Origin of the sequence: Liquorilactobacillus mali, from assembly GCF_001437155.1 — a bacterium.
In the GTDB taxonomy this organism is placed as follows: domain Bacteria; phylum Bacillota; class Bacilli; order Lactobacillales; family Lactobacillaceae; genus Liquorilactobacillus; species Liquorilactobacillus mali_A.
This window is the reverse complement of record NZ_JQAR01000008.1, coordinates 1-57671: the sequence shown is the minus strand read 5'-3', so window position 1 is coordinate 57671 and position 57671 is coordinate 1. Positions and strand designations below refer to the sequence as shown.

General features: G+C 36.5%; 52 protein-coding genes (1 of these 52 running past the window's edge). 10 read left to right on the top strand and 42 right to left on the bottom strand.

Annotation, left to right across the window (positions count from 1 at the left end):
- Positions 1 to 355, bottom strand: partial view of a Gfo/Idh/MocA family protein gene (locus IV36_RS05375; protein WP_056991155.1) — the 5' portion only. Its footprint begins 653 nt before the window's first position; 355 of the gene's 1008 nt are visible here — the first part of the coding sequence; it begins with the start codon at positions 353 to 355; its stop codon lies off the left edge, out of view.
- 285 nt (positions 356 to 640) lie between these two features.
- On the opposite strand from IV36_RS05375, the gene IV36_RS05370 reads away from it, so the two are divergent.
- Complete coding sequence (locus tag IV36_RS05370) at positions 641 to 997, top strand: DUF4828 domain-containing protein (protein ID WP_056991154.1); 357 nt, start codon at positions 641 to 643, stop codon at positions 995 to 997.
- A 140-nt stretch (positions 998 to 1137) separates the two neighbouring features.
- On the top strand, positions 1138 to 1653 hold the full coding sequence (locus IV36_RS05365) for a methylated-DNA--[protein]-cysteine S-methyltransferase (RefSeq protein WP_056991153.1): 516 nt from the start codon (positions 1138 to 1140) through the stop codon (positions 1651 to 1653).
- A gap of 201 nt (positions 1654 to 1854) precedes the next feature.
- Here IV36_RS05365 and IV36_RS05360 read toward each other — a convergent pair whose 3' ends face one another.
- From IV36_RS05360 to IV36_RS05345, 4 genes are read right to left on the bottom strand one after another with little or no spacing between them, the layout of a single operon-like run.
- On the bottom strand, positions 1855 to 2727 hold the full coding sequence (locus IV36_RS05360; protein ID WP_056991152.1) for an ABC transporter substrate-binding protein: 873 nt from the start codon (positions 2725 to 2727) through the stop codon (positions 1855 to 1857).
- A 16-nt stretch (positions 2728 to 2743) separates the two neighbouring features.
- Positions 2744 to 3442: an amino acid ABC transporter permease gene (locus IV36_RS05355; protein WP_056991151.1), complete on the bottom strand. Its 699-nt coding sequence runs from the start codon at positions 3440 to 3442 to the stop codon at positions 2744 to 2746.
- Positions 3443 to 3458: 16 nt separating this feature from the next.
- Positions 3459 to 4181: an amino acid ABC transporter ATP-binding protein gene (locus IV36_RS05350; protein WP_056991175.1), complete on the bottom strand. Its 723-nt coding sequence runs from the start codon at positions 4179 to 4181 to the stop codon at positions 3459 to 3461.
- Between the two features lie 30 nt (positions 4182 to 4211).
- Positions 4212 to 5582, bottom strand: a complete 1371-nt coding sequence (locus IV36_RS05345) for an aspartate aminotransferase family protein (RefSeq protein ID WP_056991150.1) — start codon at positions 5580 to 5582, stop codon at positions 4212 to 4214.
- A gap of 72 nt (positions 5583 to 5654) precedes the next feature.
- Between IV36_RS05345 and IV36_RS05340 the strand changes: the two genes are divergently transcribed.
- Positions 5655 to 6815 carry a PucR family transcriptional regulator gene (locus tag IV36_RS05340; RefSeq protein WP_056991149.1) on the top strand — a complete coding sequence of 387 codons (1161 nt, stop codon included), beginning with the start codon at positions 5655 to 5657 and terminating at the stop codon, positions 6813 to 6815.
- A gap of 346 nt (positions 6816 to 7161) precedes the next feature.
- On the opposite strand, the gene IV36_RS05335 is transcribed toward IV36_RS05340, so the two are convergent.
- From IV36_RS05335 to IV36_RS05290, 10 genes are all read right to left on the bottom strand, one after another.
- Entirely contained in the window at positions 7162 to 8781 is a 1620-nt protein-coding gene (locus tag IV36_RS05335; protein ID WP_056991148.1) for a peptide ABC transporter substrate-binding protein, read from the bottom strand.
- 12 nt (positions 8782 to 8793) lie between these two features.
- Positions 8794 to 10119, bottom strand: coding sequence for a M20/M25/M40 family metallo-hydrolase (locus IV36_RS05330; RefSeq protein WP_056991147.1), 1326 nt, complete (start codon positions 10117 to 10119; stop codon positions 8794 to 8796).
- 571 nt (positions 10120 to 10690) lie between these two features.
- Positions 10691 to 10888 carry a heavy-metal-associated domain-containing protein gene (locus IV36_RS05325; RefSeq protein ID WP_003688446.1) on the bottom strand — a complete coding sequence of 66 codons (198 nt, stop codon included), beginning with the start codon at positions 10886 to 10888 and terminating at the stop codon, positions 10691 to 10693.
- Between the two features lie 38 nt (positions 10889 to 10926).
- Positions 10927 to 13173 carry a heavy metal translocating P-type ATPase gene (locus IV36_RS05320; protein WP_056991146.1) on the bottom strand — a complete coding sequence of 749 codons (2247 nt, stop codon included), beginning with the start codon at positions 13171 to 13173 and terminating at the stop codon, positions 10927 to 10929.
- On the bottom strand, positions 13173 to 15353 hold the full coding sequence (locus IV36_RS05315) for a heavy metal translocating P-type ATPase (RefSeq protein WP_187328430.1): 2181 nt from the start codon (positions 15351 to 15353) through the stop codon (positions 13173 to 13175). The genes IV36_RS05320 and IV36_RS05315 overlap by 1 nt, the downstream gene beginning before the upstream one ends.
- Positions 15354 to 15385: 32 nt before the next feature.
- A complete protein-coding gene (locus IV36_RS05310) occupies positions 15386 to 15826 on the bottom strand; it encodes a CopY/TcrY family copper transport repressor (RefSeq protein ID WP_056991145.1) in 441 nt (146 codons plus the stop codon).
- Positions 15827 to 16017: 191 nt separating this feature from the next.
- Positions 16018 to 16707: a cysteine hydrolase family protein gene (locus IV36_RS05305; protein WP_056991144.1), complete on the bottom strand. Its 690-nt coding sequence runs from the start codon at positions 16705 to 16707 to the stop codon at positions 16018 to 16020.
- A gap of 26 nt (positions 16708 to 16733) precedes the next feature.
- On the bottom strand, positions 16734 to 18065 hold the full coding sequence (locus tag IV36_RS05300; RefSeq protein ID WP_056991143.1) for an APC family permease: 1332 nt from the start codon (positions 18063 to 18065) through the stop codon (positions 16734 to 16736).
- Positions 18066 to 18093: 28 nt separating this feature from the next.
- Complete coding sequence (locus IV36_RS05295; RefSeq protein ID WP_056991142.1) at positions 18094 to 19464, bottom strand: glutamine synthetase family protein; 1371 nt, start codon at positions 19462 to 19464, stop codon at positions 18094 to 18096.
- Positions 19465 to 19856: 392 nt separating this feature from the next.
- Positions 19857 to 20267 (bottom strand): VOC family protein, encoded by a 411-nt coding sequence (locus IV36_RS05290; RefSeq protein WP_056991141.1) that lies wholly within the window; start codon positions 20265 to 20267, stop codon positions 19857 to 19859.
- A gap of 699 nt (positions 20268 to 20966) precedes the next feature.
- On the opposite strand from IV36_RS05290, the gene IV36_RS05285 reads away from it, so the two are divergent.
- The gene (locus IV36_RS05285; protein ID WP_056991140.1) at positions 20967 to 22598 is read left to right on the top strand and encodes a peptide ABC transporter substrate-binding protein; all 1632 of its coding nucleotides are present in this window, start codon (positions 20967 to 20969) and stop codon (positions 22596 to 22598) included.
- A gap of 250 nt (positions 22599 to 22848) precedes the next feature.
- Here the strand turns inward: IV36_RS05285 and IV36_RS05280 are convergent, their stop codons facing one another.
- Positions 22849 to 23538, bottom strand: a complete 690-nt coding sequence (locus tag IV36_RS05280) for an EcsC family protein (protein ID WP_082623716.1) — start codon at positions 23536 to 23538, stop codon at positions 22849 to 22851.
- A gap of 431 nt (positions 23539 to 23969) precedes the next feature.
- Between IV36_RS05280 and rpmG the strand changes: the two genes are divergently transcribed.
- From rpmG to IV36_RS05270, 3 genes are all read left to right on the top strand, one after another.
- Entirely contained in the window at positions 23970 to 24122 is a 153-nt protein-coding gene (gene rpmG / locus IV36_RS05275) for a 50S ribosomal protein L33 (protein WP_003688429.1), read from the top strand.
- An 11-nt stretch (positions 24123 to 24133) separates the two neighbouring features.
- Positions 24134 to 24253: a putative metal homeostasis protein gene (locus IV36_RS12195; RefSeq protein WP_162097659.1), complete on the top strand. Its 120-nt coding sequence runs from the start codon at positions 24134 to 24136 to the stop codon at positions 24251 to 24253.
- Positions 24254 to 24368: 115 nt separating this feature from the next.
- Positions 24369 to 25526, top strand: a complete 1158-nt coding sequence (locus IV36_RS05270; protein WP_056991139.1) for a DUF998 domain-containing protein — start codon at positions 24369 to 24371, stop codon at positions 25524 to 25526.
- A gap of 131 nt (positions 25527 to 25657) precedes the next feature.
- Here the strand turns inward: IV36_RS05270 and IV36_RS05265 are convergent, their stop codons facing one another.
- Together IV36_RS05265 and IV36_RS05260 are read right to left on the bottom strand one after the other, a co-directional pair.
- Positions 25658 to 26623 carry a S66 family peptidase gene (locus tag IV36_RS05265; protein ID WP_056991138.1) on the bottom strand — a complete coding sequence of 322 codons (966 nt, stop codon included), beginning with the start codon at positions 26621 to 26623 and terminating at the stop codon, positions 25658 to 25660.
- A gap of 54 nt (positions 26624 to 26677) precedes the next feature.
- The gene (locus IV36_RS05260; RefSeq protein ID WP_235810247.1) at positions 26678 to 26983 is read right to left on the bottom strand and encodes a hypothetical protein; all 306 of its coding nucleotides are present in this window, start codon (positions 26981 to 26983) and stop codon (positions 26678 to 26680) included.
- A 301-nt stretch (positions 26984 to 27284) separates the two neighbouring features.
- Here IV36_RS05260 and IV36_RS05255 point away from each other — a divergent pair, with 301 nt between their 5' ends.
- Positions 27285 to 28067 carry a hypothetical protein gene (locus tag IV36_RS05255; RefSeq protein WP_056991137.1) on the top strand — a complete coding sequence of 261 codons (783 nt, stop codon included), beginning with the start codon at positions 27285 to 27287 and terminating at the stop codon, positions 28065 to 28067.
- Positions 28068 to 28260: 193 nt separating this feature from the next.
- Here IV36_RS05255 and IV36_RS05250 read toward each other — a convergent pair whose 3' ends face one another.
- Complete coding sequence (locus tag IV36_RS05250; protein ID WP_056991171.1) at positions 28261 to 28785, bottom strand: P-loop NTPase family protein; 525 nt, start codon at positions 28783 to 28785, stop codon at positions 28261 to 28263.
- A gap of 130 nt (positions 28786 to 28915) precedes the next feature.
- Complete coding sequence (locus IV36_RS05245) at positions 28916 to 30079, bottom strand: cobalamin-independent methionine synthase II family protein (protein ID WP_056991136.1); 1164 nt, start codon at positions 30077 to 30079, stop codon at positions 28916 to 28918.
- Positions 30080 to 30200: 121 nt separating this feature from the next.
- Between IV36_RS05245 and IV36_RS05240 the strand changes: the two genes are divergently transcribed.
- Positions 30201 to 31127: a LysR family transcriptional regulator gene (locus tag IV36_RS05240; protein ID WP_056991135.1), complete on the top strand. Its 927-nt coding sequence runs from the start codon at positions 30201 to 30203 to the stop codon at positions 31125 to 31127.
- Positions 31128 to 31206: 79 nt separating this feature from the next.
- Here the strand turns inward: IV36_RS05240 and IV36_RS05235 are convergent, their stop codons facing one another.
- From IV36_RS05235 to IV36_RS05190, 10 genes are all read right to left on the bottom strand, one after another.
- Positions 31207 to 32361: a glycoside hydrolase family protein gene (locus IV36_RS05235; protein ID WP_056991134.1), complete on the bottom strand. Its 1155-nt coding sequence runs from the start codon at positions 32359 to 32361 to the stop codon at positions 31207 to 31209.
- Positions 32362 to 32609: 248 nt separating this feature from the next.
- On the bottom strand, positions 32610 to 33464 hold the full coding sequence (locus IV36_RS05230; protein WP_056991133.1) for a metallophosphoesterase family protein: 855 nt from the start codon (positions 33462 to 33464) through the stop codon (positions 32610 to 32612).
- Positions 33465 to 33475: 11 nt separating this feature from the next.
- A complete protein-coding gene (gene hisJ, locus IV36_RS05225; RefSeq protein ID WP_056991132.1) occupies positions 33476 to 34348 on the bottom strand; it encodes a histidinol-phosphatase HisJ in 873 nt (290 codons plus the stop codon).
- Between the two features lies 1 nt (position 34349).
- Positions 34350 to 35372, bottom strand: coding sequence for an ABC transporter ATP-binding protein (locus tag IV36_RS05220; RefSeq protein WP_056991131.1), 1023 nt, complete (start codon positions 35370 to 35372; stop codon positions 34350 to 34352).
- The gene (locus IV36_RS05215; RefSeq protein WP_056991130.1) at positions 35369 to 36187 is read right to left on the bottom strand and encodes an ABC transporter permease; all 819 of its coding nucleotides are present in this window, start codon (positions 36185 to 36187) and stop codon (positions 35369 to 35371) included. The genes IV36_RS05220 and IV36_RS05215 overlap by 4 nt, the downstream gene beginning before the upstream one ends.
- A 2-nt stretch (positions 36188 to 36189) precedes the next feature.
- A complete protein-coding gene (locus IV36_RS05210) occupies positions 36190 to 37014 on the bottom strand; it encodes an ABC transporter permease (protein ID WP_056991129.1) in 825 nt (274 codons plus the stop codon).
- Positions 37015 to 37017: 3 nt separating this feature from the next.
- The gene (locus IV36_RS05205; protein ID WP_056991128.1) at positions 37018 to 38106 is read right to left on the bottom strand and encodes an ABC transporter substrate-binding protein; all 1089 of its coding nucleotides are present in this window, start codon (positions 38104 to 38106) and stop codon (positions 37018 to 37020) included.
- 241 nt (positions 38107 to 38347) lie between these two features.
- Positions 38348 to 39097: a CPBP family intramembrane glutamic endopeptidase gene (locus tag IV36_RS05200; protein WP_056991127.1), complete on the bottom strand. Its 750-nt coding sequence runs from the start codon at positions 39095 to 39097 to the stop codon at positions 38348 to 38350.
- 37 nt (positions 39098 to 39134) lie between these two features.
- Positions 39135 to 39437: a bacteriocin immunity family protein gene (locus tag IV36_RS05195; RefSeq protein WP_056991126.1), complete on the bottom strand. Its 303-nt coding sequence runs from the start codon at positions 39435 to 39437 to the stop codon at positions 39135 to 39137.
- A 20-nt stretch (positions 39438 to 39457) separates the two neighbouring features.
- Positions 39458 to 40180: an AAA family ATPase gene (locus IV36_RS05190; protein ID WP_056991125.1), complete on the bottom strand. Its 723-nt coding sequence runs from the start codon at positions 40178 to 40180 to the stop codon at positions 39458 to 39460.
- A gap of 400 nt (positions 40181 to 40580) precedes the next feature.
- On the opposite strand from IV36_RS05190, the gene IV36_RS05185 reads away from it, so the two are divergent.
- A complete protein-coding gene (locus tag IV36_RS05185; RefSeq protein ID WP_056991124.1) occupies positions 40581 to 41492 on the top strand; it encodes a DMT family transporter in 912 nt (303 codons plus the stop codon).
- 52 nt (positions 41493 to 41544) lie between these two features.
- Here the strand turns inward: IV36_RS05185 and IV36_RS05180 are convergent, their stop codons facing one another.
- The 12 genes from IV36_RS05180 to IV36_RS05125 all read right to left on the bottom strand — a co-directional run bounded on the left by IV36_RS05180 (position 41545) and on the right by IV36_RS05125 (position 57265).
- Positions 41545 to 42354, bottom strand: coding sequence for a transporter substrate-binding domain-containing protein (locus IV36_RS05180; RefSeq protein ID WP_056991123.1), 810 nt, complete (start codon positions 42352 to 42354; stop codon positions 41545 to 41547).
- Between the two features lie 25 nt (positions 42355 to 42379).
- Positions 42380 to 43117 (bottom strand): amino acid ABC transporter ATP-binding protein, encoded by a 738-nt coding sequence (locus tag IV36_RS05175; RefSeq protein WP_056991122.1) that lies wholly within the window; start codon positions 43115 to 43117, stop codon positions 42380 to 42382.
- Positions 43117 to 43824 carry an amino acid ABC transporter permease gene (locus tag IV36_RS05170; protein ID WP_056991121.1) on the bottom strand — a complete coding sequence of 236 codons (708 nt, stop codon included), beginning with the start codon at positions 43822 to 43824 and terminating at the stop codon, positions 43117 to 43119. Before IV36_RS05170 ends, IV36_RS05175 begins: the two co-directional genes overlap by 1 nt.
- A gap of 515 nt (positions 43825 to 44339) precedes the next feature.
- Positions 44340 to 45716, bottom strand: coding sequence for a 23S rRNA (uracil(1939)-C(5))-methyltransferase RlmD (rlmD, locus tag IV36_RS05165; protein ID WP_056991120.1), 1377 nt, complete (start codon positions 45714 to 45716; stop codon positions 44340 to 44342).
- Positions 45717 to 45851: 135 nt separating this feature from the next.
- Positions 45852 to 46889 carry a diacylglycerol kinase gene (locus IV36_RS05160; protein WP_056991119.1) on the bottom strand — a complete coding sequence of 346 codons (1038 nt, stop codon included), beginning with the start codon at positions 46887 to 46889 and terminating at the stop codon, positions 45852 to 45854.
- 54 nt (positions 46890 to 46943) lie between these two features.
- Positions 46944 to 48374 carry an Asp-tRNA(Asn)/Glu-tRNA(Gln) amidotransferase subunit GatB gene (gatB, locus tag IV36_RS05155; RefSeq protein ID WP_056991118.1) on the bottom strand — a complete coding sequence of 477 codons (1431 nt, stop codon included), beginning with the start codon at positions 48372 to 48374 and terminating at the stop codon, positions 46944 to 46946.
- Positions 48374 to 49837, bottom strand: coding sequence for an Asp-tRNA(Asn)/Glu-tRNA(Gln) amidotransferase subunit GatA (gatA, locus tag IV36_RS05150; RefSeq protein ID WP_056991117.1), 1464 nt, complete (start codon positions 49835 to 49837; stop codon positions 48374 to 48376). Before gatA ends, gatB begins: the two co-directional genes overlap by 1 nt.
- A gap of 3 nt (positions 49838 to 49840) precedes the next feature.
- The gene (gene gatC / locus IV36_RS05145; RefSeq protein ID WP_056991116.1) at positions 49841 to 50143 is read right to left on the bottom strand and encodes an Asp-tRNA(Asn)/Glu-tRNA(Gln) amidotransferase subunit GatC; all 303 of its coding nucleotides are present in this window, start codon (positions 50141 to 50143) and stop codon (positions 49841 to 49843) included.
- Between the two features lie 80 nt (positions 50144 to 50223).
- Positions 50224 to 51381 (bottom strand): CamS family sex pheromone protein, encoded by a 1158-nt coding sequence (locus tag IV36_RS05140; protein ID WP_056991115.1) that lies wholly within the window; start codon positions 51379 to 51381, stop codon positions 50224 to 50226.
- Positions 51378 to 53399 carry an NAD-dependent DNA ligase LigA gene (ligA, locus tag IV36_RS05135; RefSeq protein WP_056991114.1) on the bottom strand — a complete coding sequence of 674 codons (2022 nt, stop codon included), beginning with the start codon at positions 53397 to 53399 and terminating at the stop codon, positions 51378 to 51380. Before ligA ends, IV36_RS05140 begins: the two co-directional genes overlap by 4 nt.
- 23 nt (positions 53400 to 53422) lie before the next feature.
- On the bottom strand, positions 53423 to 55657 hold the full coding sequence (pcrA, locus tag IV36_RS05130; protein WP_056991113.1) for a DNA helicase PcrA: 2235 nt from the start codon (positions 55655 to 55657) through the stop codon (positions 53423 to 53425).
- Between the two features lie 429 nt (positions 55658 to 56086).
- Positions 56087 to 57265, bottom strand: a complete 1179-nt coding sequence (locus IV36_RS05125) for a 5-(carboxyamino)imidazole ribonucleotide synthase (RefSeq protein WP_056991170.1) — start codon at positions 57263 to 57265, stop codon at positions 56087 to 56089.
- Positions 57266 to 57671 lie beyond the last annotated feature (406 nt).

Sequence of the window (57671 nt, the reverse complement as noted above, 5' to 3'; positions counted from 1 at the left end):
AATAAACATTATTATATCTGCGCAGCAATCTTTGTAGAACCTTCATTTCAGCAGGACTTGAACAAGCTGGTTTTTCAACAATCACATGTTTCCCTGCTAGGATAGCCTGCCTACTCTGTTCAAAATGCAAACTATTAGGAGATGCAATATAAACAACCTCAAAATTTCCTTCATAGAAAAATTGATGTAAGTCTCGATAACCCTTAACATTTCCCGAAAATTCACGTCCAAATTGCTCCGCTTTTTCAATTGAACGTGAGAAGACACTGGTTAGCTCCCATGAACCATTTTCCTGTGCAGCTTCAACAAATTGTTTCGTAATCCATCCCGTACCTATTACCCCTAACCTCAACATAGAACCTCCTCCTTTGTGAATCGCTTTCTTAAAAACTATTGTAGCAAAAAAAGGGGATGGAGTATATCTAAGTAGAAATAGTTAACTGCTTAAATTTAAAAAATATTGCTATAACCTAATTGTTGTTAATATCTTTCAGATAATACAATCTTATTTCAAAAATAATATATTGCTGTTAAAATCTGTTTAAATACTACTTTATTCAACACTTAAATGTTATATTATATTTTGAAATCAATTAACATTATACTATTTTGTAGATTAGTGAGAGGAGCGCAATTATCAATGAATCACAAACGACATGCTACTTCAGGATTCAGCCTGCGCAACCATTTCAAACCTCTCGTCCTATTTAAGAAGAAGTCAATCCCAGAAGTTTTGCCTAACTTCTATGTAGGCAAGTGGAATTTTACAGATGAACTTAGTGGAAAAGTTCATTTGCTTGAAGTCAATGCTACACTCAATATACTCATTGATGGTCGCAAGTTACCTGGAAAAATAACAAAATTAGATGATAAAGAGCTGATTTTCATCGACAAATATGGATATCAATTGCGTCTCGATGCCACCGAAAAGCATCCTGTAAGCCTATTTGATGAAGCAGATAATCGTGTTTATCCAATTGTAAAAATAGATAATTAATTAACAACATGAGTTTTAGCTTCTAGCTCTCGAACTCCTAGGTAAAATGACACCATAATCAGATACTCTTTGTTCTGTTAACTAGATAACTAGATTAATCAGTTTACTCTATTGCTTTTTATCATCGGAGGATACATTTGATGAGGTTATTCACTAATTACATAGATACTCCTATTGGAAAAATGGTCAGTATCAGTGACGATAATTACCTGTATCTATTGCAGTTCACTGATTCAAAAAAATTGGACTTACGCGTACAGCAAGTGTGCAAGTTTTACAAGGCCAAATTGGTTGAACAGCCCACAGCTGTTTATTTCACTTTAAAAAAGCAGCTTACCGCATACTTTCTAAAAGAAATAGATACGTTTTCAGTCTCATTAGCCCTCAATGGGACTCCCTTTCAAAAACGGGTCTGGAACATCCTGCAGAGTACACATTCCGGTGAACTGCTCACTTACAAAAAAATTGCAGAACTACTCGGGAGTTCTGGTAAGTCGCAGGCTGTCGGAAATGCCAATGGAGCCAATAAAATCGCAATCATAATCCCTTGTCATCGAGTAATAAATGCCAATGGTTCTCTTGGAGGCTATGCGGGTGGGCTATCACGGAAGATGTTCCTTTTATCTCTTGAAAGCAAAAATGTAACTTTGTTCTAACCCCCTCTGCTAACAGCGTTTAATTATGTACACCTTATCTACCTCATAATAAAAATAAGCAGGTGCAGATTGAGTACTGACATATGATGTTCTGCCTCGTGAAGCACACTTATATGTAATAATAAGAGACTAGATCATAAGCTGAATTTTGATCTAGTCCCTTATTTTTCTTCTTAAAATGTTATCACGGAAGTAAAACTTCTATTTAATGTTTTTTGTTATTCCGTCTGACACACTTACCATGTATTTATCAGATAGACCATATTTTGCAAGAATTTTCTTGAGAGTTCCATCTTTTTTCATTTTATTTAGTGCTTTATTCGTTGCATTCAGTAATGACTTATCTGAGAAGTTTACTGCAGCACCAATTTGCCCAGTGGCCTCAGACTTGTACGAACTCAGCAGTTTAAGTGATAGTGACGAATCCTTGGAGAGTGTGTAATCAGCAACTATTCCATCGGTAACACAAGCTGCAATTTTACCAGTGTCAACAGCCAACATTAACTCAGTTTGTTTCCCATACACTTGAACATCCTTAACCTTTCCTTCTTTTTTCCATTTTTCTGCGATTTCCAGAAATGCAGTCCCCTTTTGTGCACCAATAACTTTACCCTTCAAATCGGACAATGAATTGATACTAGAATTTTTAGGAATTACAACTGCATCCCCTTCCTTATACCATATGTCGGTAAAGGCCGCTTTTTGAAGGCGATCTTTCTTTATATACATAGCGTCTGTCACCATATCAATTGAACCCTTATTCAGTTCAACCAGAAGATTTTCAAATGGAACCTGTTTCATTTCGACTTTCTTTATTCCAAGACGCTTGGCAATTTCCTTAATGATATCAGCATCAATGCCCGTGAATTTCTTTGTTTTTGTATCAATGTAAGCAAATGGTGCATCATTAGATGATCCAACGACAAGTACACCTTTTTTCTTTATCTTCGCAAGCGTATCTGTACTTGATGATGTTGAAGAACTTTTTGAACTGCTTTTACCTGAAGAACAAGCAGTTACAAATAATAATAGTGCCGTGATACTAAGCAACATTAATAATAGTCTTTTCTTCATGTAATTATCTCCCTTTTTAATGCAAAACCTTCATTTTCTTCTCCAATAATTTCATCAGCTGCGACAAAGGCAAACTTAAAAGCAAATATACACCCGCCAAAATAGTATATGATTCAATTGTTTCAAATGTCTGTGAAGCATATGTCTGTGTCCGTAACAGCAATTCACTCACTGAAATGATAGCCAATAGTGATGTATCCTTTATCATCATTACCAAATAATTGCCAAGAACAGGGATACTATTTGCAAAGGCCTGCGGAATAATTATTTTCCATAAGACTTGGTAATAAGTAAATCCGAGTGCCAATCCAGATTCTTTCTGACCATCATCAATAGAAAGAATGGCCGAACGAAATACTTCAGAAATATAGGCTCCATAATTAATTGAAAGTCCAGCAATCCCCGCAGCTACTGCTGAAAATTGAATATTAGCACTACTATTACCCATTGACTTCAATATATTATCAAGTATTAATGGCACGACATAGTAAATATAGAAAAGTTGTACTAACAGTGGAGTTCCCCTAACAATTTCCACAAGTGTTGCAAAAAATCCCTTAACAATCTTTAATTGTGTAAGCCTGCAAATGGCAACTAGCAATCCTACTACCACAGCAATTAAGAAACTTGAAATCGTTGTTTGTAGTACAACCACTACGCCCTGTAATAGTGACGGAACTAAGTTATTAAAAGCATCTGTCCAGTTTAAATTCATGCAAAAACTCCTTTCTTTACAGAATACGTGCGAGAAATTCTTGAGTTCTGAGATTCTGAGGATTTTCAAAAATTTCTTTTGGAGTCCCTTGCTCCACTATGTATCCACCTTCCATAAAAATCACTCTGTCAGCAACATCACGAGCAAATCCCATCTCATGTGTGACCACAATCATAGTCATCCCATCGTTAGCCAATTTTTTTATAACCTTCAAAACTTCACCAACTAACTCCGGATCAAGTGCTGAAGTGGGTTCATCAAATAATAGAAGCTCTGGATCCATTGCAAGTGCTCTGGCAATTGCCACTCGCTGTTTTTGACCTCCAGATAATGAAGATGGATATACATCTTTTTTCTCAAGCAGACCTACCTTGTCCAATAATTCGCAAGCTTCTTTTTCCGCTAATTCTTTCTTTTTCTTGTTTAAACTTCGGGGTGCCATTGTTATGTTGTCTATTACCTTTTTTAAATTGAACAAGTAATATCCTTGGAATACCATTCCAACATTCTGTCGATATTTATTTACTTTTATTTTCCCGTTTAGGATACTTTGATCTTGAAAGATAATATCGCCTGCTGTTGGTATTTCTAGCAAATTTAAGCATCTTAAGAATGTGCTTTTTCCCGAGCCTGATGGTCCAATAATACAGACTACTTCGCCCTTTTTTATATCCATACTGACATCTTTCAAAACCAGATTTGATCCATAACTTTTTGAAATACTCTTAACAGACATCATTATTTCTTCCATTTTTGTACACCTCCTAAATCAGGATATTTTACTTACACTTAATTCCTGAATTGATTCCTCTAAAATCGTTAATCCAACATTTAGCTGATCTTCTGTTATCACTAAAGGTGCTAAAAACCGAATTACATTCCCATGTGCACCTGCATTTTCAATAATTAATCCCTTTGAAACACATAATTGAATTAAATCACTCACAAACTTAGTAGCTGGCTTCTTAGTCTTTTTATCTTCAACAAATTCAATTCCAAGCATTGCACCCCAGCCTCGAACATCTCCGACAACCGGATATTTATTTTTCCACTCCAAGAATTCTTTCTTGCATCGCGTTCCAATTTTTTGTGCTTTGGTTATTAAATCCTCATCTTTAATGATTTCCAATACTTCAAGTGCCGCTGCACACGCTACTGCATTTCCTCCAAAGGTCCCTCCAATCACACCTTTTGGAACACTATCCATTATCTCCTTTCTTGCGATTACTCCACCTAAGGGTAATCCACCAGCAATCGACTTAGCCACTGTTAAGATATCTGGTGCAAAACCTGCTTCTTGCCAATAATTTGAAGCAAACATTCTTCCAGTTCTTGCAAACCCACTCTGAACTTCATCGGCAATTAATAAAATGCCATTTTCATCACAAATTTTGCGAACTGCTTCAACCCACTTTAGCGGTGCGGGAATAAATCCACCTTCGCCTTGGATCGGCTCAAGTACAATTGCAGCAACCTGATCAGCAGCTGATTCCTCTTCAAAAATTTGATTTATCCTACTTAGGTAATACTCAAGTGCATCTTCTTCTTTTATTCCCTTTGGTAAATGATATAAATTAGGAAAATCTGCCCTAAATATTCCATCAGCCAATGGACCGGTACCTTTTGCATATGCTTTCTTTGATGTCATCGTCATTGTAAGTAATGTCCGCCCATGAAATGCGCCTGAAAAAACAATCACATTCGGTCTTTTTGTATATACTTTCGCTATTTTTATGGCATTTTCGTTTACTTCCGCACCACTATTTGCAAAAAAAACCTTTACCTCTTTCTTTTTCTTTACAGGGGCAATTTCAGCGAGTTTTTGTGCTAATTTTGTATATCCCTTATGTGTGACTATATTGAACATTCCATGCAAATATTTCTCACTTTGTTTCTTTACTGCCTCCACAACACGCGGGTTTGTATGACCCACGTTTAAAACGCCTACTCCACCTACCCAATCCAAAAATAAGTTTCCATCTGGATCTTGAATAATTGCACCCTCAGAATTTTCAATGACTACAGGATATATACACCCCACAGAATTGGGAACATATTTCTTTCTCTCACTTAATATGATATTTGCTTTAGGTCCAGGTAATTGTTTAGTTATAATTTTTGGTAACTTCGTACTCAACATTTATGATTCCTTCTTCCATTGACTTGTAAAATATTAGATATATAATGATAAACAAAAAAAGTTGGTGATCAAATGGCTATAAATTTCAGATCAGTTTACTACGCAACTAAGGAAAAGTATGAAATGAATCTCATAACTGGTAGTACCGGATTAGATAAATTATTTAGTTGGGTCCATATTTTGGAAAATATAAATACAATGGACTATCTGCACGGAAATGAGATTGTTATAACAACTGGAATTGGAAAAGATTCTGACACTTGGCTTTTTGAATATGTTCAAAAGGTAATTTCTTCAGGGGCAACGGCTTTAATTATTAATACGGGGCAATTCATCAGAGATATTCCTAAAAATATAATTGATTATTGTAGTAAAAAGAATTTTCCATTAATCACAGTTCCTTGGAAAATACATTTAATTGATATAATTAGGGACTATTGCAACCGTATTTTTGCAAGTGAACAGTTGTCATACAGTCTCATGGGAAGTATAAAAAATGCAATTTTCCATCCTAATTCACCTGAAACATTTGAACGTCAACTTGAAAGAAATAATTTCGACTTGCATTCCGACTACACTATTCTTGCCATCAGCAGTGATGATTTGGATATTTTAAGGATTAATTCTAAGCTTTACGGTAAACTCCGTCTCAAAGTTGAAGTTGAGCTCAATAAGTTCAGATTCATTAACTGTATTTTTGATTACGATAATTCCTTCTTCATCGTAATTAACAGTTCAAATAGCATTCCGGGATTTGCCAATTCAATTGACAAAATGTTGAAAGCAAACTTCGAGGAATATAACTTCAATATCAGTGTGAGTTCAACAGCATCATCAATTTTTGAACTACATCGCTCATACAAACAAATTGAATATGTTAAGGCCCATATGCATAAAAAATCATCAAATTCAGTATGTTTTTTTGAAGATAATGGAATAAACGAACTCATTTTAGCAGTTAATAATTATCAACTCCTCGAAGACAGTGCTTTGAAAACACTGGAACCCATTTTGAAATATGACCAAGAAGCTGGTACTGAATACCTAGATCTCCTTAAACTATACCTCCAAGAAAACTGTAGTGTTAAAGCCGTTTCCGAAAAAACATTTTCACATCGAAATACGATTAACTATCGGATCAAACGTATTAAAAATCTATTGGGAGTAAATCTGGATGAAAATGAAGAGCGGTTTAAACTAATTCTGGCATTTCACATTATGGATATTTTGTAATCTTTCCCATCCCCTTTTCGTTGTAAGAATATTATCATAATTATTCATTATTTAACATGTATTAAAGCATAAACATTCTCTCACATATTTGTGCTGGAGCACGAAATCACTTTTTTTTCTTAGGTTTATACTCTTTAAACTTATTTTTTGTAAAGATAGCGCTATCATTTAAAAATCAAAATATAGAAAAATCTAGGGTTAATTCTGATTGAGCGCAGTTCTTACTGATCTCATTATCAAAATTAATCCTAGATTTTTTTGCCTATCCTAAAACTTTTACAAAAATCGAGCTTAGATATCTTCGTATCCATGGAACTCATTACATTTTTTTACAAAAAAGTCCATATTATTTTATATATGCATTTTTCCAGAGAAATCCACCTACTGAATTGTACTTCAAACCTTTAACATTCGATTTTATTAAGAGTGCAGAAGTAGGTTGATACAACAGAGCAAGCGGTTGTTCCTCATCAAGGACATTTGTAGCATTGCTCATTGCTTTCCACCTGCCATCTGCATCACTAGCACTATCATTTTTAGCACTTGAAACATACTTATCATAGTCACTGTTCTTCCATTTTCCGAAATTATAGACATTATTACTTGTCATTAAGTTTAAGTACGTCAATGGATCAGTAAATTCTGCACCCCAACCAGTTAACACAAGATCAAAATCTTGATTCATCATCTTAGTAATTCTATTCTTCTTTGGCATATTTGAAAGATTGACCGTTAATCCTGATAATGTAGTCTCATATTGGCTTTGTAAGAATTCACTTGTATTCTTACTTGTATCATCGTCATCACTAAGGAATGTTAAAGTCAACTTCTTAACACCTAATTCTTTCAAACCCTTTTTCCAGTACTTCTTAGCAAGTTTCTTGTTATGTTCTGAAGCTTCTTTTACTTGCGCATCTTTCGCAAAATCTTTTCCTTTGTAACTTGTTAATCCTTCTGGTACAAAATTCTTTGATACAACAGAGCCATCACCCAAAACTTTTTTTACAAGTTGTTTGCGGTTTACTGCATAAGATAGGGCCTTACGAATGTTTACATTTTTTAAAGTCTTTCTAGTCGTATTGTAATCGACGTAGGTCGTTCTTGCCTGCTCCAACGATTTAAATTCTTTGTTGGTTTTTAATTGACGAGCTTGCTCACTGCTTAAAAGTGTTTCGTCTAATTTACCGCTTTGATACAAATTGTATGATGTCGTCGTACTCTTTGTTACCTGGAAGTTTATTTTTGTTAACTTAACTTGTTTCTTACCCCAATAGTAATCATTTTTCTGTAAATTCCACTTATCATTTGTCCCCGTCCAGCCTTTAACAACAAAGGGACCATTGTAAAGCGTATATTTTGAAGAAGTTCCATATTTTTTGCCATATTTGTTAACAGCATTTTCATTTAGAGGATAGAAGCTCGAAATTACAAGTAATTTTTTGAAATAAGGAATTGTTTTATCCAAAGTCACCACTAACTTGTACTTACCTACTGCTTTAACCCCTAATGTATCAGGGGATTTCTTGCTATTCATAATATCCTCTGCATTTTTCACTCCATCAAAAAGATAAGAGTTCGGTGCGGCAGTTGCTGGAGTTACCATCCTACGCCAGCCATAAACGTAATCTGCAGCAACTACAGATTTGCCATTACTCCATTTAGCATTCTTCCTTAGATTAAAAGTATATGTTTTCTCGTCTTTAGATACCTCGACGCTCGATGCTCCTGCTAATTTCAGCTTATTATTGCCATCCAAAACATAAAGTCCTTCATTACTGTTACGTAGAACTTCTCCCCCAACAGAATCATCAACCTGATCCGGATCTAATGTTTCAAGAGATGATGGTTCGCTCCAATTTAAAACCTGTTTGGTTGCAGCATCAACCTTCTTACTTGATGTTCCTAAAAATAACAGACTTGCCGCAACTACCAATCCACTTGATACCAAAACTCTACTCAACTTCATACTAAAATCCCCCTAAAAATTTTGTAATAACTCTGTAAGATATTCAACACCCTGAGAAAAGTCGCTAACCAAGATGTGTTCATTTGGTGCATGGGCTCCGCTTGCTGCATTATGTACTCCTACTAACACAATAGGCAGTTTAAGTACGTTCCCAAAACATTCAATTGGTCCACCACCAGCAGCATTAGGAACATATTTTACTTGCCTATCCCCATAAACTTTTTTCGCAGTAGCCATAGCAAGTTTTACAAATGCATGGTCTGAATCAGAACGAAAAGCATTCTCGCCAAGATTGAATGTGACTTTTAAATCCGCAAAACCATTTTTCTTCAGATGCGCCTCAACTAGCTTAACCATTTTCTCTGGATCTTGCCCCGGCACTAGACGACAGTCTAATTTAGCCTTTGCATACTTGGGAAGAACTGTTTTCACTCCTTCACCCTCATAGCCAGAAGTGAGACCATTAATTGTCATCGTTGGTTCATTTACAAAGGCATATGCTGGCTTATCTGTTATAAAATCACGTTTTAGGCCAAATGTTTCTTTGACTTTTTCTTCATCAAAATCCATTTGAGCAACTGCTTTTTTCTCCAAATCAGTTAAATCATCAACATCATCATAGAAACCATCTACAGTAATTCGTCCATTCTTGTCTTTCAGAGTGGCTAATCCCTGAACAAGTCTCCATGCTGCATTTGGTGCAAAACAAGCAAGTGAAGAGTGCATATCAACATCTGCGGTAACTGCTTCAACGTCAAAGCTAACAATCCCCTTCATACCACTAATTACTTCGAAGCGCCCGACAGAATTTTTACCGCCGCCTTCCCAAATACATGCATCAGCTTTTAGTTCTTTTGCATGCTCTCTAACTGCCTCATCAACATGCAGACTCCCAATTTCTTCTTCTCCTTCGACAAAAAACTTCAGATTCACTGGAAGTCCTCCATTTTCTTGGAACCACTTCACCATTACGAGGCGCGCCATAAGTTCACCTTTGTCATCACTGGCCCCCCTAGCAACCAATTTACCTTCGACAAAAGTCGGATTAAATGGCTCCGTCTTCCATTCGTCCAATGGCTGCGCTGGCTGAACATCATAATGATTGTAAAACAGAACTGTTTTTGCACTTTTTCCTTCAAACTCTGCATATACAAACGGATTTTGTCCTTCTTTTGCCCATTTCTCAGACTTCTTTGCACCTAACTGTTCAAAAGTCTTTACTAGCCAATCACTAGCTTCATCAATTCCCTTGTTCTCAGCAGAAACACTTGGAATTGCTAGATAATCAAGAAAATCGTTAAGATGCATTTCTGCATAATTATGTATATTTTTGGACATGATAATTCCCCTTTCTCAAACAAAAAACACCCCAGTTTATCAGCAATGATAAAACTGCGGTGTAATATTGAAAGGTTTCATTTTTTTAAAATGTTTGTATTTACCAATCACTATCCACATCGCAGTTTTACATGCCGCAATGTGAACCGTGACCAAAAAGCCTATGTCATCGGGTTGCACTGCGGCATCCTAATAATGACTAGGCTAATAATATTGATTTGCATGTTTAATACTTTTTCGAATGTCATCAGTGCAATCCTCCTTGTATGAAATGAACTAGTTGTTTAATTGATGTTTCCCATTCTACTACATTGAGCTTAAATTTCAATAGTTAATTTGTATTTAATATTCAAAAATCAATTAATATTATTCATTTTCCTTTCTAAAACTAAGCCATTCCTAAAGTCCATAAAAAAAGGACAGCAATTTTTTATGCTGGCCCTCAATTATCTTTTGCATTATGTTCGAAATTATTTGACTTCTTTTAGTTCGAAATTAATTACAGTGTTAACCTTATCCACTAAAATTATTTGTTATAAACACATTTTTTGTTTCAGTTTTATCATGCGTTTTATAACTTAATATTGTAATGTGTTCCTTTTAATGATGTCTTCAAATTCTGCTCGTCAAAATCACCTGCAACAACCGCATTTCCATCTGCAAGACTGACAGCAACTTTTGTTACCCCTGAAACTCCTGTAAAAGCCTCAGTCACCTTTTTCACACAACCACTGCATTTCATACCAGTAATATCGTATGTTTTCTCCATAGCAATCACTCCTTAATTTTTATAATCTTTGCACTTTTTTAGACGACTGATCTAAAAGATCTAAGACGCAGCGCATTTAATAAAACTGAAACCGAGCTAAAACTCATTGCGGCCCCTGCAATCATCGGGTTAAGTAATGGACCACCAAATAAATATAATCCTCCCATTGCCACTGGAATTCCCATGATATTATACGCAAAGGCCCAAAAAAGATTCTCCTTAATGTTATGGATAGTTGCTTTGCTAAGCAGATATGCAGTTACAACATCAAGTAAGTCACTATGCAGCAAGACAATATCAGCCGCATCAATTGCCACATCAGTTCCTGAACCAATCGCAATTCCAACGTTGGCTTGTGCCAAAGCTGGTGCATCATTTACTCCGTCACCAACCATTCCAACCAACTTGCCTTCGCGCTGCAAAGCCTGAACCTGATTTGCCTTATCTGCTGGCATAACTTCACTTCTAACCGTTTTTATCCCAACCTGTTCAGCAATTGCAGAGGCAGTCTTATCATTATCACCGGTCATCATAATAACTTCAATCCCCGCATCCTGCAATCTGGCAATTGCAGTACGACTAGCACTTTTGATAGGATCAGCAATCGCGATAATTCCTGCTAATTTTGTTCCAAGTGCTATTAATAGTGGTGTCTTTCCTTGTAATGCAAGTTCATCAATCTGATTCTTAATAAAAGATACATCAACCTTGTTCATCATCATAAATGACTCATTGCCCAAAATTACTGCCTGATCAGCAATAACTGCTTGAATACCTTTGCCCGCTACTGATTGGAAATCTGAGACAACTTTGGTCTTCACATCATGTTCCTTGGCATACATCATAATTGCCCTTGCAAGAGGGTGCTCAGAATTATACTCTAGTGCCTTGGCAAATTCCATAACTTCTTTTTTTGTAAAATCATTAAAAGACAAAATATCAGTAACACTTGGAACTCCAGTTGTTATTGTGCCAGTTTTGTCTAGCACAATTGTTTGAATATTCTGCAGCGACTCAAGTGCTGTTCCACTCTTAAAGAACACCCCATTATCTGCTCCTTTACCTGTTCCGACCATTATTGCTGTTGGTGTTGCCAATCCAAGTGCACAAGGGCAGGCAATTACTAAGACAGCAATCATAATTGTCAATGAGAAACTAAACGATTCATTACCAATAAAGTACCAGCCAAATCCAGCTAATAATGCCAAAGTAATAACTGTTGGCACGAAGACTGCAGATACTTTATCAGCAATTTTTGCAATTGGAGCCTTCTGAGCCTGTGCATCTTCTACTAACTTAATAATTTGGGATAAAACCGTTTCTTTCTGTTCCTTCGTAATTCTAAATTTAAAAGAACCAGTTTGATTTAGGCTACCTCCAAATACACTATCTCCAAGCTTTTTTGATATTGGCATGCTTTCGCCCGTCAACAATGACTCATCAATGGTCGAATTTCCCTCAATAATTTGTCCATCTGCTGGAATTTTCTGACCAGGACGGACAATAGCAATATCTCCGATCTTTACATCTGATAGCAGTCGTTCTTCTTCCTGTCCATTAATTATTACATTTGCGGTTTTGGGTGCTAAATCCAACAACTTTTTTATTGCTGTTGATGTTTTCCCTTTTGAAACTGTTTCAAAATATTTTCCAAGTGTGATTAAAGTTAGAATTGTCCCAGCAGCCTCATAATAAAGGTCATCAGAGTAACTATAATTACCTAAAATTACCTGAAATGTTCCAAAAAAACTGTATATTAGCGCAGCACCAGAACCTAATGCAACCAGTGAGTCCATATTAGGATGTCCCTTTGCTAAAGTCTTAAAACCAATTTTGAAGTAATCGATATTCAAGACAACTATAGGTATTGCCAATATCAATTCAACAATCACAAAAATTTGCGGATTAAAACTCGGCCGTATGAATCTTGGAAGCCAAAATCCCAACATTGAACCCATTGCAAGATACAAAAGTGGAACTGTAAAGATAGCCGAATAAAAAAACTGGTTCCACAATTTATTTATCTGTTGTGTTTTACTAAATGTTCGTTGTTCTATCTCATCAGATGTTCCTGCAAGAAGTTTGGCACCATAACCTGCATCAACAACCGTGGAAACGATTTTCTGCTCATCAAGAGACTGGGGATCATATGCCACGTTCATTTTTTCAGTTGTCAAATTTACACTGACATCAGCTACACCTGCCAACTTACCAACTGCTTTTTCAATTGTCATCGAGCATGATGCGCACACCATACCATCAATTGCATAATCTTCCCTTTTCATCAGTCACTCACCTCAAGTTTCAATGTCATTGCATTTAAAGCAACGATAATAGTTGAAAGCGACATCACAATTGCCCCAACTGCTGGGCTTAAAATAAGACCTATTCCTGCAAGAAGTCCTGCTGCAAGTGGCAATGCGACAATATTGTACCCTGCACCCCACCAGAGATTCTCAACCATTTTTCGATTGGTTGCTTTTGCAAGATATAAGAAGTCCAAAACATCCATGGGGTTACTCTTAACCAAAATTACATCGGCTGAATCAATTGCCACATCAGTCCCTGCTCCAATCGCAACACCTATGTCGGCTCTCATTAAACTGGGAGCATCGTTGACTCCATCACCAATCATCATCACATGGTGACCTTCATTTTGATATTGTCTAACAATCTTTTCTTTATCTTCTGGCTTCAAATTTGCCTTGACAATGATTTCACCGAGTTGTTGAGCTACTTTATGAGCAGCCAATTCATTATCACCTGTTAACATAACAGGTTCAATTCCAAGTTTATGCAGTTCAGTAATAAAGGCCTTTGACTCTGGCTTAACTTCATCACCTTGAGCGACAAAACCCAGAATTTTTTTACTGCTGCTTATCAAGTAACTAATCGAATTACCTTTTTGAGCTAAAGTAGTAAACTGTGTTTGATTGAATTCAATGTTATTCCTCCTCAAATAATCTGCCGTTACAATACTATATTCATGACCATCAATTGTACCAGTGATACCCACACCCTTAACCGTCTGAGCATTAGATGCAGAACCCGTTTTTAACTTACGATTCCTCATTTCAGCAAGAATACCTGCAGCTAATGGATGATTCGAATTTGCCTCAAGTTGTGCCATTAAACCCAAAACTTCATTATCTGAATAATTTGAATGCAAACTTTTGACCTCATTTACTTTAAAAACACCTTCGGTTAAAGTTCCTGTTTTATCCATCAAAATAACATCTAAGTGCTTGACCTGTTCCAAAGCGGTTCGGTTCCGAATTAGTAATCCATGTGCTGCTGCCAATGAAGTACTTCTAGAAACAACAAGCGGAATAGCCAATCCCAATGCATGTGGGCACGCAATTACTAAGACTGCAACAGCTCGATTAAGTGCAGTACTCATATCTGCGAGGTTCAACCAAGCTAAAAATGCAATAATCCCGATTAATAATGCCGCATAAAACAACCACTTAGATACTGAATCAGCAATTGATTCAGCTTTTGACTTATCTTTCTGTGCCTGTTCCACAAGCCTGCCAACTTGTGCTAAATAACTATTCTCGCCAATTCCAGTGACAGCAACAAGAAGAGTCCCATCTCCATTCAACGAACCACCAATAACTTTATCTTTTTCTTTCTTTAAAATGGCTTTAGATTCACCGGTCACCAACGATTCATTCACAGAACTTACACCCTCGAGAATCTCCCCATCGGCTGGTATTTTTTCTCCTGCCAAAACCCTAACTTTTTGTCCTTCCTTCAGCTTACTCAATGGCACATCAAACATTTTTCCGCCTTCGGTCACATGCGCTTCACCAGGTAATAAAGCAGCCATCTTCTCAAGTGCATTGCCCGCATTCATCGTAGCATTCATCTCAATCCAATGTCCCAGCAACATGATGACAATTAAACTTGCTAATTCCCAAAAAAAGTCCATTACATGTGGCACACCAGTGATAAAATGATTCATAATAAAAGCATATAAACTATAGATGTAGGCCACACTAATACCCAACGTAATCAGCGTCATCATTGCTGGGCTTTTTTCTTTTATCTCCTGCCATGCCCCAGTATAAAATGGCTGTCCTCCGTAGAAAAAAAGAAATGTTCCTAGCAATAGAACCAACCAATCTGAACCAGGAAATGATAAGTCAAAAGGAAGTTCAATCCCCATAAATGATGAAAGTATAAATATCGGCAAAGCAACTACAAACGAGATCCAAAACTTTTGTTTGAAATTACCCATGTGATGCATGTGTCCAGCACTCATATCATGCCCCATCTGACTGTGATCCATTTTCTGCATATCATGATGTCCCATCTGATCATGATTCATCTCGGACATATCATGATGCTTCATTTCGTCATGGTTCATACCTGACATGTCATGATGCTCCGTCTCACCATGGTCCATTTTCGACATATTATGGTGCTCCATCTTTGAATTTTCTTTCCCATCATTCTTCATGTACTTAACCCCCCACTTATTTTCTGGCAAGTTTAACAACATTCATTTTTCATCCCTTCGGGTAAACAATCGCATTTCACCATTTCTGGTGCAGTTTTACTTTTTTGCTCTAATATTCTTTGCAATTCTTTAATATCCGAACGGCTTAATTCTAATTTTGAAAGTAATTCAATTACAACTTTCCCTTTTTTCATATTGCATAAATGGTCAAATAATTCCGTAACATTTTCATCCATTGCCTCTTTTTCTCCAACAGTTGGATGATAGATAAACTTGCGCCCGTCTTTCACAGTCTTCAAAATCTTTTTATTCACAAGTCTTCTTAACAAGGTTTTGATTGTAGATTCTGTCCAAGCACGCTTTTGCTGCATCAGTTTAATTACTTCAGTACTGCTTGCTCCATTCTTGGTCCAAATAATTCGCATTAATTCCCATTCTGCAGGACTCATTTTTGTCGCATCGATTGCTGTCATTTATGTCACCCTTTTTGTTTTTGTCTACAGTTGTAACTATAAGTGTATGATATTATCAAAGTTTACATTTGTCAACAAAGATGATGGGTTATCAAAAAATTATTTGCATTATTAATTCAAATAAAAAAAGTTTCAGTATTAATTGATTTTCGTCTATTAGTACTGAAACTAGTCTTAAATTTTAACTTATATCATTTTATCAAGTTTCCCATTAACTGTTGGATATCTTCAGTCTTCATTACATCACAATAAATATGATTCATAATTTTCAACTCTGCTTCGTGCACATCCATCGTTGCTCCAGCACAAGCATCTTCAGCAACAATGACATTAAAACCACGGTCAGCCAAGTCTCGTACAGATGTTGCCACACACTGATCTGTAACAACACCGGTTACTACTACTGTTTTAATCTGTAAATTATTCAACAATTGTACATAAGCTGTTCCATTAACGACACTATCAGTTGATTTTTCAACAATAATATCTTCTTTTTCAGGGGCAAGTACATCAATGATTTGTGAACCGTAGGATGTCTTTTGCAACAAAATATTATTCCACCCTGGTCGTCGTTGCACAGGTGAACGGTCTCGGCCATCTGTTCTAAAGCTTGCAATTCGAGCATAGGAAATTAACATATCTTCTTTACGAAAAAAATTCAATAATTTTCTATTATTTGGAATGACAATTTGGTTTATCCTTTCATAAAAAGGACGCCACTGCTCAAAGGTACCTTCTTCTTTGAACTTCACGGCATCCCCAAAATTATCAAGTACAAATTCATTTTGCATATCTACAACTAAAAGAATTGTGCTGTCCTTCTCAATCGGGTAAACAAAATCTCCGCTGTCGTTTGTTGAATAATATAAAGTATCTTCCATTCATAGATTCCTCCATTATCTGCCTTTTAGTTGACTCTTCTCTTATATGAGATTACTACTCCAATTAATATCCAAACAATCACAATGTATGGAAACAAATTCATTGGAAAACTCGGGACTGGCCAAAGATTACTGTAAATAGGATAAATCAGTACACACGTTCCCACAATTGGTGAAAATAGGTGTTTCCAAAAGGAAAAATACTCACGATGTTGCATGAAATACTTAATTGCTCCAATATTAACCATTACATAAACCAGTAACAGTGATAATGTTCCCAATGTCCCACAATAATTATAGAAATTAGTTGGACCAACCTTTAAACCAAAGATTATATAGGCAACCAAAGCAATAACAGAGACTGTATCTAAAGCATGCTTAGGGGTCGCAACTAATGTCTTATTTACAGAAAACCAAGATGTAAGATAGCCGTTATCTGCCAAGGCTTTCATCATAAATGCTGCAGCATTCATTGCACCTAAATAGCAGGCAAAAAAGCTTGTGCAGCTTGCAAAATCAATAAACACCGCCATATAACTTCCTACGTATCGAGTGGCTAAGTAATTTAATGGTGCTGATGAATTAGCAAGTTTCGTAATATTACTAGTTCCAAAACCAATAACTTGCGCATAACTAACAACCACATAAAAAATAACTGCAAAAATTACGGTTCCTAAGATTGCCACAGTAATTGCTTTTTTAGGTTTCTTCGCTTGGGGGGCAACCGTTGCAGCTCCTTCAAAACCAGCAAATGATAACAATGCAAAAACCATCCCAGTTCCTAAACCACTTAGAGGCGTACCAGCCAAAGCAAAAGGTTTAACTGAATTACCATTATCACCACCAGAAAAAATAATTACTAATGCTAAGATTGCCAAAGCTGCAACCGAAATCAATTCAAGAACCAAAGCAAATCTTGTCGAAAACTCAATTCCTTTATGGCTTAACCACCAACCAGCCACTAATGCAATTACGATATAAAATGGAATTGGCAAGTCAATACCAAAATGTTTCAAGAATACATCAGCGAAGTTAGAAAATATACTCACACATCCGACCGTAAAGGAAATATATGTAAGTGTTAAAGCCCAACCAGATAAGAATCCTATTCTTTCACCCAATGCTTTAGAATTATACGCGTATGCTGAACCTTCACCTGGAATATGATGCGCTAACTCAACAAAAGATATCCCAACAAAAAAAATTCCAAGACCACCTAGGATAAATGCCAGTGGAATTGCAGATCCCGCTGCAGCTGCAGTCCCGGCAGTATTAAATGCCATCGCTCCAGTTGGTGCAACCACTGCTATCGATAGACCAAAAACCTCTAATAAAGATAATTTTTTCTCTTCTTTCATTTTTTCCCTCTCATTTCATATCTTCATATTAGTAAATCAAACGATGTAATTCTGCAATTTTTTCTTGCTGCATCCCATCATAAAACTTAACTTCTGATTTCTTAACCTTGCAATATGCTTCTAATAATTTAGCAGGCAATACCTTCTTAAAATATTCATCCGCTGCAAGTTCTTCAATTGCTTCATCCAAGGAATTCGGTAATTTTTTAACTCCGAATTTTTCTCTTTCTTCAGCAGATAATTCTGCGGGGTCAACATCGACAGGTTGGTTAGGTAAGACTTTATTTTTGATTCCATCAAGACCTGCTAACAGGATTCCTGCAATCGCCAAATAGGGATTGGCAGAGGCATCACTGGCCTTCAATTCAATGTTCATCGAACTCTCCTGATTTCCCCAGAAAGTTGATGGAATTCGTACTGCGGCCTCACGGTTATCCTGACCATATGTCGCATAAGCCGAACTCCACTCTCCCGGTTGTAATCGTTGATATGAATTAACCGTTGGACATGTCAATGCAACTACAGCTTTTATATGTTTGAGCAGTCCCCCAACAAAATACTTTCCAAGTATGCTCAACTTCATCTCATCAGATTCGTCGTATAACGCATTTGAATCGTCCTCAATCTTCCACAATGAAAAATGTATGTGACCACCATTTCCCTCGGTCGCAAGAAGCGGTTTTGGTGCAAACGTCGTAAATAAATCATGCTTTTTGGCAACACCTTTGATTACACGCTTAAACCTAATTTCATTATCCGCCGCACTTAATAAATCCGTTGGTTCCATTGATAGCTCGTGCTGTCCAAAACCAGCCTCTGGATAATATTGTTCAGCATCTATCCCACTTTCTTCGAGTGCCTCTAGGACCTCTGGCAGCATATGATAAAAAGTGCCAGTTGCATCAATACTAAAGCAGGGATGCTCATCAACAGGCTCTAATTTCTTTTCTTCATTCTCTTTGAAATAAATAAATTCATTTTCATATGTTCCAATTGTTTTCAAACCCATATCTGCATACTTCTCAAGGACATTTTGCAATAATAACCTAGGATCTGCTTCATACAAATTTTGAGCTGTATCATAATGATCACACATCAATGTGGCAATTTGTTTGACACCCGGAACAAGCGCAAGTGTTTTCAAATCTGGAATTAACCGTACTTCACCCACTGCAGTCATACCCACAATATCTTGGAGTTGGTCATGCGAATTCATGCCAAACATTGCCCGTGTAATCCCAATCCCACTTATCAAATGACTGCCGAGTTTCTTGACTGTAATCGTCTTTCCACGCGCAATTCCATTGTAATCAACATACACAAACTCTAAGAGTTTGATATTATTAGCAGCAATAAAAGCTTGTGCTCCCGCAATATCTTCTGCACTTTGTTCAACCATTTAAACTCCTCCTCATTACATTTTGAATATTTATAACTTATATCACTAAAATAATGTCTTCTGTATATCATTATATCCCAAGAAAAATTGTAGAATTAATGTAGGATACGGATTATAATTTCGCAACACTCATTTTATATAATTATACATAATAAAGCTGTAATAACAATATTTATTCATTATTAATTAGTATAAATAAAAAAAGATGGCTTTTATTTTATTTTCCATCTTTTTTAGTTCATATTTAATTTTAATCTTAGATTAATCTTTGCCTAATGTTATTATTTTGAACTTTTATGATATTTTCTTTATACATTTTACTCTTGCCACCTAAAAAATGTATTAATAGGCCATCACATCATCACAGAAATCATCTAACTTGCAGTTAAGCTCTACCTAATTCGTTTTTCATCACTGACAATTTCGACTTTAATCCTATCTGGATCTTCAAAAAATAACGTATACACATCATTACCACCTGCATGAGGGTAACGTTCCCCATACAGCTCATTATATCCGCGCTCATGGATCTCTTGACGAATCAAGTCAACAATCTGAGAAGATTCAACATAAAAAGCTAAGTGATTTAGTCCTATAGCTGTCCTATTATATTTTGGCTCAAATCTCTCAGTCTGCACAAAAACAATATAGGTCCCATCAAAACGAAAACTTACACCGTTTTCCCATTCTTGAAATAGCTGGTAATTGAGTTTATCAACTAATAACCATTCCCAAAAATTTCGTGTTTCTTTTAAGTTTCCCACATATAATTCAATATGACTGATCGTACCTGTTTTTTTCAAAATTTAAATACCCCTAATATTAATTGATAATACTAGCCTAACATATTTAGTATTTCTAAAAAATATCTATTAATCATTCTTATACTACCAGGGATTCTCTGTGAGTTTTTTTGTATCGTACTTTCAAATTAATATTACAATATAACTTTTTATCTATCATCAACAGCCAGCAATTATTTTCATTCCTTATTTTTTACGACTAATAGTTGACTTAAAATTCAGTAACATTTATACTATCAAAAAGAAAGCATGATAAGTGAACGTTGAAGGAAAGAGTAATTGAGCTGATCAGATGTACAGCGACTGCTAATAGTGAGAGGGCAGGGTCTAAGACTTGACGAAAATGGCTCCGGAGTTTTGTTGAAGGTGCAAGCTATCAGCACGTTTTGACTCGTTATCGTCTATAACATAATATTGTCATTGTGTTTATGAGGCTACGAAATTATTTCTTTCGCAGTAAAGTTTGGGTGGTACCGCGTTTTAACGTCCCTGCATTAAATTGCAGGGGCGTTTTTATTTGCAGTTCTGTCATTATTAATTTAAAGAAGGAGAAGCTTTATGACTAGAATTAGATTCCATAAGATTATCGCGTGGTTAGTTTTTTGGCGCGGTAGTTCTAGAGGCAGCAAGGCTATATAAACTTAAATTGATTTCTGTAGGGAGAAGTATTTAATCAAGAAAATTGGGGATGAACAATAGATGAATTCGAAAAAAATCGCTATCACAACTATCTTTGCTAGTTTATTTTTATTGCTTACGGCGTGTGGTAAGCAGACTAGCAGCACACAGAAACAAGTTCTAAATCTCAGCGCTACTGCTCCACTAAGTACAATTGATATCTCAAAGTCAACAGGATTTGGCCAGACTGGAAATGTCTTTGAAAGTTTTTATCGTTTGGGTAAAAATGGTTCTACAACAGCTGGTTTAGCAAAATCCAGTAGTGTTTCAAAGGACGGAAAAACATGGACATTCAAAATCAGAAAAGCATATTGGAGCAACGGTGATCGCATAACCGCACAAGATTTTGTTTACTCATGGCGTAGAACGATAAATCCTAAGACAAAATCACCCTATTCATACTTATTTAGTGGTATCAAGAATGCTAACGCAATTATTGCGGGCAAAAAATCTGCCAATCAAATCGGTATTAGTGCGCCCGACAAACAAACTGTTGTCATCAAACTCGACAAGGCAATTTCTTATTTTAAAGTCTTGATGGCTTACCCATTATTCGGACCACAAAATCAGAAAGTTGTAGAAAAATATGGGAGCAAGTATGGAACTCGTTCACAGTATATGGTTTACTCAGGTCCATTTACAATCAAGTCATGGACAGGAACAGGTAACAAATGGAAATTCGTAAAAAATACTCATTATTGGGATAAAAAAGTCGTTAAGTTGCAGCAAATTAACTATACTGTTGTAGAAAATCCTACGACTGGGCATGAACTCTATCAGCAAAACAAATTGGATATGACACCTTTGTCTAATCAACAAGTTAAAAACTATCAGAGTTCATCGCAGTTTAAATCTTATCCATACTCTTACATCTCATATATCGCATATAACTTCAAAGACAAAGATACTGATAAGCGTAAGGCCCTGAATAACCGTTATATTCGCTTGGCAATGTCCCTAGCAATCAATCGCCAAGTTCTTACTAAAAGAGTATTGGGGGATGGTTCTTATATTCCAACCGGTTTTGTAGCATCTGGATTAGCTAAAGATCCAAAAACTGGTGAAGACTTTGCAAAACAACAGGCAGTTAAAAATACCGTAGCATATAATGAAAAGCTGGCAAAAAAATATTGGAAAAAAGGCTTGCAAGAAACTGGCCTGAAGAGCTTGAAGCTAACATTGCTTTCTTCTAATGACGACAGCAGCAGTAGTGTCGTTTCACAGTACTTACAGTCTCAATACGCCAAAGTTCTACCTGGCTTATCAATAACAATTCGTAGCGTTCCAAGTAACAATGCTTCGCAGAATGCAAAAGATGGCGACTTTGACCTGTACTTGTCTGGTTGGGGCGGTGATTTCAATGATCCTATCACATTCCTCCAAATTCCATTAACTGGAACTTCTTATAACTATGGTGGGTATTCAAGCTCTGAATATGATGCTTTAATAGAAAAAGCGCAAAATGAGGATGCTAATAATGCTAATAAGCGTTGGAGTGATTTGGTCGCCGCTGCTAAGATATTCAATGCCGATCAAGGTGTAACCCCCGTCTACCAGCAGGTTACATCATATTTACAGAAATCTGATGTTAAGGGAATTATTCATAATACTGCTGGAACACAGTGGAATTATAAGTATACGTATATTAAATAAATTATGTGTACAAAAAGAGTGTGATATAGGTCGATAAACTTCGTGTACTAATACGAAATTACAAACATAGCGAGTAATTTGTAGTGAGTAATTCAGAGCTGACCAAGAATTTTGACTTATGGAACATGTTTATACAAAATAAGAGGAGTTATGTCAAAAGTTAACTTTTGACATAACTCCTTTCTTATTAAAAATTATTCTCATATTTCATTCTGAGATAAAAATGTTCTCAAACTAATAAAAGTCCCTTTTAGTCCCACTCTTTATTGCTTTTCTCTGGAATAACTTTCAATATTTTCTTATCAATTACCGTCCCATCTCCAACTGCTACGCCTTCCTCTAAAAAGGTCTTCTTGGCCAATGAAGCAATTGCCAAGGTAGAAGTTGTATCAAAAGTTCCGCCAACAACAGCACCTAAAACAGGCACCATCTTACCTAAATTAATAAGGCCTTTTGAACCAAATTTAGTGGCTAACCGAAAACCAACCTTTTGATTAATTCGTACTAATGCAGTACCAGGTATCCTCTTAATCATCCCTGTAGCCAACTTATTAGTAAACAAGATTCCCGTCTTCTTAACTATGTCAGAAACCGAAGTACCAGCTAGTGTGGCATACACAAAAGTTTGTACCTGATCACTCTTCAAATCATATCCTCTAATTCGTGCAATTGCCGCAATCATTCTCATTTGGAATAAAATAACTGAAGCAATATTAGCCGGAATTGTCACAGGAAAAGTAATTGCTCCTCCAAAACCTGTTACAAATCCAGAAGTAGCTGCTTTGGCAACTTGAAACTGTATTAATTTATCGATTGCAGTTTCTTTATCATATTTTGATAAATAATCATTTACTAAATCATCAATACTTTCCTGTCCAGGTAATCCGTTGGTTGTTTTATCATAAGCCCAATCAAGTGTTTCCATCATCTTGGATTGCATTGTTTCAGAAATATAAGATCTATTATTAGCAAATCTACTTTTTGTTTCATTTATTATATCCTGATTCCAAAACCCATCCCTTTTATTATTCACACTTTTTTCCCCCAGATTAAATTATTAGGTTACTGACTATTGTGTTAATTATAAACTGTAATAAAATATATTTGAATCATTTTTTATAAATCTCTATAAAAAAAGTAATACATGTCTCAAACCAATTTGATAATATTATCACTCTTCATCAGCGTGGGGCATTCTCAAAAACCCAATAAATAATGAGGAAATAAGCAAATGGTAGATAAGCAAAATACAAAACATGAACTTTTCTCCAACCCATCTTGCTAAACTGACTACACCTTATTGACTTCTCCTATATGTTATGTTATTTTTAAACAGTAATAATTACTATTTAAAAATTAGGAGTGACCATCTTGCGTACAAATATTATTTTAGAATGTAAAGAAACTAAGGAACGACTCTATCTTACAAGTAAGAACAAGCGTAATACTCCCGAAGCACTCAAGCTTATGAAGTACTCGCCTCGTCTCAAGCAACGTGCGCTTTTCGTTGAAGTAAGAAAATAAAGGAGATACTTATGTCAAATAAAACTGATCTATCAACAGCTTACCGCATGCTTAAAAGTCCCAATATCAAAACTAGAAAGCGTGCACTGAAGATTTTGCACGATTCTCGTAAAAATAAAATAAAAAAATAAGTAGTATTTAGTAATGACTGTTGCATTTATCTTATTATCCATATTTTCATACTTTAATGTTCCCTTTTAAAATTTGGTATAATGTATTCCAGTACTTTATGTATTGGAGGACACTATGAAAAATAAGAATCTGCAATTGTTAATTCCGGCTGATATTGGTGAAAAACTGGGTCTCAAAGGCGAGGATAAGGCCATACTCAGTGTCTGCAACAATAAACTAATCGTTCAATTCCAGGATAATCAAGCATATCCTACAAAGAATTCTTTTATTTGGCCAATTACTGTTGCACTGATTACGAGCATTGGTTTCTATATTTACTGTCTTATGCAAAAGATCAGATCTATTAATTTGGTTGGCAATTCTTCATTGGCAACGGCCATTATCACATTGGGAGCAATTGTTGGCACACTTTTATTCACCTTTTTCTTTATTATTGACCGCAAGAATCCACATAATGAATTCGCAAGAAATGTTTATTGGCGTAATTTTCCTGTTATCGTACTTTCTTTTGCTCTAATTCTTGCTCTCTGCCTAGTTAGCGCTATGTGGTTACTTGGGGTTTTGTTTAAGGGTGCGATGTTTGATAATTTTACTGCCAGTATCATTCTTTTTGTATTCTGTACCATCACCAATCTTTTTATGATCCACTTCGCATTAATAATTGATGGTAATGTACTTTCAACGGTCTTGACACTTGTAATTATCAGTGGGGTTGTAATTTCAATGGCAGTCAATAATCGACGCTATTGGTGGCAGCATAATCTCAGCTTTTTGGGAACTAATCAAGCTTCAAGCGGTTGGCAGTTCAATGCGACTCTTATCTTATCTGCACTCTTGATGCTAGCATTAATTGATTATTTATTTGTAAGTTTGCACAATACCTATGCCCATACTTGGAAGCTCTGGCTCTTACGCATCTTATTGACAATGGTCGCAATCAATCTTGCTTTAGTTGGGGTCTTCCCTAATGATACCTCTTTCCATACACTGCATGATCATGTTGCTTTTTTCCTGATTTACTTCGTGCTGATATTAATTATTGGTATCCGTTGGTTACTACCTGACATAACAAAAGAGTTTATATTCCTCTCGTATGCTGTCGGAATCTCGCTTATAGTCTCAGAACTTTTATTCAGCGTTGTCGGATACTTCTCCTTAACAGCATTTGAAATTATCTCTTTCATGCTTTCATTTGGTTGGCTATTATTGGTATTTAACTATATTGAAGGGCTGATAGATAATGACACTCAAAGTTACATTCATCTTGGATAAACATGTTTAAACAATTTTTAATCGTTAAAAATGAGCTAGGTCAAAAGTTAAATTTGGCCTAGCTCATTCTATTTATTCTAAGTAAATGTGTTCCAAAATTTCTTCACTCATTATTATGCTTTGCTACTAAATTAATAATTTGTAAATTCTATGCTCATTGTTTCTGCATCAATTGTCGCATCCGCTCCTAGTGGTGTAGTCATCATTGGAACTGTATGTGAGCTATCATAATCATAAATAATTGGTATTTGCTTGCTGCCTAACACTTCTTGCAAAATATCAATTGGTTTCATACTGGTTCCTTCACCATCAAAAAGCGCATGCTTTCCGAGAATAATTCCCTTGATGTTATCAAAAACACCTGCAAGCTTGAGCATCGCAAAATTCTTCTCAACAGTTGAAGCATCTTTTTCAGCATCTTCAATCAATAAAATATCATTTGCAGTCAATTTTGGGAAATACTCAGAGGCAATAAAACCATACATTGTGTTGAGATTTCCCCCTATAATTCTACCTTTTAGGGTCGACTCATTGGTATAGTGCCACTTATTAACAACTGTATTTTTCTCATGTTCAAAATCTTCCCAATTAACTTTCTCATCTGTCCAATAAAGAGGAGCTTTAGTAATAATACTTTCTCCATATTTTGAATTAACCACTTTTTCAAAATAATTCCATGTTTCTTCAACAAGAGGTTCCCATTCACCAAATGAAGAAACAACGGCTGGTCCATACAAAATACGACATTCTGGAGCTTTAGTCTTCACTGCCAATAATAATGCTGTAGTATCTGAATAACCAACAAAGGTCTTAGGATGCTTTTTAAGATACTCATAATCAATATATGGCAAAACCGAGTTTGTATTTGTTCCTCCAATAGTTGACATGATGATGTTAACCTCAGGATTATGTATTAAATCATTGATTTCCTGGGCACGTTCAAGAATCGTACCAGAACGATACCCATCAATCTTACCAGTGAGACTTCCAACAGTCAGTTTAGCCCCTTTGCTTTTTAAGAATTTCAGAGCACGGTCGAATCTTTTAGGTGACAAAACAGTGATCGGTGTTGAACTTGTATAGAATCCGATATTCATGATATTAACCCCCTATGAAATAACTCTACTCTCGTGTATCTCATTATAACTTAATTAATGTTCTTCCCCCTGCTGAAGTGAAATGCCATCAAACATTGCTTCTAATTCAGTATTACTATACAAGCTACCCTTTTTCACTGTTAAAACTATTGGCAATGCATTAGTTCCCAATAAATCAACTATTTCCTGAACCTTACTATCCGCAGGCCTAACCTTTCCATTTTTTGAAACTTTGTACACTACCAGATTACGGTTTCTATTCTGCTTTCCCAAACTTTCCTTATGTTCAATTAGATAGTTGAACATTTCTAATTCTTTGCTATTCTTAGATTCTTCAACTATGTATATAATATCTACCATTTTACAAACTCCCTCACGCCCATTTTAATCTACATTGTTTTAAATTTTAACGGTTTTTCTTGTTGTTCATTGCTGTAAAATATTGATATTAGGTTAATTAACCCGTAAATCCTTGCATATTTCTATTCATAGCTACTATTATATATTAGAATAATGTTATTGTCAGAGGTAAAATTTTTCAAATAATTACAAGACCGATTTAAATTGCTATCATTTAAAACGTTTTATATTTGAGAAGACATGGTGTACCAATAAAAAACTTTTCACTGCCTCTATAAATAAGGAGACCATATAAGAAATTATGAAACCTAAAACTTATCCTAGTAAACGAACACGTTCACAACACACATATGATTTCTACAAAGAACGCCAGAATGATCCCTCATGGCGTGACGATTATCTCAGGGTTAGATCTATCCGCCAACGCACAATTATTGTTGAGATTACAATTGGAATTATTATTGTTTTTGTAGGTATCTTTGTTTTTAATGAGTTGCAAAAACAGACCACTCACGATTCAAATAACCGTGTTGCAGACTCCACCAGTTCCTCGCAAACAACTGCACAAAACAGCAGTTCAAGTGCCAGCTCTAAAATCGCAAAAAGCAAAACTGATTCATCCAGTACGGTCAAGCAATCAACTACCGTTAGCAACTTTTCACGCTACAAAAAGTATTCTGGAAAATACATAGGTTATGCCAATTCATACACTTTGGACTTTAAAAAGGGAACATTAACTTCAGATGATACGAATCAATCACAAGTTTATTACTTTAAACACGTTATCCTGCATCCCGATGATAGCTTAGTTATTAACGTTCAAAGTACAACTACGCAGGAGGCTCCAAGTTATCTGAGTATCCTTTTGGCCCCTGCAAATAAAAAAATTACGGAAAACTGGCAAACAGGTGCCAGTCTGGAAGATAATACCGATGACTCAACAAATCGGTTTAGTCTAGCTATCTCTAATAATAATGGCAAAACTTACAACATGAGCCCTGCGTATAACGCATTTTCCGAGAATGATACCTCGGGTTCAAGTAACACTTCTAGTTATTCAACAATTTTTGCTACTACAAATTAATCGGTTACCTTATCTGATTCAGATTTTCAAAAGAAAATGTAAAATGAGTCGCACAATGTGGATACTAATACGAAATTACTAACATATCGTACACTTTGCTATGGGTAATTCGAGATTAAATTGAAAGTTTTGGCTTATGGTACACATTTATCCGAAATAAATAGAGGAGCTGGCTCAAAATTTTTTCCCACAATCAAGTCTCCTTTTTTAGTAAGTAGTTCATAAGCTGCCCTTTTCCTTTTCTTCCCCTGATAATTAACAGATGACTCTGCTTGGTACTATTAGCCAGAATCAATTCGGACATCTGCTTCTCATCGTAAGAGACGACAAACTTCAAGAACTCCCAATATTCTCGGTCAAAATGTTCTTTGAACCGTGCGGGCATCTCTGGACGTGTTTTTTTATTTAATCTAAACAATATCGAACGCTTAATAACTCGCCAAACTGCTTTAAACTTATTTATCTTCAACCATATGATAAGGTCTGCTTGTTTAAGACGTAAATCAATTGTTGACCGGTAATTACCCTCGATAATCCAATTCTTTTGTTCCATAAAACTAGTTTGTTTTTCGACAAACCATTTTTTTGCCTTGGGTGAATAATCGGTTTGATGCCATAAACTGTCGAGCTGCAATAAAGGGTAACTCAGCTTCGCTGCAATTTTCTTAGCTAGTGTCGATTTACCACTCCCGCAGTTCCCAATAATTATTATTTTCATTGAGCTCTCCCTATTATTTGCACTTTTATTGACTTCCACTTTACAATTGTAAACTATCTTGATAGCCACAGCAAAAGAGCAGGCCCTCCAACAAAAAGTATTTGTTCGAGTTCCTGCTCTTCTAATTTATTTAGTCTGTTGCTACCGTACTCCAAAAATTCTTTGCAATTTCTTGTCCTTGTGTAATCTTAGCCCACTGCTGTGAAATTGTCAGCTCATTGCCTGAATCGCATGATGCGAAACCACACTGATGTGAAATAAATAAGCGGTCTTTTGGAATAATCTGACTGGCTTTGTTTAATAAACGATAAACACGTTTCTCATCATCCAAAGTATTAGTTTTACTTGAGAGTAATCCCAAAACGACCTCAACATTTGGCTTATTACGTAATACTTCGAGTGCAGAAAGATCACCAGCACGATCATCATCCCATTCCAAGAAGAAACGGTCGTAATGTTGATCACGTAAGAATTTCTCGGCAATTGCTTTATATGAACCACCTGCGGCATGACGACTCTCGTAATTACCACGACAATTATGTGTCCAGACCTTCAAGCCCAATTCATGACCATAATCAACGACTGCATTGTTAATTGCAACAAATTCGTCTGCCAAATTCTCTAATCCTTTTGTTCCATCAGCGAAGAAACTGCTCTCGTTATCATCCGCAAAAAGTTCCCATAAGCAATCATCAAATTGAACGATCTCGCCGCCAGCTGCCTTATAGTCATCTAAGAATTCTTTGTAGGCTTTGATTACCCCATCTTTTAGCTCATCTTTTGTTTTATAAACCTGATCTTCACCGAAAAGACCATCAAAAACTGTCAGTTCAGTAACCGCGTGTGCTGCTCCCCAAACAGTAGTCTTAACTGTTCTCCCCTGTGCTTGTTTTTTGATTTCTTTGAAAATATCAACAAAATGATGGTTCTTACCTGATAATGGTCCAGTAATCTTAATACCAATATCCTTACGTGTTTCAAATGTACCACCATCATGATCTTTAAATGTATAACCATGGTCTGCAATGTATCGTTCAATCCCCTTGAATCCCCATAGAAAATCAAGATGCCACATTGATTTTGAGTACTCACCATCAGTGATTACACTCAAATTATGTTCTATTTGAGATTGAATAATCTTACTGATTGCCTTGGATTCTGTTTCCTTGTAACCTGGTAAGTCATTATAAAATGGGTACTTTATATCATCACGATGCTCGATCTTATTCTTATATTCGAGTAATTCTGGTGTGCGTAGCAGTGAACCTACTAACTGAAATTTATCAACTGTCATTTGTTCATTCCTCCTGTTATTCTTTTCATTGGATACAGTGTAACAAAGATATTCATTGTTAGATAATACTTGTTTATTTAGTGATATAATAGGTAATACCTATAACCAAAGGAGGAAAAAGATGAGAATCCAACAACTACATTATCTTGAAAAAATAGCTGAAACTGGTTCAATGAATGAGGCAGCTAAACAGCTCTTCATCAGCCAACCTTCACTCTCACAGGCAATGAAGGAACTTGAGAAAGAATATAAGATTCAACTTTTTTACCGTAGTAAATTAGGAATCACCTTAACCGCTGAAGGACGCGAATTCATCAACTATTCACGTAGCGTCTTGGATCAAGTCAACTTGTTGAATGAACGCTTTGGTAAAGAGGCAGTCCGTAAACAAATTTTCAGTGTTTCTGGCCAGCACTATGCCTTTGTTGTTCATGCATTTGTTGAACTTGTTAAAAAGCTCGGTGAAGATGAATATAATTTCACACTGCGTGAAACACAGACAGAAAATGTTTTGAATGACATTCAAACTTTTAGAAGCGAGCTAGGTGTGATCTATCTGAACAACTTCAATAAAACAGTTTTACTGCGTTTAATTTCTGAAAAGAATCTTGAATTTATTCCATTGTTCATTGCCTACCCCCATGTATTTGTTGGGCGTGACAATCCTTTGACCAATAAAAAAAGGATCACACTTGCTGATCTCGAAGACTATACTTACCTTTCCTACGAGCAAGGTGATACCAATTCATTTTATTTCTCAGAAGAAATTCTTAGTACATTACAACACAAAAAATGGATTCAAATCAGTGATCGTGCAACAATTTTTAATCTAATGGTTGGGCTCAACGGATATACAATAAGTTCTGGAATCATCAGTAGTGAACTCAATGACGAAAAGATTGTCGCAATTCCACTCGATGTCCCTGATAGAATGACTCTTGGTTACCTTAAACACAAGAAGATTGAACTCAGTGACACTGCTAAAGATTATTTGGACTTATTGAAACAGCATATTCGCGGATACGGTTTTGATATTATCGGAGAATAAATACGAATTTTCATTTAACATCTTTCTTATATTTTAAAAAAGCTATGCTAGTAAGTGAAACAGAAAGTTTGAAATACAGTTACTTAGTTTTTAAAATTCCAAAATGTCGCACAATAAACGGTGCCTTTATCGGTTTTAATTCGGTCCAGGTATTTCCTTGACCCGTTTCTTTCGTATAGTGGATACCATTGTAAATAGTCTGTCCTTTTTTATTAAATTTATAGGTATCAACATATAGTCTTGTGGTATTACCGCTAAAAATTGCTTCTAGCCCTTCAGCACCATCATAACCCTTAAGATTTACGTTTAGTGTTTCGGATTTATAAGGTCCCAGATAATTATCAGAAGTAGCCCTTGTTAACTTGTTTGTTGTAACATCCTCATTCTTATAAAAGAGAACATATTTGCCATTATGATATGTCAAGTTTCCATCAATCATGTTATTGGGCAAATTATTTCCAGTTATACCTTGCCAATTATTTAGAATACGACCAGTTTTTTGATTAAAGTCAGATACATAAAGGTGAAAATTGCCAGTAGTTGTAGACTTTCCAGCCATAATTATATGATATTTCCCCTTGGCATCCTTGAAAAATTCAGGAGCCCACTCAAAGTGATTGACAAAAATCTTCGAATGAGGCCATTTAATCTTTTCCCACTGTTTAAAATCCTTTGTTCGTACTATTCCCTTGGTATATACGATGTACCAATAATTGTCTATTTTAATAATACTAGGATCACGGACATTCAATCTTGGATAGCTAACATGTAATTTTTTCCAGTTAATCCCATCCTCTGAGTAGATAAGCCTCAAACTATCTTTTCCTGTCTTATTACCATTATACGTTCGTGCAGTATTATAAGGATCACTTTGAAATCCATTTTTGGCTGTAACTGTCATTGGTTGGAAAGTTGCTGCAACATATTTTGCCTTGTTAAAACTATCAATTTCCTTTTTATAATTTCTTGATGTGAATTTTAATGTTATCTTCTGATTTTTAGTATGAAAAAAAATAAATGATTTAGTCGGCTTATATCCGGGAACCTTCTTTTCAAGCTGCCCACTACTCAATAATGTATACGGAACACCATAATATTTTTTTGGTTTTACCAGTAATTTCGTTCCATTTTCATCCACGAAATTAACTGTAATAGTTGTTTTCTCAGCTATACTCAAATATATACAAATAGCACTAATAACTATAAGAATTCCAATTCCAATTTTCTTAAACAATCCTTGATTCCTCCAATATTGACAAATTCACATATTTTTATTAGCAATAGTTATTAAAAATTAACTATATTATTATCAATGCTATCTCAGTTTCTTTTGATATTATTATACAACTTTATAGTTTCCATTAAAATTATTGCTTGCCTAAAAAAATTTGTACTAGTTGAGGATGGAAAAGGCTTGTTTTCGATTTAAATCGAAAACAAGCCTTTTCTTTACTTTCTTAATACCGTAGCTTTGCTTAACTTTTATTTTTCCGCAAAAGTGATAATCTGAGTCTTTACATCTGTTGGTGTTAATTCAATTATTCTAGCCCCTCGTTTCAGCGAGCCATAAGTATTATATCCAGTTACATTGCCATAACCAAGTTTTATTCCCTTATAATCAGCAATAAAATTATTGTCATGGTCGTGGCCTACAAAAAGAGCTTTAATATTTTTTGCCTTTTTTAGACTATAGAATAAGCCGGAATTATATGGCGATGCGCAAATGCTCTCATTCTTTTGCCCCTCCTCATATGAATCTACCAAGTTATATTCAGGCAGAGGAATATGCATGAATGCAATATCTTGCTTGTTTTTTCCCTTCTCATAAGGCAAATGCCAGAACCATTCAACTTGTTCCGGCTCAATAGCAGCATAATCTTCTGGCTCCTCCTTTAAATAATCACCGCTATCCCATACATACAGAACATTGCTTAACTTATTATCTCGGTAAACCTCTAGTGTATAACTTTCACGATCATTAACAACCATACTGTGTCTCTTCGGTACCCTATGCTCAAGAAACTGTTCGCATTCTCGCAGTTCCGCTCTTGAATGTTGACCTTCACTATCATGATTTCCATAGGTTACAGCAACTGGAACATTGTACTTATTCAACATTTTATACAGTTCACCCAGTACCTTGTCGGGTTTGTCAACAGACTTACCCCAAATAAGATCACCAGTAATCATGATTAGGTCAAAATCATTTTCTTTTAGCAATTGTTCAATTTGTCGAATAGTTTTATTGCTTGCATCATTGAAAGGATACTCACCCAAATGAATATCCGTCAATTGACAAATTCGAAAATTTTTATTACCTGTAATCTCCAAATTCATGGTTGCACCTCCTACAAATAATATTTATTTTCCAAATATGTGTTGAATCCAGCAGAAACACTTTCAACCTTATGAGCATCCGCACCATAAACTAAAGGTATTCTTTTCTCCTGTGCCTGTTGTATCCAATTATAATTTGGACTGGTTTCTGTTTGGGTGCTCCTAAAAAGGCCTGCAAAATTACAATCAAGAAGTTCGCCTCTATCAGCTATCTCATCCAAAATAGCATGCAATTTATCTTGCACTTGCTCATCTTCCCAAACCGTGTTGCTGGAAAACTCATTTCTCCACTTACGGTACAACATAATATGCCCATACCTTTTTGGTTTATAACGTGTATCCCATTTTACAGCTTCCATCACAGTAGTTAGATAGGCTTTAGCAACTTCCACAGGTCGTTGATATTCGCTTAAAACTCCATTTTTAAAATCAAGCAAACTATCATCTACCGCACTCAACCCTGCTTTAGTTGGCAGAAAATGAACTGATAAGATTGTATCATCAACTTGGTTAGCATACTTCACTAATTGATTTTGCGTCCATTCTCGAAACTCAGCGATGTAATCTATTTCAAATCCAATCAATATCTTGATGTCAGCTTGATATTTCTGCTTAATCTTCTGCATTTTCGCAAAATACCTTGGTAACTCATTAATACGCATAGCAGCAGTATATATTGAATGCGCAGATCCATTTGCCTTTTCATAAAATGCTTGTGGTAATGGAAAATGCTCGGTAATTGAGTAGGTCTTAAATCCCTCTGCGATTGCCTTTTGAATATATAGTTCAACATCTTCGCCGCTTCCATGTGAGCAAAACTCTGTATGATTATGTCCGCTCCAACTATCTCGAGGAATTTCTCTTAGTTGTTTCAAGCTTAACATCCTAAAACCCTACCTTTTCAATATCGCCTTTTCTGACATAAAATTTCACTGCTTTTCCTACCGTAAAAGTTTGTTGCTGATTTAGGAATTCTGCCTTTAGTTCCAGTCCATTATCTGAAGTAAGCCTGTATTCAATGCGATCACCTAGTATGGATATATTCTTAATATTTCCAGAGACAACTATGTAATCATCACTGTCACCAGTTATGTTCGTTTGGAAAAGCTCGGGTCTAATAATGAAACTGCTCTTATCATTTTCTGCAACTTCAACTCCTAGACTGCGCAATTGTCCAGCTTCAAGGATGTTATGGTTACCAATGAACTTAGCCATAAATATATTTTGCGGATGCTTATAAATTTCTAGTGGCGAACCTTGTTGTTGAACTTTTCCATTGTCCATTACAATAATTTCATCAGAAATTGCCATTGCCTCAGCCTGATCGTGCGTAACAAACAACATCGTGATTCCTAATCTTTGTTGATATTCTCTGATTTGATTGCGCAATTCAATTCTAATCTTTGCGTCTAAGGCACTTAGAGGTTCATCTAATAATAAGATCTTCGGCTCTAAAACCATCGCCCTAGCAATCGCAACACGTTGCTTTTGTCCGCCAGAGAGATTCTCAGGATAACTTTGCTCTTTATCTTGCAAATTAACAGTTTTAAGTATTGCACCAACCTTTTCTTTAATTACTGCATTCGATTCTTTTCTGACCCTTAGTCCATAGGCAACATTTTCAAAAACTGACAGATTAGGAAATAACGCATATGATTGAAAAATCATTCCGATGTTTCTCTGATTGGCCGCTAAATTCTGGATCTCCTTACCATCGAGCAGAATCTTTCCCGATATTTTTTGGTTTAGACCCGCAATCGCCCTGAGTACCGTTGTCTTTCCGCTACCACTTGGTCCGAGAAATGTTGTCAGTGTATTTTTTTGAATTTTAAAATTCATATCTTTAATTACCTGATTACCAGATAAATTAATGGAAAGGTCCTTCACTTCTAAGAAAATAGAACTCATAATTTTTTTGTATCCCCCACTTCTTCTACTTTTTTATTACCTTGTCGTTTCATGATAGCAATCATAATTATTGAAATTATTGCTAGAAAGAAGAAGTAAACTGTTGTCAAAACACTGCTTGCTTGCCCATTACTCTGCATTAAACGATACATATAAATTTTGAGTGTTTCATAGTTTCCACCTAAAATTATATTAGTTAGCACATATTCACCAAATGCACTTGTGAATGTTAATAGCATTGCAATAAACATTCCAACACGAATATTAGGTATCACAACTTTCACGAATGCTTTTAATGGGGAATCCCCCAAAATCAATGCCTGCTCAAACATAGCACGAAAATCGTGGGCGATAAAAGCATTATCGAGTGCTTGATATGTGACAGGTAAGCTCAACAGTGAAATTGCCAGTAAAAGTACCAACATTTGTGGAATTGGCAGATTAGCATAGACTCTTACCAATCCAGTAACTAGGACAATTCCTGGAATAGTAAACGGTAGAACTGTAATAAATCTTAGTCTTGCCTTAATACTCTCATCGTATACGTTGGCATAGAATACGACAGGTAAAAAACAGCACATTGCAATTATAGTAGTTACAATTCCAAGGATTATCGATCTTACCAAAGCAGATAGAAAATCTGAGTTTGTGACAAGCTGCAGATACCATTCAAGCGTCCAGCCATCCGGAAGAATAGTATTTACCCACGACTTAGCAAAAGAGTACATAATTGTCGCTATAATCGGTGCCACTAAATATACTGAAATCAGTGTAATTACAATCTTTGCGATAACTTTGTCGGCATGTTTTTCCATTTTCAGCTTATTCTCCTCCCTTTGATATTTGTAACTCTATTGCCAAGCCATACTATTATTGTCATAATAACTGTAAAAAGCGTTGCAAAGGCACAAGCTAGAGGTACATTAGCTACCAACTCACCATTAATCAATGATCCAATAACTGTCGGGATTGAAACCAAATTGTTGCCCATCAAAGCATAGACAGTCTCATAAGTCCCCATTGCATTTGCAAAAAGCAAAACAAAGATTTCTACAATGTTGGGAAGTATGATTGGGAAAATTACTTTACTAATAAAAAACATTTTAGAAGCCCCTAAAACATCAGACACTTCAAACCATTCCCTATTCAAACTGTCTAGAACCGGAAAGAAAAACATGATTCCCAAAGGAATTTCAAAAAAAGTATAGGCAAATGTCATGCCTGTAACAGAATAGATATTCAAGGCATCATGTACATGCAGAGTACTTGTAATTGCCTTAAAAACACCCGCGTTACCAAATAAAATTATCAGGGAAAATGCCAATGGTACACCTGCAAAGCTTGATGACATATTAAACACTGTAATTAAAATATTTTTTGTGCTTAAGGATAACTTAGTTAATGCCCAAGCCCCAATTATAGATATCACTAATGATATTAGTGACGTTATCAATGAAATACTGATACTGTTATAAATTGCCCCACGATAATAGCGTGAGAAGAAAATCTGGTGATAATTAGAAAAGCTAAAGCCCCCATCCATATTCTGCAAGCTTGAAATCAACATTACACTTACAGGTACTATTAAGACTGATAATATCAGTAATCCAAACGGTAAAAATATTTTTAATCGTGTAGCCATAGTTTAGTTTGCTCCTGTTACTTTATTCTTCCATTCTTGACCTAATTTCAGTGTTTCCTTGTTCCAAACATTGTTATCTTTTACATGATACTCTTTCTTATATTCACTCTCAGGTATCAACTTTGCCTTTACAGCTGCTGGTAATTTTACGTCTTTACGGATTGGTCTTGCGTATCCCTTAGCTAAATTAATTTGTCCTGCATCTGATAAAATATATGATCTTGCCAATTTTGCGGCATAAGGATGAGCTGCGTTTTTATTAATAACTTCGGCATACCCACTTTCAACCGTACCATCCGTAGGAACTGTGATCTTATAACGCTTGGAATCAATCTGATGTGCATAATTCAAAGCATTAAAGTCCCACATTACAGCAACTTGAATCTCGCCTTTTTGCAAGTTTTCAATCGTTGTATCAACTGTTGATAAGCGATTTTCCTTTTGAAGTTTGGCAAAGTAATTAAGACCTGGATTAATATTCTTTTCACTACCACCATTTGCAAATGCAGCAGCTAAAACAGAATACTGTGCTTGTGCTGCAGTAGATACATCCCCAATGGCAACTTTGTACTTCCCTGAAGCCAATTGTTTCCAGGAAGTTGGTGCGTCTGAAGAACTAACATTTTTTGTATCCGTAATAAAAACAATCGAGCCAGTATATCCGGCTGAATAGTACCCATCTTTATCCTTTGCCCATGATGGAATATCTTTCCAGTACTTTGTTTTATATGCGGCCAACAAATTCTCCTTTTTCGCAGTTGGCGCAACATTCAGACCGATATCACCTATATCTGGCGCACTAGAAGATTTCCCAGCTGACTTAAACTTTTGTAATTCTTGTGCACTAGACATATCCGTATCAGTATGTGAAATTCCAAATTTTGACTTAATATCATTCCATGTTCCTACCCAGTTTGCCCAAGTATCTGGCATACCTACAGAAACCACTTTGCCTTCTTTTTTTGCTTGCTTAACAATCGTATTCCAATCATTCGAAGTAGCACTTGCACTGCTACTATTTGAACATGCACTTAATGTCCCCATTATAAAAAGTGCTGCTAGAGTTACCAAATATTTATTTCGCTTTCTCATCGAAAATACCCTCCAAAACTTTTTTATGCTCTCATATCTTAAGCACGTTGAATAGTATACAAATTCAATGTTATGAATAAGTATTCAATGTGTAACGGTTCTGCATTTATTTGGTAATTCTTTTGTATTATTTTAAAATAATTTATTCTTAAAATTTATCGTAAAAAAACATCCTCTCGTTTAAGTTGTGTTCCCCAGCTTAAACGACAAGATGCATTTTTATTCGACCTATCTATTCATTTTAAAATTCCAGCTTATTTTGTTGCTTCTTTCTGACTAAGATCATTCCTGCAGAGATATACAACAAATCTACAAATAGGATTCCCAACCATTTTTGCGATGTTGGTGTTGCGATAACAACACTACGATTAACAAGTATTCCTGTAAAATCTAACATAAAGTGATACAGAATAGTCCACTTCAAACTCCCTGTTCTTAGATAAATCGCTGCGAGCATTATTCCGATTGCAAATGCATTAACAGCTTGTAACAATGTTGCAGAGAATGATTGTCCGAAGAGATTAATCATGTGTGTCACACCAAATAAGATACTGCTGACTAAAATTGCAGACAGATAACTGCTATAATTGCGCCGACTGTGCCGCAGCATATTATTGAGCAGTATTCCTCGGAAAAAGAGCTCTTCAAATACAGCAGCTGATAATGCCAACAGTATTGCATCAACAATTCGATATAAACCGGCATTGGGCAACTTTACGACCCAAGCTGTAAGGTAGACAAAGTAGAAGATTATTGGCAAACTATTAATTTGCAGCAATTCACCGAGTGAAATATTCAACTGATGATGCAGTTTGAGGTGAAAATATTTCTTATTTAAAAAAAGAACCAGCAGGGACAGCAGGACGTCATCCACAATAACACGATTATCTGATTTAAATCCTGCAAGCAAATATGTAAAATGAATTATTACAAATATCCCTATCAGGCATAGCCAAATTCCAACAGTAGTTTTCATAGACTTTAAATTCATTTTTATTCTCCCTTTAATGTTTCCATTTTATAATAATTTAAAACCAGTTTGGCATCATCAGTGCAGTAACTGCTGTTGCATCATACTTGATAGCACGCTGTTTTATTTGATTGTGCAATGTAATCAACGCCGCTGGAAAATCCTTTTGATGTCGCCAGTAATACAAAACTATTTTTTTGGAGAGCTTACTAGCGACCATATCACAGTTTTCAGTTTTCTCAAGTTCCTCAGCCATAGCCAAAATAATTTCCCCAGCTTCTGCTTGTCTCTTAACTTGTTCGTCAGCGTAGGCAGCACTCAATTGATCTAACATTTCCTTTACATTTTGTTCTTTTTTCATAATTTTCCTCCTAAAATAACTTATTCAAACAAATTCCGCAAAATTTGATTTCTATTATTAATAAACATCTCGGTTATCTGATAACTTTCTGTCTCCTCATACGTACAACTGTGGACCTTTCCATCATCAAATACCAAAATTTTAGCCCTAGGATATCCTAAAAGAATCGGTGAATGCGAGATGATGATAAACTGTGAACCGGCCTTGACACAATCCCTAATCTCAGCCAAAAGCGTGAGCTGCCGTTGAGGTGATAGTGCTGATTCAGGCTCATCTAAAAGATATAGCCCGTTTGGCCTAAACTGCTTTTGCGCAAGTGCTAAGAAACTTTCGCCATGTGACTTTTCATGATACTTTTCAGATGGATGCTTTAAATCAGCGTATTCCATTTCCTTTGTAGCAACATTATAAAAGCTCTCTGCACGTAAGAAATATCCCCAATCTGCGTGTATGGCCCCGCGTGCCAAGCGTATTCCATCAAGTAGTTCCGAGTATGTATGGTATGTCGAGAACTGATAGTTACGGCTTCCACCCTCAGGATTGAAACCATACTTGATTGCAATAGCTTCTAACAGAGTTGATTTCCCACTTCCATTATCACCAACAAAGAACGTCACCGCATGATCAAAATCTAGTTGTGTTGATCCTTTTAATGAATCTATCTTCCTAGTATAACTATCCTCAGCGATTTTGTTCCAATCTATCGTAATTCGTTGAATAAAGTTAGTATTGACTTCAATCACCCTCTTTGTTTACTTTTCCGCCCAAATACTCATTAATCTCATCATTTTACTCTTCAGTGAAAAGATAGCTAAATTTTCTAACTAATCCGACAGGCCTCTGGTTGTGGACCTCACACTTTAGAGGCAAAGCCACCTAATTGTCTCAACCTAACCTTCAAATTACTTATTAATCTTACCTGTTCCAGAAACCGAATATATCATTCTTCTACTTGTTAGTTCTACTAATCAAATTATAATCACTTCAAACCATACCTTAATTAAAATTATATTCAAATTCATTTGACTTTATTATAGAATATATTAAGCAATAAATCATTTGGAGGAAAAGAAATGTACATTCACTCGCTTTCTTTTATTAACCCGTCTACAGCAAAATCCATAAAAAAGACAGTAGACTCTTATGAATAGACGCCGTGGTATTATCCTAGCTATTTCTGGAGCATCTTTTTGGGGAACATCTGGTGTTGCAGTGCAGTACCTATATCAGCATACTGCAATTACATCCACTTGGTTAGTTGCCATACGTCTGATAGGTGCTGGATTACTCCTTGCTGCCTGGGCCCATCATCTACATTGCGGTGAAATAAAGACTCTGCTGCTTGAAAAAAGTGCATGGTCAGAGCTGCTTCCTTTTTCAATTATTGGGGTTGGAGGTTCGCAATTCACTTATTTCATGGCAGTTCAATATAGTAATGCTTCTACTGCCACGGTCATTCAGTTTCTCTCACCACTTTTCATAATATTATATACATTACTTGTAAAACGGATTTTACCAAAACGGATAGAAATAATTTCTGTTTTTATAGCAATCATTGGAACTGTTGTTTTAGTTACCGGCGGACATTTAGACCATTTGTCTCTCTCAACGCAGGCACTTATCTGGGGACTATTAGCGGCCTTTTGTACTGCAATGGAAGTTGTAATTCCTAATCAGTTGATGCAACGCTACCAGACAATTCCACTGACAGGAGTCTCAATGTTACTTTGTGGACTTTGTCTTCTACCTGTTTTTGTACTTGTACCATGGCCTCATCTCACAATATTTGAGTGGGGACTGATTGTATACATTATTATTGCGGGGACGCTTTTTGCCTATTTATTCTTTCTAGCAAGCATCCGCTATATTCCTGCTAGTACTACCGGAATGTTGGGTGCATTTGAGCCACTAGTTGCAACGATTCTAACCGTTGCTTTGCTAGGTACTCATCTCAGTACATTTTCAGTTATCGGTGGTACGTTGATTATCCTAGCGACGGTCATTCAATCACTCCCCCTTGAAAAAATTATTAAGGCACATAAAAAAGCAAGCTGACCCAGATAAAAATGGGAATGCTTGCTTTTTTAGATCATGTCCTTGGTGCAAATTATGGCTTCTTAGTAATATCAGAACCAAAATATTTTTCTGAAAGTTTCTTCAATGTACCATTGTCTTTAAGCGTCTTCAATGCTTTATTAATACGTTTTTGTAATTTTTTATTTTTCTTATTTAAAAGTGCTGAAATTTTAACTGGTTTAACTTGCTTTGACAAATCTTTGAAGTGTAAATCACTTACTTTATTAGTTTTGGCATATGCATAATATGCTTCTGCAGCATTGATTGTTCCTTGAACTCTTCCCTGACGGATTAATGATAAACTTGTTGCAAAGTCACCTGAAGAAACAATTGTTGCTTTATACTTTTTCGCAAGAATTTCGTTATTTGTACCAGTTCCTTCTGCAAATTTTTTATTCTTAATTTCCTTTAAATTATTAATTTTATTCTTTTTCGAGGAAATCACTGCGTATCGTGAGTAAATATAAGGATTTGAAAAGATGTATACTTTTTTTCTTTCTGGTGTCTGGGTAATGTTATTTAACACTATATCGTACTTTGAAGCTCCAACTCCTGCGATTAATGAATCCCACTTCGTTGGCACGAACTTTACTTTTACTCCCATTTGTTTTGCAAGAGCCTTCCCCAAATCTACTTCAAAGCCTGTCAATTTTCCATTTGAACGATACGAATAAGGTTTATAGGTTCCTTCTAGTCCAATTGTTAGTTGATCTTTATTTATTAGATCATCTTTATATGAAGACGCATTAGCCTTTGGAGTTAAGACTGTGAAGATCCCAAAAACAATTGCAATCGTTGCTACCAATACTTCTATTCTCAAAATAAAATTCCGCTTTTTCATATTAAAAATCTCCCTAAATTAGTTTTTATTTCAATACCATTGATGATAGGAACTTCGTAATTCTCAAATTCTTATTGTTCTTGAAGAAAGGTTCAGGTTCGCCATCATAAATAATATCCCCATCTTCGACGAATACTATTTTGTCAGCTACTTGTTGCGCAAATGACATATTGTGCGTGACAATAACCATTGACTGGCCATCCCTTGCAAGCTGCAAAAGGATTTGTAAAACCTCAAGTTCTAGTTCAGGATCCAGTGCCGAAGTGGGTTCATCAAGTAATATGTACTCTGGGTTCATGGCTAAAGATCTTGCGATTGCAACCCTCTGTGCCTGCCCGCCTGAAAGCTCTTCGGGATAATTATTAATCTTGGATTCCAGCCCAATTTTCTTTAATATTTTTTTTGCATTTTCAATTGCAGTTTTTTTATCGAGTTTCAGTACCTGTGTGGGTCCTTCGATTATATTACCAAGAACTGAAAAATGTGGAAAAAGATTATAACTTTGAAATACCATTCCTGTTTTCTGTCGCACATATGCTAATTCCTTTTTATTGGGACCCTTTGTAAAATCAATTATCAGATCATCAAATAAATATTTACCACTTTCTGGAGTTTCTAATAAATTTAGTGAACGTAAAATTGTTGATTTTCCTGAACCAGATGGCCCTACTAAAACGGTAACTTTCCCCCTTGGAAAATCTAAATTAATATTCTTCAGAACAAGGTGATTACCATACGATTTACTGACTCTCTCTAATTCCATCAATTATCACTTCCTTTCATGTTAGATTTTACTCCGAGTCTACTCTCAAGCTTTCCTTGTCCCCACGAAAGTATGGTACAAAAGACAGCGTAGACAGCAGCTACCAAGGAATACATCAGCAGTGGCTGATAATTTTCTGCAGCTATTTGCTGACTTACTTCAAACATTTCAACGATAGTTATAGAGGCAGCTAAGGACGTATCCTTAACTAAACTAATAAAACTATTTGCGAGCGGTGGTACAGAGACCCTCAACGCTTGTGGCAATATAATTCTTTTCAATGTTTGTTTTCTAGTCATCCCAATTGAGAAAGCTGCTTCCCATTGTCCTCTGGGAACAGAACTAATGGCAGCTCTAATTGTTTCAGATGCATATGCCCCAGTATTGAGTGAGAAGGTTATTACTCCCGCGATGAAAGCGTCTAATTTTATTCCATCTGGAGCTATTCCCTTTATTTTCAAGTAAGGTAAGCCAAAGTAAACTATAAATAATTGCACTAACAATGGGGTGGATCGAAAAAGCCAAACATAAAACCTAAAAAATAATTTTATTATTAAGAAAAAGCCATTCTTTTTAGTCAATCTTATTAACGCTGTAAAAAGTGCTAATATTATTCCAAAGAAAAAAGAAATAAGCGTTAACGGAACGGTATATTTGAAACCAGCCTCCAAAATTTGAGGTAAAGCTTTACTAATTATTTCCCACATCCAAACTTCCTCCTAATGTATATAAAGATATAAAAAAAACGAAATCTTAAAAAAGATTTCGTCTCATCCGCTCCATTTTTTAGCTATAAAAAATCACGCCAAAATAGTGGACCGTCTAAGACGTAATCCACAAAGACACATATATTGAATTTTAGATTTCAATATGTTCATCTTAATTTCCTCACTAAAAACTAATTATAATAACAATTTCATGTTACTTGATTTAATAAAATAAGTCAATGCTTTTAATAACTAAAAATTAACATTAAAAAGCAAGTGTATCATAAAGCAATAAAATTTGAGTACTGACCACTAATGAGAAATCATAAAACTAGCAGGAGCTTTACCAAAAAGTAATTCGAGATAAAATGGAGTACTTTGACTAATAGTACAACATTCATATTGAATAAAAAAAGAAAGAGCTGGGCAAAATCTAATTTTTGCACCAACTCTCTATTCAAATTTATCATCATCAATAATTTAACAAGCATGCTAAAAAACTGAATCAGTACTTTTTAATTGTTTTCTGCCCGCGTTAAAACCGTTATTGATTCAATATGTGTCGTCATCGGAAACTGATCAACTGGTTGAATTGGTTTTGCCACTTGATAACCTTTTTCTGTGAATAACTGAATATCACGCACCAATGTAGCTGGATTGCAACTCACATAAACGATCTTTGCTGGGGACAACTTTGCTGTACTGTTGATAACTTCTGACTCCAGACCTTTACGAGGTGGATCAAAGACCACAACATCAGGTTTAATACCATCTTCAGACCATTTAGCCATCCAATCACTCGCTGTTCCAACTTCGAAGGTTGCATTATCAATATTATTCACAGTCGCATTCTTTTTAGCATCATCAATTGCTTCTGGGACAATTTCAACACCATAAACTTTTGCAGCCTTTTGAGCGAGATTCAAGGAAATCGTACCTATCCCACAATATGCATCAATCACAGTCTCTTTGCCAGTTAATTCTGAAGCCTCAACAACTTTTTGATAGATTTTCTCTGTCTGAATGGAGTTAACTTGATAGAATGAATGTGCGGAAATCTCAAAATTAATACCATTAAGGCTGTCAGTGATGCGGCCATCTCCAGCAAGAATTTTTTCTGTCTTTCCCAAAATCACATTTGTTTTTTCCTGATTAATGTTTTGCACAACCGTACGCACATCTGGACAAGCCTTTAGAATTTCATCCACAACCACATCTGATTCTGGAATTTTCTTCGCCCGTGTTACTAACACTACCATTACTTCGTGTGAATAATGTCCACGGCGCACAATAATATGCCGGACTACACCCTTATGTGTCTTCTCATCATATGCACTAATCATGAACTTACGCAAAATATCGCGTACAGCTTTGATTACTTCATCAATCCGTTCGTCTTGAATGAGATAGTCCTCCATTGGAACAAAATTATGACTATTTTTCTTAAAAAAGCCGGTTTCAAGCCGATTTTTAACCATTCTGACAGGAACTTGCGCCTTGTTACGATAGTGGATCGGTTCATCCATCCCCAAAACTGGGGCAACTTCAACTTCTTCTAAATGTGATTTCTTCAATAGTTCCATAACCTGATTACGTTTAAAGCTAAGCTGTGCATCATATTTAAGATGTTGTAATGGTGCAATCCCCGTTTGTGTATAAGTTTTATCAATTCCCTCTGTTCTAAGTGGACTATCATTATGTCTGTTAATAACTTTTGCAAAACCATAATTCTTACTTACTTTTATAACAGTAATATCCACAACCTCATCGGGAAGTGCATCCTCAATAAACAATGGGTAATGATCAACTTTGCCCACACCCATTCCTTGATATGTTAAATCACTGATTGTCAGCGTTAATTTTTGATTTTTTGTTACCGGTGGTTTACTCATTTAGTTCTCCTTTTTATGAATCATAACTTAACTTTATACTGAATTGTTAATAAGTGCAATCCTTATCCACACAAAACAACAGCCGTTTGATTTATTTAAACCAAACGACTGTCCGACTTATCAACATGTTACTAACTATTTTTTGCTTGGTACTCCAATTGCTCCATCACCGTCAAGATCCTTCTCCGAAAGATCCTCAACTTCTGCCACAAAATGCTCCGCAATGATTTTCTCAGTTGCATTGGAAGATGTGATCGCAGTTTCTGGAATTTTGTCCGTATTGGCGAACATTTGAATATGCTGTTTCAAATTTTTGAAAACCATCGGAGCATCTCCACCATATTCACCATCAATATTAATCATCATCTTTTCATCAACCGGTTTAGCAATCACCTTGGAAGTTTTGACATACAAAATCCGCGGATCTTTAATATGACGTCCACCATTCAGAACCATTGTCATTAACTGCAAAATCTCAACAAGGTTACTTGTCTTGACTACAATCAACGTGAATTTGCCATCATCAAGCGATGCATCAGGAACAATTTGTTCAAATCCTCCAATCGAATTGGTCAATGCTAAGAAAAACATCGAGGCCTTCCCATCGAAAACACCATCGTCATATTCGAGATGCATCTTGATTGGCTTAATTCGTGGTAGGATTTCTGCACCCTTAACAAGGTAAGCGAGATATCCAAAGAGTGACTTATATTGTGATGGAACACCATATGTCAATTCCGTCAGCAATCCACCGCCTGCAATATTTACAAAATATTTTTTGTCGGCTTGACCAATATCCATGCTGACATTTTCGCCTTTGGCAATCACCTTTGCAGCAGCTATCGGATCTTCACGTGGAATCTTTAATGCCCTTGCATAATCATTTGTTGTTCCTGCAGGAATAATTCCCATCATTGGACGGTGTTTCAACGGAGCAATTCCATTAACTACTTCATTGATAGTTCCATCCCCGCCGGCTGCAACAATTAAGTTGAAACCAGCACGTGCTACCCGTTCTGCCTCATCACGTGCCGAATTTGGCTTAGCGGTTGTACGATACGCACTCGTCTCATATCCGGCATTCTCAAGAATATCGAGAATTTCAACAAGATCATTGCGCATTGCCTCACGCCCAGATGTTGGATTGTAAATAATCCGACAACGCTTCCTCATCGCTACCTCTCCTTTAAATCTACACAAAAAAACTTTTAGTAACTTTATGTTTTATTATCTTTTTTTCAAGCTATCCATTAATAATTTGTTAACAATCTTGGGGTTTGCCTTTCCATGAGTTTCCTTCATGATTTGACCAACCAAGAAACCGATCGCACGACCCTTACCATTCTTGAAATCTTCGATTGATTTCTCGTTATTATTCAAAACTGTCTCAATCAATGGTTCCAAAACAGCTGGATCTGATAGCTGCACAAGGCCCTTGGCCTCAACCCAAGCCTTTGGCTCACTACCATTTGAAATGATTTCTTGGAATACCTTCTTGGCAATCTTGGATGAGATTGTACCATCCTCAATCAGTTTAATCATACCTGCCAAGTTTTCTGGTGTTAACTTGGTTTCAAGTAATTCCAGTTTATTAGCATTCATATAAGCATTAACTTCACCCATTAGCCAGTTTGCAGCAAGCTTTGCATCAGCACCTTCTGCAACTGTGGCTTCAAAGAAATCAGACATTTCCTTAGTCTGTGTAAGAACACCTGCATCATACTCAGGAATTCCCCACGACGAAACATACTTTTCACGACGCTTATCAGGCATTTCCGGAATTGATGCACGGACTTCTTCGATCCAATCATCTGAAATATGAATCGGTGGAATATCTGGTTCTGGGAAGTAGCGATAGTCGCTCGCCCCTTCTTTGACACGCATCAAGATTGTCTCACCAGTTGGTTCATCGAAACGACGAGTCTCCTGTTGAATTTTTCCTCCCGATAATAAAACTCTTTGCTGTCTCTTAGCCTCATAGTGAGCACCTTTTCTAACATGCTCGAATGAGTTCAAGTTCTTCATCTCAGTCTTAGTCCCAAACTTGTCAGAACCAATCGGGCGTACTGACACGTTAACATCAGCACGCATTGAGCCTTCCTCCATCTTAACATCGGAGATACCCGTAAATTGAATAATTTGACGCAAACGTACTAAGTAAGCATATGCTTCATCGGCAGAAGTAATGTCTGGTTTTGAAACAATTTCAATCAACGGTGTTCCTTGGCGGTTCAAATCAACATATGAATAGCCATCTGGACTATGCGTGTTTTTACCAGCATCTTCTTCAACGTGCATCTCTTCAATTCCAATTTTCTTTTTCTTACCATCTACTTCAATTTCAAGCCAACCATTGCGACCAATCGGCGTTTCGGACTGTGTAATTTGGTATGCCTTGGGGTTATCAGGATAAAAATAATTTTTACGGTCGAAATGAATATCTTTAGTAATTTCACAGTTAAGGGCCAAGGCTGCACGCATCCCATATTCCAGTGCACCCTTATTGACAGTAGGCAATACCCCTGGGAACCCCCAGTCAACAACATTAGTATTTGTATTTTGTTCTACACCATATTTAACAGGTGCAGGTGAGAAAGCCTTCGATTTTGTCTTCATCTCAATGTGGACTTCTAGTCCTATCGTTGTTTCAAAATTCATTAGTCTTGCCCCCCAAACGTTGGAACTTCTTTATGAAAATCAGTTGCCTGCTCAAATGCATAGCCTGCACGATACATTGTCTCTTCATCAAAACGATTAGCAATCAGCTGCATTCCAATTGGAAGGCCATTTGCAAACCCTGCAGGAAGTGACATACCTGGAAGGCCAGCTAAGTTAACAGGAATTGTTAAAATATCGTTCATATACATCGTAACTGGATCATTAATATCTTCACCGATTCCAAATGCTGTAGTTGGGGAAGTTGGTCCTAAAACAAGATCATAATCATTAAACACATTGGCAAAATCTCTGCAAATCAACGTACGAACTTGCGCAGCCTTCTTAAAGAAAGCATCATAAGTTCCAGCAGATAATGAGAAGGTTCCAAGCATGATACGACGCTTAACCTCATCCCCAAAACCTTCCGAACGTGATTTCACATAAACATCTTCCAAGTTCTTTACATCAGCCGCACGATGACCATAACGAATACCATCAAAGCGTTGCAGATTCGAACTTGCTTCAGATGAGGCAATAATGTAATAAACAGGTACACCATACTTACTATGAGGAAGACTAACTTCATCAACAGTAGCACCTAATTTTTCAAAGACTGCAATTGCATTTTTAATTCCCTCTCGAACTTCAGAGGCAACACCTTCGCCCATGTATTCTTTAGGGACTGCAATCTTCATTCCCTTGATATTGCCATCCAACTTAGCAGTAAAGTCTGGAATAGCATGACTTGAACTAGTTGAATCACGAGGATCTAAACCACTAATTGCGTTTAACAAAATTGCATTATCTCTAACCGTACGAGTCAGTGGACCAATCTGATCAAGACTTGATGCAAAAGCAATCAATCCGTATCTTGAGACCCGACCATAGGTTGGCTTTACTCCAACAATTCCATTATAAGCTGCAGGTTGGCGAATTGAACCACCTGTATCTGAACCAAGTGCAGCAATCACTTCACCAGAAGCAACGGCAGCTGCAGAACCACCAGACGAGCCACCAGGAACTTTAGTTTGATCCCAAGCATTCTTTGTCAATTTGAATGCTGAACTCTCTGTCGAACCACCCATTGCAAATTCATCCATATTAGTCTTACCAACCGTAATCGTTTGAAGAGCATTTAACTTTTCTACTACAGTTGCATCATAGATTGGATCGAAATTTTCAAGAATCTTGCTGGCGGCCGTCGTCTTCAAATTCTTCGTTACAATATTATCCTTGATACCTAAAGGAATACCTGACAAAAGATTATCTGCAGCGACTCCTTCTTGATCAAGCTGAGCTGCCTGTTCTAATGCAGCTTCTTTGTTCAAGTTCAAGAATGCTCCAATTTTTTGGTCACGCTTTTCAATATTATCAAAAGTCTGCTGTGTAAGATCAGTCACACTTAATTCCTTATTGACCAATAATTCATGCAAGCTCGCAAAATCATGCTTAAAGTAATTCATGGACTATGCTTCCTCGCTTTCATCAATAATTGCTGGTACCTTGATATATCCATCTTGGTGCTGAGGAACATTTCTCATCAGCTCTTCGCGCGGTGTACCGCTAACCGCAACATCTTCACGCATTACGCCTGTTGCGTCGGTTACGTGTGTAGTTACGGGAATTCCATCAGTATCTACTTCACTGAGTTGTTGGACCATTCCAATAATTTCATCCATCTGTCCTGTAAACTTTTGCAATTCTTCGTCTGTAAAAGCCAACTTTGCTAAACCTGCAACATGCTCTACTTCGCTTGCACTAATTGCCATCCAAACTCCCTCTTTTCCTATTTCATCAGTAATCATTTTAGCATAACTAAACAACTATATGCGCATCAGAATCACGTTTTTTAATAGCTTCCAAAAACATGTGTATAGAAGCTGCTTTCGTCCGCTTTACGTGCAAGAAAACTTTGAACTGTACCATCTGTTCCTTTGACCGTTATATCAATTGGAATTCCACTAGGTAAATAGGTCTTTGCAGCTTGAGCCAAATACTGCGTGAAACTCGTAATTTCAGTTAAGCTGTAGAATTGAGTCGTAATATTAACATTCATTCCTTGAAGCGTCTTGTTCTTATATTCCGCTTGGGCCGTTACCCCCGCAAGATTAGGGAAGAAATTCTGAACTTGCTTCTTAAAGCTTTCAAAGGATGTCTCATCATTATCGTTAGGCACTGAGGACACCGAAGTTTCAGGGAAAACATAACTCTTATAATTGAGGCTCGTCCAATTGTTAATCGTTGAACCACTTTTTACGTAGGTATACTGATAGAATGAGCCACCAACAAGACTATCATTTGTTGCTTGTTGGAACATTGCAATGATAATCGGTGTATTTTCTGACACTCCGCTTGTTTTACGCAGTCGTTCTAAGACCTTTGCTGCCGCCTGCTGCCCCTCAGCAATCATTTTTTTCTTTGAAATAGTTGTAGTATAAGTCGCCCCATACTCTTCCTTTTGATAATAGTCTTTTGCATTCATCCCGATACCAATAGTAATTCCAGCAAGCTGCAGCTTTCCATCAACTTCTTTCATGTAATCCTGTTCTTCAATTTGCTGGATATAAATTGGATTACGCTTATCGGCATCAGTTTGTCCATTATCAACTGGATTTAAGCCAGTTGAATTACTCTTTGACTTTCTTCCAAGCCAATTTTTAACTGTTGTTGAAGACAATAACTGTCCTTCACGAAAGACATAATCACTTGTTGAATACTTTGTCTTGGATATCTGTGTCAATCCTGATTCAAAACTCTTTAAATTCAACAAGTTATCAGAATTTTGCGAGATTCCCACACCACGTGCCTTGCTGGTTAAATACTTACCATTTTCAATAACACCTTGGTATTCACTATCCGCAGCCTTCCCTGTCACTTGGTAACCAGATGAAGATGATGAACCCTTAGCAGCATTCTTTACAGTAGACGTTGCCGAACTTAACTTTGCACATCCTGTAAGTAGCATAATGCTTAATGCAGCGCCCAATATGACTCCTATTTTTTTCACTTTGCAACCTCCATTTGTTCAATAAACTGTTGCTCACTCATTATTTCAATTCCGAGCTCCTCCGCCTTTGTCAATTTGCTGCCAGCATCATGACCAGCAATTACAATGTCAGTTTTTTTCGACACACTGCCGACAACATCGGCACCATTTGCCTCCAGCCACTCTTTTGCCTCAGCACGTTTCAATTGGTCTAGTGTCCCTGTCAAAACAATTTTCTTTCCGTTGAAATAATTATCTGCATTAACACTAGCACCTATATCAGGCCCTAAATATTCCAAATTCACACCGGCATCTGCCAACTCTGTGACCAATTTCTTAACTTCTGCATTATCAAAATAAGTAACAATACTTGTTGCGATTACCTGTCCTAATGAATCTAATTGTGCAATTTCTTCCGTTCCCGCAGCGACAAGCCCAGTCAAGGACTTAAAGTGCGCCATCAGAAGCTTCGCAACTTTTGCACCAACATGTCGGATACCTAATCCAAAAAGAAGTCGCTCTACAGAATTATGCCGACTATTATCGATAGCTGTCAACAGATTGCTAGCAGACTTATCCTTAAAATTATCTAATTTAAGCAAATCTTCAAAAGTTAGGTGATATAAATCTGCAACATCGTTAATTAATTGCTTTGCAAACAGCTGCTCAACAACTTTAGGGCCTAATCCTGTGATATCCATTGCGTTCCGCGATGCAAAATGTACTAAACTTTCTTTAACTAGAGCCGGACATTTTGGATTAATGCAACGTAACGCAACCTCCTCATCAAGATGTACCAATTCTGCATTACAAACTGGACACTTCGTTGGAATTTCGACAATTTTGGAATCTGCTGAACGTTTAGCCAGTACCACTTCTGAGACCTCAGGAATAATATCTCCAGCCTTGTGTAACTTAACTGTATCTAACAGTCGGATATCCTTTTCCTTCAGATAATCTGGATTATGCAATGAAGCCCTTGAAACAGTTGTTCCCGCAAGTTGTACTGCATCCATTACCGCAGTCGGCGTAACAGTTCCTGTCCTTCCAACCGTCCATTCAATTCTCCGTACAACTGTTTCTTGTTCATCTGGCGGAAATTTGTACGCGATAGCCCAGCGAGGTACCTTGACTGTATTTCCAACAATTGCATGTGTCGCTAAATTATCTGCTTTTAATACAATTCCATCGATCTCATATGGCAGTTCTGCTCTTTTTGCTTGATATTCATCGATATACTTAAAAATCTCTTCCATACTTTTTGACTGGCGTGACTCCAAATTGACTTTAAAGCCCCATTCATGTAATTGTTTAAGCACATCTGTTTGAGTTTCTAAACCAAATTTTTCAGGATCCATCAGGTAGTAAATAAAGGTGCTGAGCTGCCTTGAAGCCGTGATTTTTGTATCTAACTGCCTTAGACTTCCAGCTGCAGCATTCCTTGGATTTGCGAAAACTGCCAATCCTTGCTCTTCTCTTTTTTTATTAAGTTTTGCAAATGCTTTTTTTGGCATATAACATTCGCCGCGAACTTCTAGAGTGATTGGTTCTTCCAATCTTAATGGAATTGCCTTGACAGTCTTTAAATTCTCCGTAATATCTTCGCCAATTATTCCATTGCCCCGAGTTGAACCTTGTACAAAAATTCCATCTTTATAAATAAGTGAAATTGCTAAGCCATCGATTTTAAGCTCACAACTGTAATTAACCTTTTCGGCAAGTATTCTACTCAGACGCTGATCAAACTGTTCCAACTCATTCTTTGAGAAAACGTCCCCTAAAGAAAGCATCGGAATCTCATGTTCCTTTTTTTCGAATCCGCTTAGAACTTGTCCACCTACTCGCTGTGTAGGAGAATCTTCTAGAATAAGTTCTGGATATGACTTCTCCAATTCAATAAGTTCGCGATATGCCTTATCGTAAACATAGTCTTCCACAGTTGGCTGATCTTCTACATAATAGCGGTATGCCCAGTCATTCAATTGTTTAACTAATTCAGAGATCCGCTCCTGCGCCTGTTTCCTTGTATCAGCTACCATCTTCTGACCTCCTCGTGATTAGACTATTTTTTCTTAATTGGTGCAAAGGACGCCAGTAGACGCTTAATTCCCATTCCTGCAAACGCAATATCCAATTCCATATCTTCTCCGCTTCCTGCAAGTTTAACGACTGTTCCTTCACCCCAAGCTTTATGTAAGACCTTGTCGCCAACGCTCCAGCCTACCTTCTCTGCACCTGTACCCTTATTTTTTTCGACTGTTCCTGCTGGCATCTTGTAATGTGTCCTAGCTTGCCCGAATGGATAGTCTTTTCTAGAATCATTGTGCCTTATGCTTGTATTAGCAACCTGCTGATTTTCAGCTTGCAGCAATTCAGGATCAATCTCTTCAATAAACCTTGATGCTGGATTATTTTGACGCCTCCCATACAGCATTCTTGAAAATGCATTTGTTAGAAATAGCTCTCTTTCTGCTCGTGTGATTCCAACGTATGCCAATCGTCGTTCTTCCTCAAGTTCATTTTCATCCATCATGGAACGAGACAATGGGAAGATTCCCTCTTCCATTCCCATCATGAAAACAATTGGGAATTCCAATCCTTTTGCAGCATGGAGTGTCATTAAAGTAACCTCATCTGTTTCTTCAACTAAACTATCTTGATCAGAAACCAGTGCGAGATCTGCTAGGAAATCTACAAATGGGTCACTATTTTCATCTTCAGGTTCCCATGAATCATCAAACTGCTTAGTAACCGATAAGAATTCTTCCAAGTTCTCTAAGCGACTTTGATTTTCTAGTGTCTTAGAATCTTCTAGGACTTTCTTATAGCCGCTCTTGTCTAGAATTTTTTCCGTCATTTCCGTAACATTCAATTTATCACGCAATTCATGCAGGCCATTAATCAAATCAGCAAAATTCGCTAATGCATTACTTGCCTTGCCAGAAATATTCGCCAAAACAGCATTACTTGCTGCATCTAAAAGGCTCATTCCCATATTCTGTGCAAAATCATTTAAGCGTTCTATGCTCGTACTACCAATACCTCGTTTTGGCTCATTAACGATTCTTTCAAAACTCAATGAATCCTGTGGGTTAGTTACAAGCTGCATATATGCCAGCACATCACGAATTTCTTTACGATCATAAAATTTATGTGCTCCAACAATCTTGTAAGGAATATTGGCCTTTATAAATGTTTCTTCAATTGTTCGTGACTGTGCATTTGTGCGATACAAAATTGCAAAGTCATTGTAATGGCATCCATTCTCGCGCATCATCTTTTGGATATTGCGTACAACATAGAAGGCTTCATCATTCGCATTTTGTCCACGATAATACCTGATCTTTGTTCCTTCGTTATTTTGTGTCCACAATTCTTTTGCCTTGCGATTCGTATTATTCTTAATCACTGAATTCGCAGCCTGCAGAATTATCTTAGTTGAACGGTAATTTTGTTCCAACTTAACTATTGTCGTGTCTGGATAGTCTTGTTCAAAATTCATGATATTTTCCATATTGGCCCCACGCCAACCATAGATACTCTGGTCTGCATCACCAACGACACATAAATTACGATTCTTTTTTGCCAATAAACTTACAAGTTCGTATTGAGCCTGATTAGTATCCTGATATTCATCGACATGAATGTATTGGAACTTTCGTTGATAGAATTCGAGTACATCCGGCACTTCTTTGAACAAGCGGTGTGTCAACATAATTAGATCATCAAAATCAACTGCTTGATTATTCTCTAATTGTTTTTGGTACTCTGGATAAACATCCGCCACTACTTGTTCGAAGGGGCCTTGGATATTCATACGATAATCTGTGGGTGTCTTCAAATCATTCTTTGCATTCGAGATCTCGCTTAATATTGCCCGTGGATCAAACTTCTTAATATCAATATTCAAATCAGCTAAAATATGCTTGATAAGGGTCCGTTGTTCACTAGTTCCGGTGATCGTAAAAGCTCGATTATAACCAATTTTATCAATATCTCGCCGTAAGATCCTTACACAGAGTGCATGAAATGTTGAAACCCACACATCATTTGCACCCTCTTCCAGTAAATTTCCAATACGTTCGCGCATTTCTGCTGCAGCTTTATTTGTAAAAGTAATTGCCAGTACATTCCAAGGATTGACTTGTTTTTCCTCAATTAGATAAGCTACACGATGTGTCAAAACACGTGTCTTCCCACTTCCAGCTCCTGCAATAATCAATAGTGGGCCTTCAGTACATAAGACCGCTTCTTGCTGCTTATCATTCATTCCTTTTAGTAGTCTTTCTACCGTCACTTTTTTCAATCCTCTCTTGAATCCAATCATATTTTATTATACCAAAAAAAACATTATGCTTCTTAAAAAAAGATAAAAGAATCCGACTTTACCACTGTCAACAGAATAGTTCTCGCATGCAAAATAAAAATTCAAATATATTTTGTCTTGACTCTTCTATATTATTTCAGCTAAACATGTTCCATAAATTAAGAGATTTCGTCTTCCAATCTGGAATTACTGATAACAAAAACACTTGTTATATTCATACTTTCGCATTAATGCCAAGTTTTGCCATCTTATCTCCATACTCTCTTTTTTAAAATAAAATACCACAGCAAGAAAATTAAAATTATTTTCCGCTGCAGTATCTTGTTTAATTCATGACTAAAAGCAATAAACCGTAATAAATTAGGGAACAAATCAAAAGTACGCGCTCTACTCCTGATTCTACTGAATCTCCTCATCCGTTATTTCCTTTGGGGAATCAACTTCAGCGCTTTTGTCATTCCAAATGTTCGTTGCTTCAATCTGTTGAACAGCCTCTGTCGTTGTTCCTGCAAGAACCAATAAATATCCTGGATCAACCATCCTCTTAGTCTGTGGATAGCGATAAAAGCGATAAAACCAATTATCTTTTAAGACCCACTGTGTTCGCAATGGCTCAAGATCCTCATCTTTAACTGCAACCATCACTGTTGGTTGGACAAACCTTACTTGTGGAATTGGCATCTGTGCAAGAGCCCGCAGATGTACTTCAAACATAGAAATGTTGGTTGCTTTCTCAAAAACGAAACCAGCCTTGTGAAGCGCCGGTACAACTCTCTTCACGTAAAGTGATCCACTGTTGGTCAAGAAAAACGCAATTTCCAATACGCCAACATATTCAAGCTGTGTGGCTATTTCAGTCGCAATTCTATGCACCTCTGACTGAACGTCATCCTCAAGCTGACTCTTGGTAATCGACTGAAACAAATGATGATCCCGATATACGTTCTCTACTATTGGGAAAAAATCGAGTTTTCCATCAAATTCCTTGCCAATTATTACTGAAAGTTCCTTTTCATATGGAATCCATGCCTCAAGAACATAAGTACCTAGATCAATAATATCAGCGCATTTTGCAATATCCGACTGTTTATTGATAACTTGCTGTCTTTTTCTCCCAAAACCCTTTTGAATCGGCTTTAAGACACATGGGTAACCGATGGAACCAATTGCTTGATAGATGTCATCCAAACTCACTATAGTTGCGTAAGGTGCAATATTGACATTCATTTGTTCCAAAAATGCACGTTCCAACAAGCGATCCTGTGTAATCTCCAGTGCTTCACTGTCTTGTGGAACTTGCGTATACTGCTTAACTAATTCGACAGCATCTGAGGGTACCTTGTCTGATTCGTAGGTCACAAGATCACACCGCTCGGCAAAGTCTTGCAACTTACTCTTACTGTGTAATGAACCAACAACTCCCAGGTCGGCTTCCTGCATAGTTGGTGCGGCTTCATCACTATTGTAAGCAATAACTTTAAAACCCATCTTTTTTGCTGCTTCCGCAAGCATAATTCCATTGGAACTTTCACCTATGATTCCAATTGTATCTCCTGGAAACAAAATCTTTTTTTCCATTCTCTCACTACTTTCCATATGGATAATCACCCCAGACGTTTTAAAAACGTTCCTGTAACTCTCTCATTAATATTTTACCATATTTATGACAGGATAAAATTTAATAGTTTATAAATATATGAGTACATCAGAAATTGGTTAACTTTTGAGCATTAGCATAAATTACATTCAAGATTCAGGTTAAGTTACAAATAATTTAGCTATTGGTTATTGTATAAATAAAAAACAGGATGGAGTGTGAATAAGTCGGTAAAGCCTAAGTACTACTGCAAGGCTAGACGACAAATCTTGACTTATGGAACACCATTATTCGGAATAAATAATAAAAGAGCCGGGTTAAAATTTGACATTTGAAGTGCTTCATAATTGTTAGACAAAGAGTCTAATGATTGTGAGGTACTTTTTT

Coding starts and splice junctions, on each gene's coding strand:
- IV36_RS05335 (WP_056991148.1), bottom strand. CDS start 8,781: ATGAAGTTGAGTAGAGTTTTGGTATCAAGTGGATTGGTAGTTGCGGCA.
- rlmD (WP_056991120.1), bottom strand. CDS start 45,716: ATGAGTAAACCACCGGTAACAAAAAATCAAAAATTAACGCTGACAATC.
- IV36_RS05365 (WP_056991153.1), top strand. CDS start 1,138: ATGAGGTTATTCACTAATTACATAGATACTCCTATTGGAAAAATGGTC.
- IV36_RS05310 (WP_056991145.1), bottom strand. CDS start 15,826: ATGACAGCAATCGATGCGACAAAAATGAGTCCTGCAGAATGGGAATTA.
- IV36_RS05285 (WP_056991140.1), top strand. CDS start 20,967: ATGAATTCGAAAAAAATCGCTATCACAACTATCTTTGCTAGTTTATTT.
- IV36_RS05200 (WP_056991127.1), bottom strand. CDS start 39,097: ATGAATTTAAAGTCTATGAAAACTACTGTTGGAATTTGGCTATGCCTG.
- IV36_RS05195 (WP_056991126.1), bottom strand. CDS start 39,437: ATGAAAAAAGAACAAAATGTAAAGGAAATGTTAGATCAATTGAGTGCT.
- IV36_RS05265 (WP_056991138.1), bottom strand. CDS start 26,623: ATGAATATCGGATTCTATACAAGTTCAACACCGATCACTGTTTTGTCA.
- gatA (WP_056991117.1), bottom strand. CDS start 49,837: ATGAATTACTTTAAGCATGATTTTGCGAGCTTGCATGAATTATTGGTC.
- IV36_RS05185 (WP_056991124.1), top strand. CDS start 40,581: ATGAATAGACGCCGTGGTATTATCCTAGCTATTTCTGGAGCATCTTTT.
- IV36_RS05360 (WP_056991152.1), bottom strand. CDS start 2,727: ATGAAGAAAAGACTATTATTAATGTTGCTTAGTATCACGGCACTATTA.
- IV36_RS05315 (WP_187328430.1), bottom strand. CDS start 15,353: ATGAAGAATGATGGGAAAGAAAATTCAAAGATGGAGCACCATAATATG.
- IV36_RS05205 (WP_056991128.1), bottom strand. CDS start 38,106: ATGAGAAAGCGAAATAAATATTTGGTAACTCTAGCAGCACTTTTTATA.
- gatB (WP_056991118.1), bottom strand. CDS start 48,374: ATGAATTTTGAAACAACGATAGGACTAGAAGTCCACATTGAGATGAAG.
- IV36_RS12195 (WP_162097659.1), top strand. CDS start 24,134: ATGTCAAATAAAACTGATCTATCAACAGCTTACCGCATGCTTAAAAGT.
- IV36_RS05270 (WP_056991139.1), top strand. CDS start 24,369: ATGAAAAATAAGAATCTGCAATTGTTAATTCCGGCTGATATTGGTGAA.
- IV36_RS05345 (WP_056991150.1), bottom strand. CDS start 5,582: ATGTTGAGTACGAAGTTACCAAAAATTATAACTAAACAATTACCTGGA.
- IV36_RS05240 (WP_056991135.1), top strand. CDS start 30,201: ATGAGAATCCAACAACTACATTATCTTGAAAAAATAGCTGAAACTGGT.
- hisJ (WP_056991132.1), bottom strand. CDS start 34,348: ATGTTAAGCTTGAAACAACTAAGAGAAATTCCTCGAGATAGTTGGAGC.
- IV36_RS05320 (WP_056991146.1), bottom strand. CDS start 13,173: ATGAAAAGGGAAGATTATGCAATTGATGGTATGGTGTGCGCATCATGC.
- IV36_RS05355 (WP_056991151.1), bottom strand. CDS start 3,442: ATGAATTTAAACTGGACAGATGCTTTTAATAACTTAGTTCCGTCACTA.
- IV36_RS05305 (WP_056991144.1), bottom strand. CDS start 16,707: ATGGAAGATACTTTATATTATTCAACAAACGACAGCGGAGATTTTGTT.
- IV36_RS05300 (WP_056991143.1), bottom strand. CDS start 18,065: ATGAAAGAAGAGAAAAAATTATCTTTATTAGAGGTTTTTGGTCTATCG.
- IV36_RS05220 (WP_056991131.1), bottom strand. CDS start 35,372: ATGAGTTCTATTTTCTTAGAAGTGAAGGACCTTTCCATTAATTTATCT.
- IV36_RS05180 (WP_056991123.1), bottom strand. CDS start 42,354: ATGAAAAAGCGGAATTTTATTTTGAGAATAGAAGTATTGGTAGCAACG.
- IV36_RS05340 (WP_056991149.1), top strand. CDS start 5,655: ATGGCTATAAATTTCAGATCAGTTTACTACGCAACTAAGGAAAAGTAT.
- IV36_RS05260 (WP_235810247.1), bottom strand. CDS start 26,983: ATGGTAGATATTATATACATAGTTGAAGAATCTAAGAATAGCAAAGAA.
- ligA (WP_056991114.1), bottom strand. CDS start 53,399: ATGGTAGCTGATACAAGGAAACAGGCGCAGGAGCGGATCTCTGAATTA.
- IV36_RS05170 (WP_056991121.1), bottom strand. CDS start 43,824: ATGTGGGAAATAATTAGTAAAGCTTTACCTCAAATTTTGGAGGCTGGT.
- IV36_RS05280 (WP_082623716.1), bottom strand. CDS start 23,538: ATGCAATCCAAGATGATGGAAACACTTGATTGGGCTTATGATAAAACA.
- IV36_RS05325 (WP_003688446.1), bottom strand. CDS start 10,888: ATGGAGAAAACATACGATATTACTGGTATGAAATGCAGTGGTTGTGTG.
- IV36_RS05255 (WP_056991137.1), top strand. CDS start 27,285: ATGAAACCTAAAACTTATCCTAGTAAACGAACACGTTCACAACACACA.
- IV36_RS05350 (WP_056991175.1), bottom strand. CDS start 4,181: ATGATGTCTGTTAAGAGTATTTCAAAAAGTTATGGATCAAATCTGGTT.
- IV36_RS05210 (WP_056991129.1), bottom strand. CDS start 37,014: ATGGCTACACGATTAAAAATATTTTTACCGTTTGGATTACTGATATTA.
- gatC (WP_056991116.1), bottom strand. CDS start 50,143: ATGGCAATTAGTGCAAGCGAAGTAGAGCATGTTGCAGGTTTAGCAAAG.
- IV36_RS05330 (WP_056991147.1), bottom strand. CDS start 10,119: ATGTCCAAAAATATACATAATTATGCAGAAATGCATCTTAACGATTTT.
- IV36_RS05245 (WP_056991136.1), bottom strand. CDS start 30,079: ATGACAGTTGATAAATTTCAGTTAGTAGGTTCACTGCTACGCACACCA.
- IV36_RS05295 (WP_056991142.1), bottom strand. CDS start 19,464: ATGGTTGAACAAAGTGCAGAAGATATTGCGGGAGCACAAGCTTTTATT.
- IV36_RS05370 (WP_056991154.1), top strand. CDS start 641: ATGAATCACAAACGACATGCTACTTCAGGATTCAGCCTGCGCAACCAT.
- IV36_RS05230 (WP_056991133.1), bottom strand. CDS start 33,464: ATGAATTTGGAGATTACAGGTAATAAAAATTTTCGAATTTGTCAATTG.
- IV36_RS05215 (WP_056991130.1), bottom strand. CDS start 36,187: ATGGAAAAACATGCCGACAAAGTTATCGCAAAGATTGTAATTACACTG.
- IV36_RS05160 (WP_056991119.1), bottom strand. CDS start 46,889: ATGAGGAAGCGTTGTCGGATTATTTACAATCCAACATCTGGGCGTGAG.
- IV36_RS05125 (WP_056991170.1), bottom strand. CDS start 57,265: ATGGAAAAAAAGATTTTGTTTCCAGGAGATACAATTGGAATCATAGGT.
- IV36_RS05250 (WP_056991171.1), bottom strand. CDS start 28,785: ATGAAAATAATAATTATTGGGAACTGCGGGAGTGGTAAATCGACACTA.
- IV36_RS05175 (WP_056991122.1), bottom strand. CDS start 43,117: ATGGAATTAGAGAGAGTCAGTAAATCGTATGGTAATCACCTTGTTCTG.